Annotated in this window: 54 protein-coding genes (2 of these 54 running past the window's edge); 26 read left to right on the forward strand and 28 right to left on the reverse strand. The window is 72.0% G+C overall.

Translation table 11 applies throughout. The features are described from left to right. The 6 genes from AB0F56_RS10915 to AB0F56_RS10940 form a co-directional block, all read right to left on the reverse strand. Window positions 1-333 carry the 5' portion of a transglutaminase-like domain-containing protein gene (locus AB0F56_RS10915; RefSeq protein ID WP_362006761.1) on the reverse strand. It extends 339 nt beyond the left edge of the window, so only the first 333 of its 672 coding nucleotides appear in the window; it begins with the start codon at window positions 331-333; its stop codon lies off the left edge, out of view. 82 nt (window positions 334-415) lie between these two features. Continuing rightward, a complete protein-coding gene (locus tag AB0F56_RS10920) occupies window positions 416-1534 on the reverse strand; it encodes an acyl-CoA dehydrogenase family protein (protein WP_362006764.1) in 1119 nt (372 codons plus the stop codon). A 79-nt stretch (window positions 1535-1613) separates the two neighbouring features. Continuing rightward, window positions 1614-1988: an ectoine synthase gene (locus tag AB0F56_RS10925; protein ID WP_362006766.1), complete on the reverse strand. Its 375-nt coding sequence runs from the start codon at window positions 1986-1988 to the stop codon at window positions 1614-1616. 129 nt (window positions 1989-2117) lie between these two features. Next, window positions 2118-2393, reverse strand: coding sequence for a phosphopantetheine-binding protein (locus tag AB0F56_RS10930; RefSeq protein WP_362006769.1), 276 nt, complete (start codon window positions 2391-2393; stop codon window positions 2118-2120). Then, window positions 2390-3859: an AMP-binding protein gene (locus AB0F56_RS10935; protein ID WP_362006770.1), complete on the reverse strand. Its 1470-nt coding sequence runs from the start codon at window positions 3857-3859 to the stop codon at window positions 2390-2392. Before AB0F56_RS10935 ends, AB0F56_RS10930 begins: the two co-directional genes overlap by 4 nt. A 273-nt stretch (window positions 3860-4132) precedes the next feature. Further along, the gene (locus AB0F56_RS10940; protein WP_362006773.1) at window positions 4133-4573 is read right to left on the reverse strand and encodes a MarR family transcriptional regulator; all 441 of its coding nucleotides are present in this window, start codon (window positions 4571-4573) and stop codon (window positions 4133-4135) included. A 139-nt stretch (window positions 4574-4712) separates the two neighbouring features. On the opposite strand from AB0F56_RS10940, the gene AB0F56_RS10945 reads away from it, so the two are divergent. The 4 genes from AB0F56_RS10945 (at window position 4713) to AB0F56_RS10960 (ending at window position 6709) form a co-directional block, all read left to right on the forward strand. Next, window positions 4713-5135, forward strand: a complete 423-nt coding sequence (locus AB0F56_RS10945) for a multidrug efflux SMR transporter (protein WP_362006776.1) — start codon at window positions 4713-4715, stop codon at window positions 5133-5135. A gap of 85 nt (window positions 5136-5220) precedes the next feature. Next, window positions 5221-5538 carry a multidrug efflux SMR transporter gene (locus AB0F56_RS10950; protein WP_362006778.1) on the forward strand — a complete coding sequence of 106 codons (318 nt, stop codon included), beginning with the start codon at window positions 5221-5223 and terminating at the stop codon, window positions 5536-5538. A 14-nt stretch (window positions 5539-5552) separates the two neighbouring features. Beyond that, window positions 5553-6032, forward strand: coding sequence for a nucleoside deaminase (locus AB0F56_RS10955; protein WP_362006779.1), 480 nt, complete (start codon window positions 5553-5555; stop codon window positions 6030-6032). Next, a complete protein-coding gene (locus AB0F56_RS10960) occupies window positions 6029-6709 on the forward strand; it encodes a DsbA family protein (RefSeq protein ID WP_362006782.1) in 681 nt (226 codons plus the stop codon). The genes AB0F56_RS10955 and AB0F56_RS10960 overlap by 4 nt, the downstream gene beginning before the upstream one ends. A 105-nt stretch (window positions 6710-6814) precedes the next feature. On the opposite strand, the gene AB0F56_RS10965 is transcribed toward AB0F56_RS10960, so the two are convergent. The 3 genes from AB0F56_RS10965 to AB0F56_RS10975 are packed head-to-tail and all read right to left on the reverse strand — an operon-like array spanning window position 6815 to window position 9052. Continuing rightward, window positions 6815-7771, reverse strand: a complete 957-nt coding sequence (locus AB0F56_RS10965) for an amidohydrolase family protein (protein WP_362006784.1) — start codon at window positions 7769-7771, stop codon at window positions 6815-6817. Window position 7772: 1 nt separating this feature from the next. Beyond that, window positions 7773-8570 (reverse strand): arylamine N-acetyltransferase, encoded by a 798-nt coding sequence (locus tag AB0F56_RS10970; protein ID WP_362006786.1) that lies wholly within the window; start codon window positions 8568-8570, stop codon window positions 7773-7775. Beyond that, window positions 8570-9052 (reverse strand): cupin domain-containing protein, encoded by a 483-nt coding sequence (locus tag AB0F56_RS10975; RefSeq protein ID WP_362006788.1) that lies wholly within the window; start codon window positions 9050-9052, stop codon window positions 8570-8572. Before AB0F56_RS10975 ends, AB0F56_RS10970 begins: the two co-directional genes overlap by 1 nt. Window positions 9053-9261: 209 nt before the next feature. Here AB0F56_RS10975 and AB0F56_RS10980 point away from each other — a divergent pair, with 209 nt between their 5' ends. Beyond that, window positions 9262-10023 (forward strand): SDR family oxidoreductase, encoded by a 762-nt coding sequence (locus AB0F56_RS10980; RefSeq protein WP_362006791.1) that lies wholly within the window; start codon window positions 9262-9264, stop codon window positions 10021-10023. Window positions 10024-10103: 80 nt separating this feature from the next. Here the strand turns inward: AB0F56_RS10980 and AB0F56_RS10985 are convergent, their stop codons facing one another. Both AB0F56_RS10985 and AB0F56_RS10990 read right to left on the reverse strand, forming a co-directional pair. Continuing rightward, window positions 10104-11339 (reverse strand): Cmx/CmrA family chloramphenicol efflux MFS transporter, encoded by a 1236-nt coding sequence (locus tag AB0F56_RS10985; protein ID WP_362006794.1) that lies wholly within the window; start codon window positions 11337-11339, stop codon window positions 10104-10106. 142 nt (window positions 11340-11481) lie between these two features. Then, window positions 11482-12843 (reverse strand): helix-turn-helix domain-containing protein, encoded by a 1362-nt coding sequence (locus AB0F56_RS10990; RefSeq protein ID WP_362006796.1) that lies wholly within the window; start codon window positions 12841-12843, stop codon window positions 11482-11484. 146 nt (window positions 12844-12989) lie between these two features. On the opposite strand from AB0F56_RS10990, the gene AB0F56_RS10995 reads away from it, so the two are divergent. The 12 genes from AB0F56_RS10995 (at window position 12990) to AB0F56_RS11050 (ending at window position 24724) form a co-directional block, all read left to right on the forward strand. Then, entirely contained in the window at window positions 12990-13961 is a 972-nt protein-coding gene (locus AB0F56_RS10995; RefSeq protein WP_362006799.1) for an alpha/beta hydrolase, read from the forward strand. 44 nt (window positions 13962-14005) lie between these two features. Continuing rightward, window positions 14006-14434 carry a RidA family protein gene (locus AB0F56_RS11000; RefSeq protein ID WP_362006801.1) on the forward strand — a complete coding sequence of 143 codons (429 nt, stop codon included), beginning with the start codon at window positions 14006-14008 and terminating at the stop codon, window positions 14432-14434. An 89-nt stretch (window positions 14435-14523) separates the two neighbouring features. Further along, window positions 14524-15102 (forward strand): TetR/AcrR family transcriptional regulator, encoded by a 579-nt coding sequence (locus AB0F56_RS11005; protein ID WP_362006802.1) that lies wholly within the window; start codon window positions 14524-14526, stop codon window positions 15100-15102. Window positions 15103-15202: 100 nt separating this feature from the next. After that, a complete protein-coding gene (locus AB0F56_RS11010) occupies window positions 15203-15505 on the forward strand; it encodes a helix-turn-helix transcriptional regulator (RefSeq protein WP_362006805.1) in 303 nt (100 codons plus the stop codon). 261 nt (window positions 15506-15766) lie between these two features. After that, the gene (locus AB0F56_RS11015; RefSeq protein WP_362006807.1) at window positions 15767-16939 is read left to right on the forward strand and encodes a 3-deoxy-7-phosphoheptulonate synthase; all 1173 of its coding nucleotides are present in this window, start codon (window positions 15767-15769) and stop codon (window positions 16937-16939) included. A gap of 56 nt (window positions 16940-16995) precedes the next feature. Continuing rightward, window positions 16996-17766: a 2,3-dihydro-2,3-dihydroxybenzoate dehydrogenase gene (locus AB0F56_RS11020; protein WP_362006809.1), complete on the forward strand. Its 771-nt coding sequence runs from the start codon at window positions 16996-16998 to the stop codon at window positions 17764-17766. Window positions 17767-17788: 22 nt separating this feature from the next. Continuing rightward, window positions 17789-18445, forward strand: coding sequence for an isochorismatase family protein (locus AB0F56_RS11025; RefSeq protein ID WP_362006812.1), 657 nt, complete (start codon window positions 17789-17791; stop codon window positions 18443-18445). Window positions 18446-18473: 28 nt separating this feature from the next. Next, window positions 18474-20366, forward strand: coding sequence for an anthranilate synthase family protein (locus AB0F56_RS11030; RefSeq protein ID WP_362006815.1), 1893 nt, complete (start codon window positions 18474-18476; stop codon window positions 20364-20366). Beyond that, complete coding sequence (locus AB0F56_RS11035; RefSeq protein ID WP_362006818.1) at window positions 20354-20686, forward strand: hypothetical protein; 333 nt, start codon at window positions 20354-20356, stop codon at window positions 20684-20686. Before AB0F56_RS11030 ends, AB0F56_RS11035 begins: the two co-directional genes overlap by 13 nt. 122 nt (window positions 20687-20808) lie before the next feature. Further along, window positions 20809-22086 (forward strand): 3-phosphoshikimate 1-carboxyvinyltransferase, encoded by a 1278-nt coding sequence (gene aroA, locus AB0F56_RS11040; RefSeq protein ID WP_362006820.1) that lies wholly within the window; start codon window positions 20809-20811, stop codon window positions 22084-22086. Window positions 22087-22094: 8 nt separating this feature from the next. Beyond that, window positions 22095-23279, forward strand: a complete 1185-nt coding sequence (locus AB0F56_RS11045) for a 3-hydroxybenzoate 6-monooxygenase (RefSeq protein ID WP_362006823.1) — start codon at window positions 22095-22097, stop codon at window positions 23277-23279. Window positions 23280-23578: 299 nt separating this feature from the next. Next, window positions 23579-24724: a transposase gene (locus tag AB0F56_RS11050; RefSeq protein ID WP_362006825.1), complete on the forward strand. Its 1146-nt coding sequence runs from the start codon at window positions 23579-23581 to the stop codon at window positions 24722-24724. Here AB0F56_RS11050 and AB0F56_RS11055 read toward each other — a convergent pair. The 7 genes from AB0F56_RS11055 to AB0F56_RS11085 all read right to left on the reverse strand — a co-directional run bounded on the left by AB0F56_RS11055 (window position 24685) and on the right by AB0F56_RS11085 (window position 31284). Continuing rightward, window positions 24685-26658: a GAF domain-containing protein gene (locus AB0F56_RS11055; protein ID WP_362006827.1), complete on the reverse strand. Its 1974-nt coding sequence runs from the start codon at window positions 26656-26658 to the stop codon at window positions 24685-24687. The genes AB0F56_RS11050 and AB0F56_RS11055 overlap by 40 nt on opposite strands. An 87-nt stretch (window positions 26659-26745) precedes the next feature. Further along, on the reverse strand, window positions 26746-27555 hold the full coding sequence (locus AB0F56_RS11060) for a BTAD domain-containing putative transcriptional regulator (protein ID WP_362006829.1): 810 nt from the start codon (window positions 27553-27555) through the stop codon (window positions 26746-26748). A 262-nt stretch (window positions 27556-27817) separates the two neighbouring features. Next, the gene (gene crcB, locus AB0F56_RS11065) at window positions 27818-28171 is read right to left on the reverse strand and encodes a fluoride efflux transporter CrcB (RefSeq protein WP_362006832.1); all 354 of its coding nucleotides are present in this window, start codon (window positions 28169-28171) and stop codon (window positions 27818-27820) included. After that, window positions 28168-28515, reverse strand: a complete 348-nt coding sequence (locus AB0F56_RS11070; protein ID WP_362006833.1) for a DUF190 domain-containing protein — start codon at window positions 28513-28515, stop codon at window positions 28168-28170. Before AB0F56_RS11070 ends, crcB begins: the two co-directional genes overlap by 4 nt. Next, on the reverse strand, window positions 28512-28922 hold the full coding sequence (locus AB0F56_RS11075; protein ID WP_362006836.1) for a CrcB family protein: 411 nt from the start codon (window positions 28920-28922) through the stop codon (window positions 28512-28514). Before AB0F56_RS11075 ends, AB0F56_RS11070 begins: the two co-directional genes overlap by 4 nt. Window positions 28923-29100: 178 nt before the next feature. Continuing rightward, window positions 29101-29568 (reverse strand): DUF1772 domain-containing protein, encoded by a 468-nt coding sequence (locus AB0F56_RS11080; RefSeq protein WP_362006837.1) that lies wholly within the window; start codon window positions 29566-29568, stop codon window positions 29101-29103. Window positions 29569-29679: 111 nt separating this feature from the next. After that, entirely contained in the window at window positions 29680-31284 is a 1605-nt protein-coding gene (locus AB0F56_RS11085) for a von Willebrand factor type A domain-containing protein (protein ID WP_362006840.1), read from the reverse strand. A 240-nt stretch (window positions 31285-31524) separates the two neighbouring features. Here AB0F56_RS11085 and AB0F56_RS11090 point away from each other — a divergent pair, with 240 nt between their 5' ends. Beyond that, the gene (locus tag AB0F56_RS11090; protein ID WP_362006842.1) at window positions 31525-32211 is read left to right on the forward strand and encodes a DNA-binding response regulator; all 687 of its coding nucleotides are present in this window, start codon (window positions 31525-31527) and stop codon (window positions 32209-32211) included. Between the two features lie 90 nt (window positions 32212-32301). Here AB0F56_RS11090 and AB0F56_RS11095 read toward each other — a convergent pair whose 3' ends face one another. After that, window positions 32302-33183: an ABC transporter permease gene (locus AB0F56_RS11095; RefSeq protein WP_362006845.1), complete on the reverse strand. Its 882-nt coding sequence runs from the start codon at window positions 33181-33183 to the stop codon at window positions 32302-32304. Then, a complete protein-coding gene (locus AB0F56_RS11100) occupies window positions 33180-35822 on the reverse strand; it encodes an alpha/beta fold hydrolase (RefSeq protein ID WP_362006848.1) in 2643 nt (880 codons plus the stop codon). The genes AB0F56_RS11095 and AB0F56_RS11100 overlap by 4 nt, the downstream gene beginning before the upstream one ends. 123 nt (window positions 35823-35945) lie before the next feature. On the opposite strand from AB0F56_RS11100, the gene AB0F56_RS11105 reads away from it, so the two are divergent. Both AB0F56_RS11105 and AB0F56_RS11110 read left to right on the forward strand, forming a co-directional pair. Then, window positions 35946-36371, forward strand: a complete 426-nt coding sequence (locus AB0F56_RS11105) for a GNAT family N-acetyltransferase (RefSeq protein WP_362006850.1) — start codon at window positions 35946-35948, stop codon at window positions 36369-36371. Between the two features lie 112 nt (window positions 36372-36483). Next, window positions 36484-37665 (forward strand): S8 family peptidase, encoded by a 1182-nt coding sequence (locus tag AB0F56_RS11110; protein WP_362006853.1) that lies wholly within the window; start codon window positions 36484-36486, stop codon window positions 37663-37665. Here the strand turns inward: AB0F56_RS11110 and AB0F56_RS11115 are convergent. After that, on the reverse strand, window positions 37662-38261 hold the full coding sequence (locus tag AB0F56_RS11115; protein WP_362006854.1) for a DUF4291 domain-containing protein: 600 nt from the start codon (window positions 38259-38261) through the stop codon (window positions 37662-37664). The two genes, AB0F56_RS11110 and AB0F56_RS11115, sit on opposite strands and share 4 nt — an antisense overlap. A gap of 373 nt (window positions 38262-38634) precedes the next feature. Here AB0F56_RS11115 and AB0F56_RS11120 point away from each other — a divergent pair, with 373 nt between their 5' ends. Further along, entirely contained in the window at window positions 38635-41241 is a 2607-nt protein-coding gene (locus tag AB0F56_RS11120; protein WP_362006855.1) for a hypothetical protein, read from the forward strand. Between the two features lie 76 nt (window positions 41242-41317). Here the strand turns inward: AB0F56_RS11120 and mmsA are convergent, their stop codons facing one another. The 5 genes from mmsA to iolC form a co-directional block, all read right to left on the reverse strand. After that, window positions 41318-42820, reverse strand: a complete 1503-nt coding sequence (gene mmsA / locus AB0F56_RS11125; RefSeq protein ID WP_362006858.1) for a CoA-acylating methylmalonate-semialdehyde dehydrogenase — start codon at window positions 42818-42820, stop codon at window positions 41318-41320. A gap of 14 nt (window positions 42821-42834) precedes the next feature. Next, window positions 42835-44703 carry a 3D-(3,5/4)-trihydroxycyclohexane-1,2-dione acylhydrolase (decyclizing) gene (gene iolD / locus AB0F56_RS11130; protein ID WP_362006861.1) on the reverse strand — a complete coding sequence of 623 codons (1869 nt, stop codon included), beginning with the start codon at window positions 44701-44703 and terminating at the stop codon, window positions 42835-42837. 7 nt (window positions 44704-44710) lie between these two features. Next, window positions 44711-45553 (reverse strand): 5-deoxy-glucuronate isomerase, encoded by an 843-nt coding sequence (gene iolB / locus AB0F56_RS11135; protein WP_362006863.1) that lies wholly within the window; start codon window positions 45551-45553, stop codon window positions 44711-44713. After that, a complete protein-coding gene (locus AB0F56_RS11140; RefSeq protein WP_362006969.1) occupies window positions 45550-46491 on the reverse strand; it encodes a deoxyribose-phosphate aldolase in 942 nt (313 codons plus the stop codon). The genes iolB and AB0F56_RS11140 overlap by 4 nt, the downstream gene beginning before the upstream one ends. Window positions 46492-46748: 257 nt before the next feature. Then, entirely contained in the window at window positions 46749-47732 is a 984-nt protein-coding gene (gene iolC, locus AB0F56_RS11145; RefSeq protein ID WP_362006865.1) for a 5-dehydro-2-deoxygluconokinase, read from the reverse strand. Between the two features lie 137 nt (window positions 47733-47869). On the opposite strand from iolC, the gene AB0F56_RS11150 reads away from it, so the two are divergent. Both AB0F56_RS11150 and AB0F56_RS11155 read left to right on the forward strand, forming a co-directional pair. Further along, window positions 47870-48778 (forward strand): sugar phosphate isomerase/epimerase, encoded by a 909-nt coding sequence (locus AB0F56_RS11150; protein ID WP_362006867.1) that lies wholly within the window; start codon window positions 47870-47872, stop codon window positions 48776-48778. A 248-nt stretch (window positions 48779-49026) separates the two neighbouring features. Beyond that, entirely contained in the window at window positions 49027-49224 is a 198-nt protein-coding gene (locus tag AB0F56_RS11155) for a MerR family transcriptional regulator (protein ID WP_362006869.1), read from the forward strand. Window positions 49225-49228: 4 nt separating this feature from the next. Here the strand turns inward: AB0F56_RS11155 and AB0F56_RS11160 are convergent, their stop codons facing one another. Further along, window positions 49229-51412: an MMPL family transporter gene (locus AB0F56_RS11160; protein WP_362006972.1), complete on the reverse strand. Its 2184-nt coding sequence runs from the start codon at window positions 51410-51412 to the stop codon at window positions 49229-49231. Window positions 51413-51720: 308 nt separating this feature from the next. Between AB0F56_RS11160 and AB0F56_RS11165 the strand changes: the two genes are divergently transcribed. Continuing rightward, window positions 51721-52416, forward strand: coding sequence for a TetR/AcrR family transcriptional regulator (locus AB0F56_RS11165; RefSeq protein WP_362006870.1), 696 nt, complete (start codon window positions 51721-51723; stop codon window positions 52414-52416). On the opposite strand, the gene AB0F56_RS11170 is transcribed toward AB0F56_RS11165, so the two are convergent. After that, window positions 52394-53608, reverse strand: a complete 1215-nt coding sequence (locus tag AB0F56_RS11170; protein ID WP_362006873.1) for a cation:proton antiporter — start codon at window positions 53606-53608, stop codon at window positions 52394-52396. The two genes, AB0F56_RS11165 and AB0F56_RS11170, sit on opposite strands and share 23 nt — an antisense overlap. A 154-nt stretch (window positions 53609-53762) precedes the next feature. Here AB0F56_RS11170 and AB0F56_RS11175 point away from each other — a divergent pair, with 154 nt between their 5' ends. Next, window positions 53763-53996 carry a cation transporter gene (locus AB0F56_RS11175; RefSeq protein ID WP_362006875.1) on the forward strand — a complete coding sequence of 78 codons (234 nt, stop codon included), beginning with the start codon at window positions 53763-53765 and terminating at the stop codon, window positions 53994-53996. 95 nt (window positions 53997-54091) lie between these two features. Further along, window positions 54092-55697, forward strand: the 5' portion of a protein-coding gene (locus AB0F56_RS11180; RefSeq protein ID WP_362006877.1) for a heavy metal translocating P-type ATPase. Its footprint extends 620 nt past the window's final position; only the first 1606 of its 2226 coding nucleotides appear in the window; the start codon lies at window positions 54092-54094; its stop codon lies beyond the right edge, outside the window.

Raw genomic sequence — 55697 nt, forward strand, 5'->3', positions numbered from 1 at the left:
CGAGGCGAGGTGGTTGCGGACGTCGCCGTAGACGAGCTTGGAGGGGATGCCGAGGGCCCGGACGGCGGCGGCGTAGAGGGCCGACTTGTGCAGGCAGAAGCCGGACTTGGTGGTGGCGGTGTGGGAGGCCTTCAGCCCGTCCGGGGACAGGTCGGCACCGTAGACCTCGTAGAAGACGCCGTCACGGACGGCGTAGTAGAGCTCGATGGCCATGGTGCGCTTGTCGGACGCGCGGTCCTTGACCACGTCGTCGATGAAGGTCTGGACGGCGTCGGTCTCGTAGTCGAGGAACTCGGTGGGCTGCGTCAGCCGGTCGTACAGGTCGAGGGTCATCACGGTCGGGTTCCCTTGGGTCGAAGGCCGGTTCGGAGGCCCGTGCGGAGGGCGGTTCTCAGGCCGGGTGTCAGCGGCCGGTTCAGAGGCCGAGGAGGGCGGCGATGCGGTTGCGCTGGATCTCGCTCGTGCCGGAGTAGATGGTTCCGGCGACGGAGTCGCGCAGTTCGCGCTCGACGCCGTGGCTGGTGAGGACGCCGCGTCCGCCGTGGATCTGGACGGCGTCGAGCGCCATCCTCAGATTCGCCTCGGAGACGACGGTCTTGGTGGCGGCGAGGTCGATGGCGGCGTCCTGGCCTGCCTCGACCTTGGCGCCGGTGTCGCGCAGCCACTTGCGCGCGGTCTCCAGGCTGATCTTCATGTCGGCGATCTTGTGGCTGACGGCCTGGTACGAGCCGATGGTCTGGCCGAACTGCGTACGGGACTTGGCGAACCGGATCGTGTCCGCGAGCCGGCGGGTCATCTCGCCGAGCGTGATCGAGAAGGCGAAGAGCACCTCGCGCTTCATGACGTAGTCCAGGACCCGGAAGCCGGAGCCCTCCCGGCCGACCCGCTGGGACACCGGGACGCGCAGCCCGTCGAAGGCGAGCGTGCCGATCGGGCTGGTGCGCAGGCCGATCTTGTCCATGGCCGGTCCCACGGTGAGGCCGGGCGTGCCGGCCTCGACGAGCAGGGTGGTGAGACCGAACGGGCCCGGGGCGCCGGTGCGCACGTACAGCAGGAAGAGGCCGGCGACGGGGGCGTTGGTGATGAACATCTTGCTGCCGTCGACCACGTAGTGGTCGCCGTCGAGGACCGCCGTCGTCGTGGAGTTGATGGCGTCCGAGCCGCCGGACTCCTCGGTGATGGCGTGGGCGGTGATCACGTCACCGGCCGTGATCCGCGGGAGGTGGCGCCGCTTGAGCTCCTCGCTGCCGAACTGCTGGAGCGGGATGCCCACGGAGACGATCTGGGTGGACGTGGAGAAGGAGAGGCCGGCGTCGTGGGAGGTGTGACCGAGGCCTTCCAGGACGCGCATGGTCTCGGTCAGGGACCGGCCGTGGCCTCCGTAGTCGGGGTGGAAGGGGGTCCGCAGGATCCCGGAGTCCTGGACGGCGGGCCACTTGTCGGTGGGGAACGAGCCGCTGCGGTCCAGTTCACCGAGGTCGGCGTTGAGTTTGTCGGCCCACGGGGTCGCGAGGTGGAAGAGGTCGTCGGTCACAGCCTGGTCCTTGTCACATCGGGTGGGGAGGGGGTGCCCCGGGACGGCACGGGCGGGTGCCGTCCCGGGGCGGGGCGGATCAGTACTGGGAGAAGCCGTCGGCGGACAGCTTGTGCTTCTCGGTGCCGACGATCGGCGGGTTGAAGACCGAGATGAGGTGCAGGTCCTCGTAGTCCGACGCGATCAGGTAGTGCGGGTCGTGCTCGTCGAGCGCGTAGATCGTGCCGGGCGTGATCTTGTGGCGGGTGCCGTCCTTCTCCACGACCTCACCGGAGCCGGCCACGCAGTAGCAGGCCTCCAGGTGGTCGCGGTACTGCAGCGCGCTCGTGGTGCCCTGACGTACGAGGGTCACGGCCACGGCGAAGCCCATGCCGTCGGTCTTGGTGAGGAGGCGGTGGCTGGTTCCGTTGCCCCACTGGACGGGGACGACGTCGTCGACGCTGCGGGTGAACATGCGGATTACTCCCTCGGGTGTGGTGTGTGTGCGGGTGTGGTGAGCGGAAGTGCGGTGGCGCCGGCGGAGCTGGTGGAGCGGGTGGCGCCGGTCGAGCGGGCGGCGCCGGCGGAGGGGTCGTTACGGCGGTCAGGCCGCCGTGGCGGGCGCGTTCTCCCGGACCAGGCGGGTGATCGCGGTGAGGGTCCGGAAGTCGTCCGGGCCGAAGTCGATGTCGTCCACGGCCACGCCGTAGCGGCTCGCGATGTGGGAGATCAGCCGGACGAGGCCGAGGCTGTCGATCACTCCGGAGTCGATCAGGTCGTAGTCGTCGGTGAGGTCCGAGGAGTCCTCGCCCGCCAGGAACTCGGTGACGAGGTAGGCACGGATCTCCGCGGTCACGTGGGTGGCGCCGGTCTCGCTCATGCGGTCTGGTTCTCCTTCATGCGGTTGTTCCTGATGAGGTTCCGGTCGGGCTTTCCCGTCGACGTCCGGGGCATCGGGGCCTCCGTGACGTGCACCGAGGACGGGATCGCGTGGCGCGGGAGGTGCTTGCTGATGTGGGTCCGCAGGCGCAGACCGGTCAGCGCGGTGGCCGGGTGCCGGGTGACGTGGGCGTGCAGGCGGACGCCGGTCTGCTCGTCGGGGAGGGCCACGACGACGGCCTCGGCGACGTCCGGGTGGGAGGCGACGACGGTCTCGACCTCCTGGAGGTTGGTGCGTACGCCGCGCACCTTGACCTGCCAGTCCGACCGGCCTTCGAGGCGGTACAGGCCCTCTTCGGTACGGGTGACGATGTCGCCGGTGCGGTAGTACACCTGGCCGCCCTGGACGGTGAACGCCTGCTCGTTCAGGGCGGACCTGAGGTAGCCGGCGGTCTGGAACGGTGTGGAGACGAGGAGTTCGCCGGTTCCCGCGCCCGGGACGGCCCGGCCTTCGGCGTCGACCACGAGGGCGCGCACCCCGGCGAGGGGGCGGCCGATCGGCGGCGCGGCGGCCGCGTGCGGGTCGATGGGGTGGATGAAGGAGTCGTTGGTCTCCGTGCAGCCGAAGATGTTGTGGAACCGGGCGTTCGGGAACGTCCGCGTCATCGGCGCGAGGAGCTCGGGGGCGAGCGAGTCGCCCGTGGTGATGAGGGTGCGCACGGCCGCGAACTCCGGCCCGTCCTGGACCAGGAGGCGGTGCAGCATGGGCACGCCCTGGACGAAGGTGACGTCGCGGCCGGCCACCAGGCCCTGCAGGTGCGGGGCTTCGGTGGCCCGGTCCTTCTCGACCAGGACGACCTGGGCGCCGAGGCGCAGGAAGGTCCAGACGTCGAGGAGGGCGAGGTCGAAGTTGAGCGGGGCGTAGGAGAGCGCCACGTCGTCCCCGGTGAGCGCGAACTCGGCGGTGGCCCAGTCGGCGAAGGCGTCGAAGCCCTCGGCGGGGATCGGCACGATCTTCGGGGTGCCGGTGGAGCCCGAGGTGGTGAGCAGGAGGCGGGTGCGGCCGGCGTCGGGCCGGTCGAAGCCCTCGGCCTCCACCGCGTTGGCGACGACCGCCTCGGCGACCAGGTCGCCCTCGGCGCAGACGGTGAGGGTGTGCGAGGCACGGGCCTGCTGGGCCAGCCTGGTGCGGGCGGCGAGGCCCAGGTCGGGCGAGGGCGCCAGGGCGATCAGGCCCTCGTGGAAGACGGCCGTCAGGAGGGCGATCGTCTCCGGGTTCTTGTGGGCCGGGACGCAGACGGTGCTGCCGGCCGGCAGCGCCAGGCGACCCAGCTGGTCGCGGAGCTCCCGGGTGATGGCGCCCAGCTCCTCGTACGTGACCGTGCGCCGGTCGTACGAGAGGGCGACCCGGCCGGCGCGTTCCCGGCTGTGGGCGTCGATGGATGCGGCGAGAAGTGTCGATGGCACGGCGGTCTCTCCCCCGAGACGTTCGAGTCGTTGAGATCAAGTGCGCGCATCGCCCCCCGAAGAGGCAATGCTTGCATCGTCATTCAAAGAGATCGCGAGAATCTCGCGACGAGATTGACGAGTCGAGAACCGGGAACCGCGTTCTCGTTACGCTTGATCATGCAACGAAACCACCCCTGGCGCGCTATGCCGAGATCCCGCGATTGACAGCGCGTCAGGGGTTGGGGGAGAGTGCCGAACCGACTCTGTCCGGACGTACGGACCAGGTGCCCGTCAGACGCCGGCGGCGCGCAGCGACTGGACCGTGGCGGCGTATTCGGGGTCGGCGGTCAGGGCGTTGAGCGCCGAGGAGAGCACGTCCGCGTAGGTCGTACGGGCGGCGGCGAACCGCTCGCGGCCCTCGTCCGTGATCACCGCGTAGACCCCGCGCTTGTCGGACGGACAGAGGTCCTTGAAGGCGAATCCGGCCACTTCGAGGCGTGCGACCAGGCGCGTCACCGAGGACTGGCCGAGACCGACCCGTTCGGCCAGGTCCTGCATGCGCAGCTCGCTGTCCTCGGCGTGGGTGAGCGATTCGAGCGCACGGAACTCCGACAGGCCGATCCCATGGCGTCGCTGGAGCGCCTGCGCCAACTCCCGCTCGACGCGCGAGTGCAGGACGAGAAGGCGGCTCCAGACGACCTGGTCGGACGACGCGGTGTGGGTAGCGACCATAAGGTGACGCACCTTTCATCGAGAGTTGACAACAGGGTACATGCTCATGCAACCTCATGGCGCCGCGTCAGTCCGTCACCGGCCGACTACGCCCCCGAAGAACTTGCACGGACAAACAACTTCCTGGAGAGTGAGTTCCATGACGTCCCCCTCCCCGCAGGCAACGCCGCAGAACGCCAACGTCGGCTGGGCCTGGCTCCTGTTCTCCTCGCTGTTCGAGATCACCTTCGCGCTCTCGACCGAGGCCACCGACGGGTTCACGAAGCTCGGCCCGTCCCTGCTCACCGTCGCCGCCGCCTCCTGCGGCATCTTCACGCTCTCCATGGCCCTGAAGACCGTCGACGTCGGCGTCGGCTACACGGTCTGGGCCGGTATCGGCGCCGTCGGCACCGTCGTCTTCGGCACCCTGATCTACGACGAGAAGATGACCATCTGGAAGGTGCTCGCCTTCATCCTGATCATCGGTGGCGCCCTCGGCCTGCGGATCTCCGACAACGTGGCCGCGAAGAAGCAGGCCGCCGCCGAGGCCGCGCAGGCCCCCGCCGCGCAGCCCGTCGGCTGACCCACAGCCGCTTCAGCCGCTTCAGCCGCTTCACCCGCTTCCCCGACCTCCGCTCCGTCCCACCTTCCCGAAACGAGTCACCACCATGACCTGGGTCTACCTCGGCATCGCCATCGTCTTCGAAGTCCTCTTCGCGCTCGGCACCAACGCCACCAAGGGATTCACCCGCCTGTGGCCCTCCGTGCTCACGCTCTCCGCCGCCGCCGGCGGCATCTACACCCTGTCCCTGGCCCTGCGTGAGCTCGACGTCTCCGTCGGCTACACGATCTGGACCGGCATCGGCGGCGTCGGCACGGTCATCTGCGGCGCGATCATCTTCAAGGAGAAGATCACCCCCGCCCGGCTGATCTCCTTCGCGTCCATCATCGGCGGCGCCGTCCTGCTCCGCCTCACGTCCGTCTGATCGGCGCGTACGCCATGACCGACATCGACGCCCTGCTGCCGCACATCCACGAGGCCGTACGGATCAGCCGGGAGCACGTGGCCAAGGGCGGCATCCCCTTCTCCGGGATCGTCGTCCAGGACGACCGGGTGCTCGGCACCGGGTTCAACCGGGTCCGCGAGGACCACGACGCCAGCGCGCACGCGGAGGTCGTCGCGCTGCGCGAGGCGGCCAGGAAGGCCGGGGTGTTCGCCGTCGCCGGCTCGACCCTGATCGCCTCCGGGGAGCCCTGCGCCATGTGTTACATGGTGGCGCGCTACTTCGGCGTCGGACACATCGTGTTCGCCGCCGACCGGAAGACCGCCGGCGCCTACGGCTTCGACTACGGCAGCTCGTACGGGATCTTCGCGACCGACCCCACCGAGTGGCCGATCCGCGTCACGCACGCCCCGGTCGAGGGCCACGAGGTGCCGTTCCAGGAGTTCCTGACCGTACAGAGGGGCGGAGTCCGATGACTGTCCAGGAGCCGGCGACCGGCCAGGAGCCGGTGAAGATCCAGATCTGGTCCGACTACGTCTGTCCCTTCTGCATGCTCGCGGAGGGGCCGCTGGAGCAGGCCACCGAGGACCTGGACGTCGAGATCGAGTGGAAGCCGTTCGAGCTGCGGGAGCACCCGCAGCCCACGCTCCGCCCGGAGGACCCCTACCTGCCCGACATCTGGAAGCGGGCCGTCTACCCGATGGCCCGGCGGATGGGCGTGGACATCACGCTGCCCACCGTCTCCCCGCAGCCCTACACCCGGCTCGCGTTCGAGGGCTTCCAGTACGCACAGGACCACGGCAAGGGCGACGCGTACACCCGGCGCATGTTCCGCGCATTCTTCCAGGAGGACCTGGACCTCGGCGAGATCGAGATCCTGACCAAGCTCGCCGGTGAACTGGACCTGGACCAGGACGAGTTCCGTACGGCCCTTGAGCAGGGCACGTACACCGCCCGGCACCAGGACGCGCTCAGGGAGGCCGCGGCCCACCGGGTCCAGGTCGCCCCGACCTTCCTGATCGGCGACATCCGCATGGAGGGGGTGCCCTCGGCGCCCCAGCTGCGCAAGGCGATCCTGGACGCGCAGGCGCGGCAGCAGGAGCAGCAGGACGGGTCGTTCGGCGCCGCGTGCGGCATCGACGGCGTCTGCTGACCGGACCGTACGCCCCCGTACGCACACGACGAAGGAGCCGGCCGCCTCCCCCGAGGCGGCCGGCTCCTTCGTGCATGGCGTGTACGGCGTGTCTGTGAGCCGGTGCTACTGGCCGGCGAGGCGCGGGAAGAGCTTCAGCGCGTTCTCGCGGCCGATGGCCGTGCGCTGCTCCGCGTTCCAGCCCGCGTACGTCCGGAAGCCCTCGACGTTCTCCGTCGTGTGCGCGGCCGGCATGAACGGGAAGTCGCTGCCGAACAGGATCCGGTCCGGGGCGGCCAGTTCGGTGAGCGCGGGCAGTGCGAAGCGGTTGGCGGACATCGCGATGTCGTAGTACAGCCCGCGCAGCGCCCCGACGACGTCCTTGGGCGCCCGCTCGGTCAGGTACTTCCCGATCGTCGGCCCGTACGTGAGCCGCTGCGCCAGGAACGGCAGCGTGCCGCCCGCGTGGCTGACGATCAGCTTCAGGTGCGGCAGCCGCTCGAGGGTGCCGCTGAAGAGCAGGTCGACGACCGTGCGGGTGGTCTCGAAGGTGAAGTCGTAGAGCGAGGGCGGCAGGTCGAAGGTGGCGACGTCCTTGGCCGGCGGGGTGCCGGGGTGGACGTGCACGGGCAGGCCGCGGTCGGCGATCTCGGCGAGCAGCGGCTCGAACTCGGGGTCCCCGAGGTAGCGGTTGCCGTAGCTGGTGAGCAGTCCGACGCCGTCGAGGCCGAGCTCGTCGATCGCGTACGTCAGCTCGTCCTTGGCCGCGGCCACGTCGGGCAGCGGGAGGATCGCGAACGCGCCGAAGCGGGCGGTGTGTTCGGCGATGAGGGCGGCGTAGTACTCGTTGACCTCGCGGGCCAGGCGGTGGCTCTCGGCGCCCTGGGCGAAGGTGACGCCCGGCGCGGTGACGGAGAGGACGGAGGCGGCGATGCCGTGCCGGTCCATCACCTCCAGGGACTCCTCCGGGGTCCAGGTGGGGTAGTCGACGCCGGGGATGGCGACCTTGTCGCCGAGCGCGGCGCGGTAGGTCGGCGGGATCGCGTGGTGGTGGACGTCGATGAGTCCGTTCACGTCGGGCATGTCAGTGTTCTCCGTCGGTCTGGCGGTCCGGCAGTACGTCGAGTTCGACGCCGAACCAGGTGCGGTAGGCGGCCCGGACGGCGTCGTCGTCGGCCAGCTCCTCCTTGGTCCTGACCCCGTTCTCGGTGCGGGTCAGGGTCCGTCCTGCGAGGGTGACCCGCCCGTCGGGGGTGGGCATGGAGCAGACCTGGCGGGCCAGGAACGGCGAGTCGTCGGCGCTGCGGAACCACCACATGGTGGGGGCGAAGTCCGCGAGTTCGCGGGCGCGCGGCTCGACGCGGTACTGCAGTTCGCCTTCGCGGTACAGGTCGAGGTCGCCCTTGGGCGCCTCGACGAGTTCGAAGGTGCCCTGCGGGTCCTCCTGGGCCGTGCCCGGTTCCAGTCGCAGCGGGAAGCGGAAGGCGTGCCCGTAGCCCACGTCGGCCAGCCACGGGACGGCGCTGTCCTCGGTCCGTACGCGCAGACACAGGTGGCCGAGGAGCGGGCCGAACACGCCGTCCTCCAGGACGCGGCCGCCCAGCGGCTCCACGTCGAAGCCGAGGGTGGTCAGGAGGGTGTAGAAGGCGCCGTTGAGTTCGTAGCAGCAGCCGCCTCGGCCGCGCCCGATGATCTTCTCCAGGGCGGGTTCGCCGAGGCCGATCGGCAGGCTGGGCCGGCCGAAGGCGAAGTCGATGTTCTCGAACGGCACGCTGAGCACGTGCCGTTCGTGCAGGTGGGCGAGGGCCTCGGCGTCGAGGCGTTCGGGCCGCTTGGCGCCGATCCGGTCGAGGTAGGCGTCCAGGGTGGTCACGTCGAGCATCAGACGTACTCCGCCGCGTACCGGGCGACGATGCTCTGGGCCTTCTCCACGTCGGCGGCGTACTGGTCCGCCTCGGGCGCCGGGACGCCCTCCTCGGCGGTCACGCCGAGCTCGGTGAAGAAGCGCTCGAAGCCGGCCGGGGTGAAGATGATGAGCATCTTGCAGGGCTCGTCGCCGATGTTCTTGAACGCGTGCACCTTGCCCTTGGGGACGAAGATGAACGCGCCGGGGCCGACGACCTGGCTGATCTTCTCGTTGGAGATCTCCAGCTCGCCCTCGATGAGGTAGAAGGCCTCGTCGCTGTCGTGGTGGATGTGGAGCGGCGGTCCGCCGCCCGGTGGTACGAGGGCTTCGATCAGGCCGAGCGAGCCGTGGGTGTTCTCCTTGTCGGCCTTGATCGTGTAGTGGTCACCGAATACCCAACGGGCCGGTCCGGCCTTGGGCGGGATGTAGACGATGCCCTCGAATTCCTCGAAGCTCAAGGTGTTCCCTTCTCGCGGGCGTGCGCGTGCTCCCTCCACTCCATCCGGCGAACCGCCGCACGGGCATCACGTGTTCACGGGGTTTTCCCTGGTCACTCCCGTGAATACGTGATGGCCGCGAAGCCGCGCGCGGCCATCGTGGTGCGTGCGCGCGGACGCGCGTTGGGCCTGCCCGGCGGGCCCTCAGCACCGAGGATGGGATGAGAGAGATGACTGGTCGCTTCACCGGCAAGGTGGTGCTTGTCACCGGGGGTGGGTCCGGGATCGGGCGTGCCACGGCCGTGGGCTTCGGCCGCGAGGGCGCCACCGTGGTGGTCGCCGGGCGCACCGCCGACCGCCTGGTCGAGACGGTCCGGCTGATCGAGAAGGAGGGTGGTACGGCCGGTCATGTCACGGCCGACATCGCCGTCGAGGCGGAGGTGGAGGCGCTGGTACGGACGGTCGTCGAGCGCCACGGCCGGCTGGACGTCGCGGTCAACAACGCGGGGTACCTGCCCGAGCCCGCCGGTCTCGCGGAGCTGGCGGAGGCGGACTTCGTACGGACCCTGGAGATCAACCTGCTCGGCACCTGGCGGTCGTTGAAGTACGAGATCCGGCAGATGCGGGAGCAGGGCGGCGGCACCATCGTCAACGTGGGTTCCGTGGTCGGCGCGCACCTGACGATTCCGGGGGCCGGCGCGTACGGGGCGAGCAAGGCGGCGATCGCCGCGCTCGGGCGCAGCGCGGCGCGGGAGTACGCGGCCGACGGCATCCGGGTCAACACCCTCAGCCCGTCCTCGATGGACACCCCCATGTCGCTGCTCGAGAACGAGACGCCGGAGGAGCGCGTGGTGCGCGCCAAGGGCATGTTCCCGGTGGGCCGGATCGGCACGGTGGAGGAGGGCGCGGCGGCGGTGCTGTACCTGGCGTCCGAGGAGTCGGGCTTCGCGCTCGGCCACGACCTCGTGATCGACGGCGGCATCACGGCCTGAGCCGGTCCGTGTGACGACAGAACCGTGCCCCGGTCCGCAGGGGGGAGGCAGCGGACCGGGGCACGGCGTTCTCTGGGGACTCAGACGCGGCCCGCCCGGGCCGGCTCCTCGTCCTTGCGTCCCGCGACCCCGCCGGACGCGACCACGCCACCCTCGGCGGCGGGCCGGGACCGGTACTGCAGGTGGCCCGCCCACAGCGTGCCGAGCAGTCCGGCGGTGGCGAGCGCGGCGCCGACCCAGGCCACCGACTCGAAGCCGAAGCCGGCGCTGATGGCCATGCCGCCGAAGGCCGGGGCGAGGGTGTTGCCGACGTTGAAGGCGGAGGTGTTGGTGGCGCCCACCAGGGTCGGGGCGCCGGGCGCCACGACGAACACCCGGGACTGCAGGATCGGGTTGGTCACGTACCCCGCGAGGCCGAGGACGAAGATCAGGGCGACGGTGACGACGGTGTTCTCCGCGAGGACCGCGAGCAGCGCGGAGGCGACGGCGAGGACACCGGTGCCGAGCGCCAGGGTGCGGATCGGGTAGGCCTCGGCGGTCCGGCCGCCGATCACCATGCCCAGCAGGCCGCCGACGCCGAAGAGCGCCAGGAGCACGGGGACCCAGCCCTCGGCGAGGCCGGTGACGTCGGTGAGCAGCGAGGCGAGGTAGCTGAAGGTGACGATGACCGCGCCGAAGGAGAAGGCCGTCACGGCGTACGAGAGCCACAGCTGCGGCCGCGCCATGGCGCGCAGTTCGGCGCGGACGGTACGGGCCTCGTCGGCCGAGCCCTTGCCGCCGGGGATGGCGAAGACCGAGCAGGCGAGACTCACGAGGGTGAGCACGGCGACGCCCCAGAAGGCGGCGCGCCAGCCGGCGAACTGGCTCAGGACGGTGCCCGCGGGCACGCCGACGATGGTGGCGAGGGTGAGCCCGCTGGCGACCACCGCGACGGCCTTGCCCTTGGCGTTGGCCGGGACGAGGGCGACGGCGGTGGCGACGGCGACGCCCCAGAAGCCGGCGTACGCGAGGGCGCTGACGATCCGGGTGGCGAAGAGGACGCCGTAGCCGGGGGCGAGCGCGCCGACGATGTGCGCGGCGATGAAGACGGCCTGGAGCGCGACGAGGGCGGTGCGGCGGGGCCACTTGAGGGTGGCGACGGCGAGCAGCGGGGCGCCGACGACCATGCCGATCGCGAACGCGGAGATCAGCAGGCCGGCGTCGGGGATGGAGACACCCAGGTCGTCGGCGAGGTTGGGGAGCAGCCCGGAGAGCATGAACTCCGATGTGCCTTGGGTGAAGATTCCCAAGCCGAGGATGTAGACGGCTAGGGGCATGGAGTGCCTCCAAAGGCGTGGTGGTGGCGCGGTGTTGGGGTCCGGCCGCGAGCGGGGCGGTCGGCCACGGGGCGACGCTAGCACATTTTGGAGCAGTCGCTTCAAAATGACGGCACGGCGTGCCCCGGGCCGAATTCGGGGCTCAGTTGCGCCAGTTGTCGGGCGCGTTCAGCCGCCACAGGAGTACGGCGGTGTGCGCCCGCTGCCGCTCCGAGGGGTCGCTCAGCGACATCGCGAGGGCGCGCTCCGCGCGGGCCACCCGGTGGGCGACCGAACTGTGGTGCAGGGAGAGGAGTTTGGCCGCCTCGCGCAGCGAGCGCGTACGGCAGACCGCCTCCAGGGTCGCCAGCATCTGCGGGCCGTCCGGCTCGGCCTCCAGGCGCGCGACCGCGGTCACGTCCGGATGCGTGAGCGCCGCGTCCTCGGGGATGTCGGCGAGGAGGACCTGGGCGCCCAGCTCGGCGGCGTCCACGAGCCGGGGCCAGGTGGGCCCGAGCCCCGCGAACCGGGCCGCACGCCGGGCCTGCGCCCAGGACTCCGGGAGCCGCTCGGGCGCGACGGCGGGCCCGAGCCCGACGGCCACGCCGGGCCCCGGCCGCAACGTGGCGGCCCCCGTCCTGGTACCGGGCCCCGGCAGGACGATCGCCCCGACCCGGGGCCAGAGCACGCCGTGCGGGGCCGTACCGCCCGAACGCGTCGTCGGCGACAACTCGGCCGCGGAGGCGCGCAACGCGCCCTGGAGGGACCGCGGTTCGGCCACGACCACGGCGACGGCCCGCATCGGCCCGGCCGGCGGAAGCCCGAGCAGGTGCAGCGCCCGGGACCGCTGCGTCTCGGGCATCGACGCCGACAGCACCGCCTGCACAAGCGCCGGATCCCCGAGCCCGACGGGCCCCCAGACCCGGTGGTCGGGGGCCTGGGCGACTCCCCCGAAGCCCTGGGACGGGCCCGGGACCGCGCCCAAGGCCGTGCCCCGGGCCGGGGCCGTACCCGGAGCCGCGGCCGTGCGCGGAGCTCCGGCCGCGCCCGGAGCCGAAGCCGTACCCCGGCCCGCACCCGCACCAGGGCGGCGCGTCCGCGCGAACGGACCGCCACCACCCGGCTCCCCCGCCGTCACGCCCCCGCCGCCCGCCGCCAAGGCGGCCGCCGCCAAGGCGGCCGCCGCGAGGGCCAGGCGTTCGGTGAGGAGGGTGTCGAAGGGGAGGGGTTCTCCCGGGCGTTCGATCCAGACCTCGCCCGTCGCGCGGCCGGCCACGGTGATCAGCCGGCGGGTCGACGGGATCACCTCCCCGGCCGCCTCCGGCACGCCGCCCGCCGGACATCGCCGCAGCACCCGGCCGTGGTCCGACATCCCGGCGGTACAGCCCGCGACCCGCGCCGCGGCGCGAACCAGCTCGTCGGCGTCCGTGACGCTGCCGAAGAGCGCGTCGAAACGGGCGAGGAGAGCCGGCGCCGTCTCCGCCTCTGAGGACGGGTGCGCGGGGCTCGACGTCAGTCCGTACATCCGCGCAGGCTAGTGCGGGGGCCCCGGGCGCGACCCGCGCGGCCGCGACACTCCGTCAGGTCGGCGCACCAATCGGTGTCTCCGGGGCGCCAACATGCGACGGGCGTCGGCGGCGCACGGCCCCGCCCGCGGGGGACGATGACCGCATGAGTGACGCCTCCCACCGATCCGCCACGCCCGCGCCCACCCGCATGCGGCTCCGTCCCGACCTGGCACCGCTCGTCGACGAGATCCCCTACCTCGACGTCGCCGAACCGAGCGTCGCCCGCCGCACCCTCAAGGACCTCGAAGCCCAATGGGAGCCGGCCGACACCGGCGCCATCACCGTGACCGAGCGGCTGATACCCGGCCCGGCGGGCGCCCCCGACATCGCGGTGCGCGTCTACACGCCCCGTACCGAAGGCCCGCACGGCGGTCTGCTGTGGATCCACGGCGGCGGCTTCGTGATGGGCAGCCTGGAGACCGAGCACAACCAGTGCGTCTGGTTCTCCTCCCGCGCGAACGTCGTCGTGGTCAGCGTCGAGTACCGCCTCGCGCCCGAGAACCCGTTCCCCGCGGGCGCCGAGGACTGTTACGCGGCCCTGGAGTGGTTCGCCGCGCACACCGAGGAGCTCGGGGTCGACCCGGCGCGCCTGGGCGTCGCGGGCTGCAGCGCGGGCGGGGCGCTCTCCGCCTCCGTGGCCCTGATGGCGCGCGACCGCCAGGGCCCTGAGCTCGCGCTCCAGGTGCTGACCTTCCCGGTGACCGACGACCGCATGGACACCCCGTCCGCGCGGGCCTTCCACGACACGCCCGTCTGGTCGACGCCGCAGTCCGTCTCGATGTGGCGCCACTACCTCGGCGAGGGCCACGAGCAGCGGGAGACCTCGCCGTACGCGGCGCCCAACCGCGCCGACGACCTGAGCGGGCTCCCGGCCACCCACATCGTCACCGCCGAGTACGACCCGCTGCGCGACGAGGGCCTGCGCTACGGGCAGCGGCTCCTGGAGGCGGGCGTGCCGGTCACGCTCCACCAGTGGGCCGGTGCCTTCCACATCTTCGACTCGTTCGGTACGGAGAGCGGTCAGCGTTCGATCGACGAGCTGGTGCTCGCCGTCCACGAAGCGCTGGGCGACTGAACCCACTCTCCCGACCCGCTTTTCGCCCCGAGGAGGCCCCCCACATGACCGACGCAGCCCAGGACGCGCCCCACCGCGTCCGCGTCACCGCGGATCCCGACTGGTACGCACCCGCCGGCATCGCGCTCGGCATCCGGCTCGGGAACCTGGTCTTCACCTCGGGGCAGGCCCCGATCGACGCGCGCGGCGCCACCGTCGGCGCGGGCGACTTCGAGGCCCAGGCCCGACAGGCTCTGGCCAATCTCGCGCTCGTCCTGAAGAACGCGGGATCCGGCCTCGACCAGGTCGTCAAGGCGACCGTGTTCGTCACGGACATCGCCCGGGACCAGGAGGCGTTCGCGCGGGTCAGGGCCGAGCACTTCGCCCCGCACACGATCGCGGAGTCCTTCGTCGAGGTCTCCTCCCTCGCCGATCCGGACTGGCTGATCGAGATCGAGGCGATCGCGGTGACGTCGGGGACGGTGACGGCGTGAGCGGCGGCGACGAGAGCCGCGGCGGCCTGATCCGTACGGTCGTCCCTCGAATTTCAGTGCGCCCGCTCCAAAAACTCTAGACTGCGGTCATGGCCAGGCCCAGGAAGTTCGACGAGACGCACGCCCTCACCGCCGCCATGAACACGTTCTGGCGCCAGGGGTACGAGGCCACCTCGACCCGGGACCTGGCCGACTCGACGGGGATGGGCCAGTCGAGCCTGTACAACGCCTTCGGCGACAAGCGCGAGCTGTATCTGCGGGCCCTGCGTCGCTACTACGAGACGCACACCGCCGAGCAGACCGCCCTCCTCGAACAGCCGGGGCCGGTGAAGGACCGGCTCCGGGAGCTGATGGTCCACGCGATCGACGACGATCTCTCGGACCCGGAAGGCTCCGGATGCTTCGCGATCAACGCGTCGGTCGAGAAGGCCGACGCGGACGACGCGGTCCGGGAGGAGGTCCTCCGGCACTTCTCCACCGTGGAGGAGGCGCTGGCGGAGACCCTCGCACGAGGGAAGCGTTCCGGCGAGATCACCGCCGATCGGGACACCCGGACGCTCGCCCGGCAAGTACTCAGCACCTACTACGGATTGCGCGTTCTCGCCCGGGTCCAGAAAGACCGGAACGCCCTGCTCGGCGTCGTCGAAAGCGCCCTCTCCGCGCTGTAGCCGGCCCGCCCTTCCGGGGCCGGGGAACCTGACGGACGACATGACAGAGTGGACCGGGCGCCGTTGCGACCCCTCTGGCCGCCCCGTCAGGGTCTGCCGCGTGAATACAGCCAACGCTTCGTACCGGAAACACCCGTCCGGACATGTCCTCGGCTGGGCGAGCCTGACCCCGGCCGAACTGCGGGTGGCCCGCCTGGTGTCCGAGGGTCTGACCAACCGTGCCGTGGCCACCCACCTGGTCGTCTCACCGCACACGGTGGACAGTCACCTGCGCCACATCTTCATCAAGCTGGGCATCTCCAGCCGCGTCGCGCTGGCCCGCCTGACCGTCTTCAACGACCAGGTGAGCCCGCACGAGCAGCCCGTGGAGAGCGCCGGTCCATCCCGTATCCGCGCCACTTGACGGACTCGGCGGGCCGTCGTTGCGGCCCGGTGGGGGGCCTGGTGATAGTGGATTTCGTACGAATCGGCGCGCCTTCGCAAGGCCCGCGCCGGTCACACTCGTCGACGCTCCGGCATGCCGATGCTGCCAGCCGAGCCGCCGCCGCAGGACGGAAGACGCCGGGCGGGACATCACGTCGACGCGCACGCGTCCGTGCCATCCGCCCGCCTCCACCCCCGCCACCAGCCGGAGTCCATCCGGCACGCCCGCCGAGGGAAACCGATGACCGACATTCTGTCCCACCTCCGCTCCCTACCCGCACTCCAGCAGCCCGACTGGGAGGGCCACCCGCGTCTGGCCGAGGTCCGCACGGACCTCGGCCGGATGCCGGCCCTCGTGGACGCCGAGGCCGTCCGCCGGCTGCGCTCCCTCCTCGCGGAGGCCGCCGCCGGGCACGTCCAGGTGATCCAGACCGGCGACTGCGCCGAGGACCCGGCCGAGGCCAACCCCGGCGACGTCCACCGCAAGACCGCGCTCCTCGACGTCCTGGCCGGAACGATGAAGCTCGCCTCCGGCAGGCCCGTCCTGCGGGTCGGCCGGATCGCGGGACAGTACGCCAAGCCCCGCTCGAAGCCCACCGAGACGGTCGGCGGCACCGAACTCCCCGTCTACCGGGGCCACATGGTCAACCGCCCCGAGCCCGACCCGGCGCAGCGCGAGGCCGACCCGGCCCATCTGCTCACCGGCTACCGCGCCGCCAGCGACACCATGCACTACCTGGGCTGGCGCGGCACGGCCGTCCGCCCGGAGCTGGACGTGCCGGTGTGGACCAGCCACGAGGCCCTGCTCCTCGACTACGAGCTGCCCATGCTGCGCCGCGAGCCCGACGGCTCGCTGCTGCTCACCTCCACCCACTGGCCGTGGGTGGGCGAGCGCACCCGGCAGCTGGACGGTGCCCACATCGCCCTGCTCGCCGCGGTCTCGAACCCGGTCTCCGTCAAGGTCGGCCCGTCCATGACGCCCGACGAACTCCTCGCCCTGTGCGACCGGTTGGACGCTCAGCGGCGCCCCGGCCGGCTCACCCTGATCGCCCGCATGGGCGCCGAGAACGCCGCCACGAAGCTGCCGGCGCTCGTCGAGGCCGTCGACCGCGCCGGCCACCCGGTGCTCTGGCTCTCCGACCCGATGCACGGCAACACCGTCAGCGGTCCCGGCGGGCTCAAGACCCGGCTGCTCACGACCGTCGTGAAGGAGATCGAGGCGTTCCAGGACGCGGTCGGCGCGGGCGGCGGCGTCGCCGCGGGCCTGCACCTGGAGACCACCCCGGAGAGCGTCACCGAGTGCGTCGCCGACGCGGACGGGCTCGGCAGCCTCGGCGACAAGTACCTGAGCTTCTGCGACCCGCGCCTCAACCCGCAGCAGGCCGTCGCGGCCGTCTCCGCGTGGCGCGGATGACCCCGCACGACGCGCGGACGACACCGACGACAGGCGTGGACACGGAGGTTACGGACGTGGCAGGAACAGTCGCCCTGGTGACGGGCGCGGCCGGCGGCATCGGCGAGGCCGTCGTCCGGCTGCTGGCCGAGCGCGGCGCCAGGGTCGCCGCCGTCGACCTGGTGCCGGACCGGCTCGCCGAGACCGTGGCGCGGCTGCGCGCCGACGGTCTGGACGTGACCGGCTTCCCGGCCGACGTCACGTCGAGCGCGGACGTCGAGGCCGCGGTCGCCCGGATCGAGAACGAACTCGGCCCGGTGGAGCGCCTGGTGAACGCGGCCGGCGTGCTCCGCCTGGCGGGGGCGCACGCCCTGAGCGACGAGGACTGGACGACCACGTTCGCCGTCAACGCGAACGGGGTGTTCCACACCTCGCGGGCCGTGGTCAACCGCATGATCCCGCGCCGGCGCGGCGCGATCGTCACGGTCGCGTCGAACGCGGCGGGCACGGCCCGGGCGCAGATGGCGGCGTACGCGGCGTCCAAGGCGGCCGCGACGGCGTTCACCAAGTGCCTGGGCCTGGAGGTGGCGGAGTACGGCATCCGCTGCAACGTGGTCGCGCCCGGCTCCACCGACACCCCGATGCTGCGCGGCATGCACACCGCCGACACGGCCGCGAAGGCGTCGATCGCCGGCTCCCCTGAGGCGTACCGGGTCGGCATTCCGCTGGGCAAGGTCGCCCGGCCCGAGGACGTCGCGCGGGCCGTCGCCTTCCTGCTGTCCGACGACGCGGGCCACGTCACCCTGCACGAACTGACCGTGGACGGCGGTGCCACGCTCGGTGTCTAGTGAAGAGAGGAACGGCCGGCCCATGCCCGGTATCCCCCCGATCGAGTCGTACCCCATGCCCACCGAGGGCGAGCTGCCGGAGAACATCGTCGGCTGGCAGGTGGATCCCCGCCGGGCCGTGCTGCTCCTCCACGACATGCAGGAGTTCTTCCTCAAGCCGTTCCCCCGCTCCCAGGCGCCCGGTGACGCCCTGGTGGCCAACTCGGCGCTGCTGCGCGAGCGGTGCGTCGAGCTCGGCGTGCCGATCGCGTACACCGCGCAGCCGGGCGACATGACGCCCGAGCAGCGCGGGCTCCTGAAGGACTTCTGGGGGCCGGGCATGAAGGCCACCCCCGAGCACCGCAAGGTGGTCGAGCCGCTCGAACCGGGGCCGGCGGACTGGACGTTCACGAAGTGGCGGTACAGCGCCTTCTTCAAGTCGGAGCTCCTTGAGCGGATGCGCTTCCACCGGCGCGACCAGCTGATCGTCTGCGGTGTGTACGCGCACGTGGGCGTGTTGATGACCGCGGTGGAGGCCTTCACCAACGACATCGAGACCTTCCTGGTGGCGGACGCCGTCGCCGACTTCTCGGCCGCCCACCACAAGCTCGCGCTCGACTACGCGGCACAGCGCGCGGCCCGCGTCGTGTCCGCCAAGGCCGTGCTGAGCGAACTCGACGCGGGCGGCTCGGCGCGCTGAGCGCGCCCACCGCCGAAAGGAATCCCCCATGGCTACCCAGCACAGCGGGCACGACCTGCTGGCACGCATCCTCGACGGCTCGGCCGGCGCGTTCGCCCTGATGCACCGGCCCGAGTCGGTGGACCCGGACACCCTGGAACTGCTGGTCGGCGACGTGGCGGAGATCCCGTCCCTCGCGGACCTCGACCTGCCCGAGGGGGACGGTCCTGGCGCGCGCTCGGAGATCCTCACCCTGATCCCCTACCGCCAGCTCGCCGAGCGGGGCTTCGCCGCCCCCGACGACGGCGCGCCGCTACTCGCGATGACGGTCCGCGAGCAGGCGGCGGTCCCGCTGCGCGCGACGCTGCCGCTGCTGCCCGACGAGCCGGTGAAGCTGGCCGACGGCCACTTCGACGTCGACGACGAGGCCTACGCGGACATCGTGCGGCGGGTCGTCGCGGACGAGATCGGCACCGGTGAGGGCGCCAACTTCGTGATGCGGCGCTCCTTCACCGCCCAGCTGCCCGGCTTCGGCCTGTCCACGGCCCTGTCGTTCTTCCGGCGCCTGGTGCAGCGGGAGGCCGGGGCGTACTGGACGTTCCTCGTGCACACCGGCGAGCGGACGTTCGTCGGTGCGACGCCGGAGCGGCACATCAGCGTCCGCGACGGTACGGCGGTGATGAACCCGATCTCGGGGACGTACCGCTATCCGGCGGCGGGACCGGACCTCGACGGGGTCATGGGCTTCCTCGCCGACCAGAAGGAGGCCGACGAGCTGTACATGGTCGTCGACGAGGAGCTGAAGATGATGGCCCGGATCTGCCCCGGGGGCGGCCGGGTCGTGGGCCCGTACCTGAAGGAGATGGCCCGCCTCGCGCACACCGAGTACTTCATCGAGGGCCGTACCGACCACGATGTGCGGGACATCCTGCGCGAGACGCTGTTCGCGCCGACGGTGACCGGCTCCCCGCTGGAGAGCGCGGCCCGGGTGATCAGCCGTTACGAGCCGCAGGGCCGCGGCTACTACAGCGGGGTCGCCGCGCTGATCGGCCGCGACGCCGCCGGCGGCCGCACCCTGGACTCCTCGATCCTGATCCGTACCGCCGACATCGACCGCGAGGGCCTGATGCGGATCGGCGTCGGCGCGACGCTGGTACGCCACTCCGACCCGGAGTCGGAGGTGCACGAGACCCGCGCCAAGGCGGCCGGGCTGCTCGCCGCGCTCGGCGACCCGGAGCCGATCCGGTTCGGCGCCCACCCCGCGGTCCGCGAGGCCCTGGACGGGCGCAACGAGCGCATCGCCGACTTCTGGCTCAGGGACCAGGAGGACCGGTTGGGCGCGGCGGGCCCGCTGACCGGCCGGCGGATCCTGGTGATCGACGCCGAGGACACCTTCACGGAGATGATCGCCCAGCAGATCCGCTCGCTGGGCGGCGAGGTGAGCGTCCGGCGCTTCGACGAGCGGTACGGCTTCGAGGAGCACGACCTCGTGGTGATGGGCCCGGGGCCGGGTGATCCGCGCGAGACGGGCGACCCCAAGATCGCGCATCTGCGGTCCGCGGTGGCCCAGCTCCTGGAGGAGCGCAGGCCGTTCATGGCGGTCTGCCTGAGCCACCAGGTGCTCAGCACCCTGGTCGGGCTCGACCTGGTGCGCCGCCCGGTGCCCAACCAGGGCGCGCAGCACGAGATCGACCTCTTCGGCCGGCGCGAACGGGTGGGCTTCTACAACACGTTCGCCGCCCGTTCCGAGGGCGACTCCTTCGAGCACCCGGTGCACGGCCGGGTCGAGGTCAGCCGGGACGCGGCGACGGGCGAGGTGCACGGGCTGCGGGCGGCGTCCTTCGTCTCCATGCAGTTCCACGCCGAGTCCGTGCTGACGGTGGACGGGCCCCGGATCATCGGGGAGCTGCTCGCGGAGGTGGCCGGCTCGTGCGTGCGGTGATCGTCTGGTGGGACCTGGAGCGGTCGGAGCAGACCGTCGAGTCGCTGCGGGGCTTCCTGCGGGACGAGGCGGTGGACCGTTTCTCCCAGGTGCCCGGGCTACGGCTGAAGTTCTGGATCTCCGACGCGGCGACGAACCGGTGGGGGGCCGTCCTGCTCTGGGAGTCGGCCGAGGCCGCGATCCCCCAGCGGGCCGCCGAACTCATCGGGTACCCGCCGACCGAACGGCACTCCTTCGACGTGGAGGCGACGGTCGAGGGCGTCTTCGCGCTCGCCGCGCTCGCGGGCCGGGGCGTCGCCCTGGAGACCGTCGGCGGCTAGGGCGGTCGGACGGCCTCTCGCTCTCGTGGCCGCACCGGGCGGGGACGGCCTTGCTGCTTTCCGTGTGCGGCGCTCCCTCCGGACCGCCGCGCACGCGGCGGCCGTACTCGCAAAGGACAGCCATGACCATCGCCGTACCGGCGACTCCCGCTCTGCACGCCCGGATTCCGGGGTCGAAGTCGCTCACCAACCGGGCCCTGCTGCTCGCGGCCGCCGCGGACGGCCCGAGCGCCCTCGGTGCCCCGCTGGTCAGCGAGGACACGACGGCGTTCCGCGAGGCCCTGCGCGGCCTCGGGGTCCGTACCGACACCACCGGGGACGACGACACGTGGACCGTGCACGGCCTGGGCCGCGGCCCGTCCGGCACCGGGACCGTCTGGTGCGCCGACGCCGGTACGGCGGCCCGGTTCCTGCCGCCGTTCGCCGCGACCGGGCACGGCGACTTCGGGTTCGAGGGCTCCGATCAGCTCACCGCCCGCCCGGTGGCCCCGCTCGCCGAGGCCCTGCGGCGGCTCGGGACCGACGTCACCACCGCGCCCGGCGGGCGGCTGCCGCTGCGGGTCCGCTCGTCGGGGCTCGACGGCGGGGAGCTGACCGTGGACTCCTCGCTCAGCAGCCAGTTCCTGACCGGCCTCCTCATGGCGGGCCCGCTGATGCGGACGCCGCTGACGCTGCGCGTGCCGGAGCTCGTCAGCCGGCCGTACATCGACATGACCCTCGCCCTGATGCGGCACTTCGGCGCCGACGTCGAGGAGTCGACGCCGGGCGTGTTCGCCGTCCGGCCGACCGGCTACCGGGGCGCCGACCTGCCCGTCGAGCCCGACGCCTCCACCGCCTCGTACGTCTTCGCGGCGGCTGCGGTCACCGGGACGAGCGTGCGCGTGGCCGGTCTCGGCCGCGGCAGCCTCCAGGGCGACCTGCGCTTCACCGAGATCCTCGCCCGCACCGGCGCCCGGGTGGAGACCACCGACGAGGCGACCACGGTCACCGGGACCGGGGCCCTGCGCGGCGGGTTCTCCGTGGACATGGGCGAGATCTCGGACACCTTCATGACGCTCGCCGCGATCGCGCCGCTTGCCGACGCCCCGATCACCATCACCGGCGTGGCGCACGCCCGGCTGAAGGAGTCCGACCGGGTCGCCGCCGTCGAGGGCAACCTGCGCGCCCTCGGCATCCGCACCGAGACCGGCCCGGACCGGATCACCGTCCACCCCGGCACGCCCGCGCCGGCCCGGATCGTCTGCCACCGCGACCACCGCATCGCGATGGCGTTCTCCGTCCTGGGCCTGCGCGCCGAGGGCATCACCCTCGACGACCCGGGCTGTGTCGCCAAGACCTTCCCCGGCTTCCACGAGGAGCTGCACCGGCTCTTCCCCCGCCACTCCGTACCGACAATCTGAGGAACGACATGGCTCACATACTCATCGCCGGCGGCGGCATCGGAGGGCTCGCCACGGCACTGTCGCTGACCCGGCGCGGGCACCGGACCACCGTCCTCGAACGCGCCGCCACGTTCGCCGAGATCGGCGCCGGCATCCAGCTCGGCCCCAACGCCTTCCACGCCCTCGACCGGCTCGGCGTGGGCGAGGGCGTGCGCGCCCGGGCCGTCTTCATCGACGAGCTCCGCTTCATGGACGGCACCACCGGCGAGAAGGTCGCCGCGATGGAGCTGACCGGCGCGTACCGGCAGCGGTTCGGCAACCCGTACGCCGTCGTGCACCGGGGCGACCTGTACCAGCCGCTGCTCGCCGCCTGCCAGGATCTCGAGGGCGTGACCCTGGTCCCCGACGCCTCTGTGGAGCGGTACGAGCAGGACGCCGACGGCGTCACCGTGCACACCGCCGACGGCCGGAGCTTCACGGGCGCCGCCCTGATCGGCGCGGACGGCATCCGCTCCACGGTCCGCGCCCAGATGCTCGGCGACGGCGAACCGCGCGTGTCGGGCCACACCATCTACCGCTCGGTGATCCCGATCGAGAAGGTCCCCGAGGAGCTGCGCTGGAACACCGTCACCCTGTGGGCCGGGCCCAAGTGGCACTTCGTGCACTACATGATCGGCGGCGGCGAGTACCTCAACCTCGCCGTCACCCGCGACAACGGCGCGACCGTCCCCGTCACGGGCCGGGCCACGGAACGGGCGTACGTCCTGGAGCAGTTCCCCGGGATCGGCGCGACCGCCCGGCGGCTGCTCGAACTCGGCGACGAGTGGCGCGAATGGGTGCTCTGCGACCGTGACCCGGTCGACGGCTGGACCGACGGCCGGGTCGGCCTGATCGGCGACGCGGCGCACCCGATGCTGCAGTACGCGGCGCAGGGCGCCTGCCAGGCCCTCGAGGACGCGGTCGTCCTCGCGGAGCTGCTCGCCGACGTGGACGGCGCGGCCGTCGTGCCGGGCCTGGAGAAGTTCAACGCGGTGCGCCGCGAGCGGACCGGCCGCACGCAGGAGGTCGCCCGGCTGATGGGCTCCGAGCTGTACCACCCGGCGGGCGAACTCGCCGTGGAGCGCAACCGGATGCTGTCCGCCTTCTCCCAGGAGGAGCTGTACGACCAGGTGTCCTGGCTGCACGGGGACCGCGCCTTCACCGGTGTGTGACCGCGCACCGGCCGGGCCCCCGTGGTGGTCCGGCCACACCCCGCCCGAAGGGTGCGGGGCGCGGCGGCCGATTCCGTACCGGATGACCGGTTCACCAGTGGTCCAGGGACCACGAGCGACGGCAGGTGGGTGCCGTGGACACCTCGTCCGCGGCACCCGCCCGGAGCGATCGTGGAGGTGCATCGAAGCAGGCCACCCCCCATGGTTGGAGTGTCGTGAACACAGCAGTCATCAGACGACGGGACTCGGTCCGACCCTTGTCGGTGCCGCGCCAGGGCCGGCGTTCCGCCGGGTCCGCCGTGTCCGACGACACCGTCTCCGAACTCTGCGCGACCCTGTTCTCCTCGTTCCCCAGGAAGGACCAGCGGCAGCGCGGCGAGCAGTACCTGCGCGGCCTTCTCACCACCGAGGGACGCAAGACCGCCCGGAACATCGCCGCCCATCTGGGCGCGCCCGCCACGGAACAGACGCTGCATCACTTCATCGCCGACTCCACCTGGAGCTGGCGCCCGCTGCGGGCCGCGCTCGCCGCCCATCTGGAGCGGAAGGCGGCCCCGCAGGCCTGGGTCGTACGGCAGATGTCGGTGCCGAAGACCGGGGACCACTCCGTCGGTGTCGACCGGGGGTTCGCCCCGCACCTACGGCAGTCGTTCCGCGGCCAGCAGTCCGCCGGGGTGTGGCTCGCCTCGCAGGAGCTGAGCGCACCCGTCGACTGGCGCCTGGTCCTGCCCGACCAGTGGGTCCACGACCACGCGCTGCGCGACCGGGCGGGCGTGCCCCGGGAGGCGGGAGCGGAGAGCCCGGAGGAGTGCGCCGTCGCCGTCGCCCTGGAGGCGGGCCGACACTGGGGGCCGCGTCGGCCGGTCCTGATCGACCTGCGGGCCGGTGACGCGCCGGCGGCCGTGGCCCCGCTGTCCGCGGCCCGGGTGCCGTTCCTCGTCCGGATCAACGGCTCCCAGCGGCTGTCGGTCGCGGACCGGGCGATGCCGGGCTTCCGGAGCGGTCCGCTGCCCGCGCAGCAGATCCTCCAGCTGGTCAAGGGCGTGCGGCGGCCGGTGCCTTGGCAGGACGCGGCTGCCGGACTCGCCCCGCGGATGTCGCTCGCCGCGATGGTACCGGTGGTCCTCTCGGGCCGTTCCGCCGCGCCGCTCGGGCTCTCCCTGCTCGGCGAGTGGAGCGACCCGTCGCGTCCGCCGTCCGCGCTCTGGCTCACCGGGATGACGCAGCCGGGCCCGGGCCCGCTGCTGCGCCTGACCAAGCTCACCCGCCGGGTCGAGGCCGACTACGCGCGCGTGGGCGAGGAGACCGGGCTTCGGGACTACGTGGGCCGGTCCTTCCCCGGCTGGCACCGCCACATGACCCTGGCCTCCGCCGCGCACGCGGCCGTGGTGCTGTCCCGCGTCGGCTACGACACGGACCGGCCGGCGGAGCTCGCCTCGGCGTGAGGAGCGGTGTCCGCCCGGCGCTGCCGGCGCAGGACCTCGCGGGAGCGGTGGAGCCTCAGGGCGAGCTGCACCTCCAGGGTCCTGTCCGGCCGCTGCCAGGCGTCGCCGAGCAGGTCGGTGATCCGGTCGAGGCGGCGCGACACCGTGTTGGGGTGCACCTTCAGGACGTCGGCGGCGAGGGCCTGGCTGCCGCCGGAGGCGAAGTACGACTCCAGGGTGCCGATGAGGTCGGTCAGCCGGTCGCGGTCGTAGTCGAGGACCGGGCCGATCGCGGACGTTATGTAGCCGTCGACGTCGTGGTCGTCGGAGAGGAGCAGGCCGAGGAAGCCGAGGTCCTTCGCCGAGGCCGTGCTGCCCGTGCCGTCCAGGGCGGTCAGCGCGTCCAGGCAGCGCATCGCCTCCCGGTGCATCCGGCCGATGTCGGCCGCGCCCCGGCCGGGACCGGCCGCGCCCACTGACACGGGGTGGCCGAGCAGCGGTGACAGCTGGTCGGCGACCGCGCGGGCGGCGGCGGAGGCGTCGGTGCCCGGCAGGAGCAGCACGATGTGGCCGCTGTGGACCGTCTTGAGCCCGGTCATCCGGTGCGCGTACGAGGAGGCCCACACCACGGCGCGGCCCTGCTCGCCGCCCTCGGGGTGGGCGACGAGCAGCACGTGCGGTGCCTCCAGGTCGATCCCGAGGCCGCGCGCCCGCTGCACGAGGTAGTGCGTCTGGTGCCCGCTGCGGGCGTGGGCGGCGAGGAGTTCGTCGAAGAGGTCGTCGCGCACGGGCCCCTCGGCGACGGCCGTGCTGCGTCTGAGCAGGAGCTGGATCGCGAAGGTCTGCGCGGTCAGCTGGAGCAGGCCCTCGTCCTCGCCGACGAGCGCCGTGGTCGGCCGGAGCACCAGCACCCCGAGGTCCTCGGCGCCCGCGGTGACCGGGGCGACCCAGGTGCCTCCGGCGGTGACGACGGGGCGCAGATGGGCGTGGGCGTCGAGGGCCGCCTCGGCGACGGCGCTCTCGTCGAGGTCGCCGAGGTCACCGCTTGCGGCGAGCGGCCGGCCTGCCGGGTCGCGCAGTTGCAGGGCCGAGTCGAGGGCGTCGCCCGCCGCCTTCGCGACGGTGACCAGGTCGGCGCCCGCGAGGACCAGGCCGAGGGTGTGGCTGTGCGCCTCGTTGAGCTGCTGGAGCCGGACCAGGCTCGTCCGCGTACGGAAGCCGTCCAGTTCCAGCCGGCCGACCTCGCCCTGCGCCTGCTCGATGCTGCCCGCCCGTTCGAGGGCGATGGCGGCGAGCGCGGCGAGCGAGGAGACCAGGCCGATCTCGTCCGGGCTGAAGTGCCGTACGGAGCGGTTGCCTCCGTAGAGCACGCCGATGGTCTGGTCGCCGTTGCACATCGGTACGGCCATCAGCGCCTGCAGGCCCTCGGCCCGGACGACGTCGTCGGCGCTCGGGTCGTGCTCGACCGTGTCGTCGTCGAGGTAGTCGGCCGTCCACAGCGGCGCCCTGGACAGCAGGCTGCGGTGGCCGAGGCCGTACCCGGCGGGCACGGAGTGACCGGTGACGAGCGCGGTGGTCGAGCCGTTGGAGACGGCCACCCGCAGGCCGCCCTCCGGGTCCAGGACGGCGATGGACGTCATGTCGAAGTTGAGCAGCCGCTTGACCCGACGGCAGACCACCTCGAGCAGGGACTCGACGTCGTGGGGTGACGTCAGGTCCCGTGCCGTGTCGACCAGATCGGCCAGGCCGTCCTCGCGCTGGCGGCGCTGCCCCTGCCAGGCCTGCACCCCCCGGGCCAGGTGCACGGCCCGCTCCAGGCGGACCAGGTCCTGACCCGGGGTGCCCTCGCGGCGGGCGCGCTGCAGGAGCGCGTCGAACCGCCCCGGCGGCGCCTGTTCGGCCAGGAGTTCGAGGACGGCCATCAGGCCGGTGTCATGGATCTGTGGATCCGTCATGGTGTGGGAGCCCCCCGCCCGTCGTACACGTTTCGCCCGCTATCGGTCCGATATCGGTCCGAAACTAGTTCGACGGTGATCTTGCGGTCAACCAGCGACGGGAAGGGGGTGACGGGTGGTGCGCGCGTGACGCAAGGAGTGCAGGACGGGCCCGATCCGGAACGACGGCGCCTGCTCGTACGACCTCCCGGCGAACCCCTGCGCCGCGCCCCGTTCCAACTCCGCGACCAGCGCCGCGTACTGCGGCGGCGAGCTGCGGAACCGGGACAGGAACACGGACAGACCGGAGTAGAGCTCGTGCCGCCGGCCGAGCCTGCGCTGCGCCTCGACCCACAGGTCGAGAGCGCGCAGCCGCGACAGTTCGAGGCGGGCGCCGTGCGCCCTCAGGTGCGGTCCGGCCACCACGCCGGTGTACGCGTCGGCGGTCCACAACTCCAGCGCCTCGCCGAGCCGTTCGGCCGCGGTGCGGTAGTCCTCCAGCTCCATGGCCCGGTAACCGGCGCCGACCGCGCGCTGGAACATCCGGACGTCGGAGCTGCCGCCCCCGGTGCCGAGCAGATAGCCGCCCGCCAGGGAGACCACGACGTCGCGCGCGGTCCGGGGTCCGGACGCGGCGGGCGCGTCCGGGCCGGCGGGCGTGGCGGCCACCTCCTCGCGACCGACGTCAAGGGCGTCGTCGATGAGCTCCCGGAGCCGGCGGACATGGGTCTCGATCATGTCCTGCGCATGCCGCGGCGCGCCGTCGGGCCAGAGTTCCTGGGTCAGGACGGCCGTCGGCACGATCCGGTCGGCGTGCGCCGCGAGCAGCGCGAGCAGCTGACGGGCTGGTGCCGCCGCGGGAACGATCGGCGTCCCCCTCTCCTGGACAGCGAGCAAGCCCAGCACCTTCAGATCCATAGCGCCCCCTCCATGGTTCACGTACTGCCACCATAAGATAATAATGACCACTTCGTTTTTAGAGGAGTGCATATCTTGACGGCAAGGAAACATTCGCCGGCCAAGAGCGGGCGCGAACGGTCAGCTACCGAAGGGTAACGGCGGGTCACTTCTGCCCGGCGGAGGGCCGGTTCCGCACGGAGGACCGCCTCCGGGCGGGGACGTCTTTCGGGCAGGCACGTCCTTGGGCGTCCCCTCCGGCGGCGGTCCGGGGCGGGGCGCCTCACCAGGCCGCGGCGATCTCCGCACCCAGCCATACGGCTCCGAGCCCGGCGGCCAGACTCCCCAGCACGTTCGCCGCCGCGTACCCCTTCGCCCCGCCCTCGTACAGCTTCAACGTCTCGTAGGAGAAGGTGGAATACGTGGTCAACGCCCCACACAGGCCCGTGCCGAGCAGCAGAAGGGCTTGGGCGGAGGTGACTCCGGTGAGCAGACCGAGGACGAAGGAGCCGACGAGGTTGACGGCGAACGTGCCCCAGGGGAAGGCGGAGTCGTGCCGGGCCTGGACCGCGCGGTCGGTGAGGTACCGCAACGGCGCGCCGACGACCGCCCCCGCCATGACGAGCAACCAGTTCACCCGGACCGCTCCCGGCCGACGTAGCGGATCACCTCGCAGTCGTCGAGGATCACCAAACCCTCTGCCACCAGCGTGTCGAGCTGCGGCAGGAAGTCCCGCACCCGGTCCTCCGTGTCCACGATCACGACGGCGACAGGCAGGTCCTCGCTGAGCGAGAGCAGACGGGACGTGTGCACGAGCGACGACGCCCCGAACCCTTCGACGCCCCGGAAGACCGACGCGCCCGCGAGGCCCACCTGGTGAGCCCGGTGCACGATCTCCGCGTACAGCGGCCGGTGGTGCCAGGTGTCGCTTTCCCCGACCAGGATCGTCACCCGCAGGGCCCTGCCCGCCAGTCTGGTCATCGAGTCCTCCTCGCCAGAACACCACGGGCCACGACGGTCGCGGCCCAGACGGCGACCAGTGCCACCGCCACCGTCGCCCCCATGTATGCCATGCCACGGGCCCCGTTCCCCGCGCTCAGCAGCCGCTGCGTGTCGAGGGCGTACGTGGAGAAGGTGGTGAATCCGCCGAGGACGCCGGTCCCGAGAAAGGGCCGCAGGAGACGGTGGGGCGCGGTGACCGCCTCGGTGAGCAGGACCATCAGGACCCCGATCGCGGCGCAGCCGATGGCGTTCACGGTGAAGGTGGTCCAGGGGAACGCGCCGGCCGGGGTGGGCCAGGCGAGCGCGGCGCCGTAGCGGGCGGTCGCACCGAGGGCCCCGCCGGCGGCCACGGCGCCGACGACCGGCAGCTGTCCGCGGAAGTCCATGGGGCAAGGCTATGTGTCCGGCGAAGCGTGCGAGGCGGACAGGCACGGCATCTGGCCTGGGGCATTAACCAGAAGCCGGCCCGGCCGCCTCGTCCTGAGATGGTCGGCCCGGCCCTCGGGCCGGTCAAACACCGGGCCCGGAGTCCGTCAGGTCCGTTCGCCGGGTCGGTACGTCAGGTCAGTTCAGCGCGGCCGCGATCAGCAGCCCGAACGCGGCGACGATGAGCACCGTACGGATCAGGTGCAGGTTGTTCCAGCGCTTCTCGAAGGCCGCCCGGACGGCGGACGGGGACTCACCCGTCCGCTCCGAGGCGGCCAGCGCGTTGTTGAGCGGGATGTTCCCCGCGGCCGTCACCACGTGGTTCAGGACCGCGCAGACCAGGCCGGCCAGGATCAGCCACTTCTGGGTGTCGGAGCGCCCGTCGACCGGCACGAAGAACGCGGCGACCGGGAAGGCCGCGACCCCCAGGAACACCACGATGAACACCGCCTTCGGCACGTACTCGTTGATCCGCCGCATGGCGTCGACGAACGCCCCGTCGTCGAGCCGCGCCAGGGCGGGCATGATCCCGGTCAGGAAGATCAGCATGAACCCGGCGTACAGACCGGTGGAGGCGACGGCGAGGGCGAGCAGCGTGGTGGCCATGGGCCCATCATGACGCGCCCGCGACCCGCGCGCAGCGCCTGTGGACAAGCACCTGTGGACACATCACGGTCGGCCGCGGTCGGCCGCGATTCAGCCACCGTCCCGCCGCGGTCAGCCGCTGTACGGATCACCCGATTCCGCTCCGCCCGTGCCCCGATCGGCCTCGGGCCCGCGCAGCGCGGCCGCCTTCCGGATCGCCTCCGTCAGCTCCCTGACCACCTTGGAACCCGACCGGTCCGCGATCCCCTGCGCGTGCTCCGCGAGCTGAGTGAGGCGCGGCGCGCCCGGCAGGGCGCCGCCCCGGAGCCGGTCGGCGAAGTAGGCGCTGATGGCGGTCAGTTGCAGGCTGTCGTGGCCCTGCGACCAGAGCGCGGGGGCGAGCGCCCCGGTCCCCACGGAGCCCGACGCCTCGCGGGGCGCGCGGCTCTTCGGGTCGAGCCAGCGGACCGTGGCCGTGGCCAGCGGACCGCTCCGGCCCTCCCGCGTCTTCACGGCGTACAGCGCGGTGACGGTGTGACCCGCGCCGACCTCGCCGCCGTCCACCCGGTCGTTGCGGAAGTCCTCGTCGGCGACCTCGCGGTTCTCGTAGCCGATGAGCCGGAACTGTTCCACGGTCTTCGGGTCGAAGGCGACCTGCGCCTTGGCGTCCCGGGCGCGCAGCTCGACATGGGTGGGCAGCTGGTCCACGAACACCTTGCGGGCCTGCTCCGGGGTGGAGACGTACGTGGTGTGCCCGTCGCCCTTGTCGGCGAGCTGCTCCATGAACGCATCGCCGTAGTCGCTGCCGACGCCGACCCCGAAGAGCGTGATCCCGTACTCCCTGCGCTCCTCCTCGATCCGGTTGAGGATCGACTGCGCGTCGGTGTCGCCGGTGTTCGCGAGGGCGTCGGAGAGCAGGACGACCCGGTTGGTGGCGCCCTCGCGGTGGCCCTCGACGGCGACGTCGTAGCCGGTGCGCACCCCCGCCTCCACATTCGTGGAGGAGGTCGTCGCGAGTCCGTCGACGATGCCGTGGATGCGCTCGCGCTGCCCCTTGACCCGGGTCATGGGGAGCCGGGTCTCGGCCTCGTCGCTGAAGGTGACCAGGGCGACCGAGTCGTCGTCGCGCAGCTCGTCGGTGAGGATGCCGAGGGACTCCCTGACCAGGTCGAGGCGGCCGGTCTCGGCCATCGAACCGGAGATGTCGACGACGAAGGTGAGGGCCGCGGGCGGCCGTTCGCCCTGCCGGTCCGCCGCCGCGGTGGCGAGCCCGACGCGGACGACCGACCAGCCCTCCTCGCCGGTCCTGGCGCCGTCGACCGTCACACCGAAGCCGTCGCCCTTCGGGCGCGGGTAGTCGGGACGGAAGCTGTTGACGAACTCCTCGGGCCGCACGGACGCCGGGTCCGGCAGCCGGCCCGCGTCGAGGGTGCGCAGGGCGTAGCCGTACGAGGCGGTGTCGACGTCCAGGGCGAAGGTGGAGAGGTAGTCGGCGGGCGGCCTGGCGTCCCGCTGCTCGCCCTCGGGGGCGACACCCTCCTTGTCCGTACCGCCGGTTCCCGCGCCGCTGCCGCCCGTGACGGTGCCGCCCGCGTCGGGGCGGGACTCGCCGGGCGCGTGGTTGCCGCCGTCGGCGGCCGTCGACCGCTTGGTGTTCCCGTTGCCCGCGCAGCCGGTCAGGACGAGTCCCGCCGCCAGAATCCCGGCCGCCGTGCGCGCCCAGTCGTGTCGCCTCATGCCATCTCCCCCTCAGGGTCCGTCACTTGTGAATGTGACGTCCGGGGAGGGCGGAAGGAGCAGACGAGGGAGTTGCGGATGGATCTCAATGCGGCAACGGCGCCCCGGGCACTCTCCCGTGGCATGGACTCGCCAGCTTCCTCAACAGGGGTTGTCACCGTACGCAGTCACGTGCGTACATGGAGTGGCACACCGATCGGGCGGGGGTGGTCAGCGGTGGGTGAGACTGCGGGATCCGTGATGCTCGCGCGATCGGCGATGAACAGGGCCGTGCCGGAGGCCCAACGGCCGCCGGGCCGTCCCGTGCGTGGTGCGCGGCGGATCGGCGCGGCGCTGGCCGCGCTGGCCTCCTCCACGCGCCACGAGTTGCTGACCTTCGACGACCCGGCGGCCTCCGTGGGCCGTGCGATCCCCGAGCCGTTCCTGGAGTTGGCGGGAGCGTGCATGCGGGCCGCGGCGGAGCGGGCGCCGGAGGTCAGACGGATCGTGCCCCGCCACGCCCTCCCCCAGGTGGCGGGCGCGGTCCGGATGCCGGGGCGGGCGCGGCTCGCGGACTCGATCCCGTTCAAGATGATCGTCGTCGACCGGACGGTCGCGGCCGTGCCGCTCGATCTCGACCTGCTCTACAACGGGCTGCTGCTGATCCGCGATCCGGTCGTCGTGCAGGCCCTGGTCCGCGCCCACCACGCCAGTTGGGACGCGGGCGAGGAGCTGACCGGCGCGACGACCCCGAGGACCGGGCTCCCCCCACAGCTCCGCCCGGTCCTCGAAGCCCTCCTCGCCGGACTCACCGACGAGACGGCCGCCGCCCGCCTCGGCATGTCGGGGCGGACATACAGCCGCCGGGTCGGCGAGCTGATGCACGCCCTCGGCACGACGAGCCGCTTCCGCGCGGGCGCGGAAGCGGCTCGAAGGGGCTGGCTGTGACGGGGCGGGTGGCTGTGGCGCGCCCACCGACCATGGCGCACCCGCCGACTCTGGCGCACCCACCGACCGTGGCGCACCCACCACCCATGGCTACGAAACGATGTCCTTACGGGCGAAGCCCCGGAAGGCGAGCGCGAAGAGGATCACCGCGTATGTCACCGAGATCGCCGTCCCCTTCACCATCCCGCCCCACTCCAGCTGCGGCTGGAGCGCGTCCACCCAGGCGTACTGCCAGTGCGCGGGTACGAAGTCGCGCCAGGAGCCGAGCGCCGTGACGGCGTCCAGGACGTTGCCGATGATCGTCAGACCGACCGCTCCGCCGACGGCGCCCAGCGGGGCGTCGGTGCGGGTGGACAGCCAGAACGCGAGCCCGGCCGTGACCAGTTGGGAGACGAAGATGAAGGCGACGGCAAGGGCGAGCCGGGCCAGGGTCTCGTCGGCGGGCAGGGCGCCGCCGGTGGGCAGCTTCAGCGGCCCCCAGCCGTAGGCGAACGTGCCCGCGACCAGCGCCACCAGCGGCAGCAGCACCAGCGCCGCCGCGCTGAAGCCGAGCGCGACCGCCAGCTTGGACCAGAGCAGCCGGCCCCGGGGCACGGGTGCCGCGAGGAGGTAGCGCAGCGAGGACCAGCTCGCCTCGGAGGCGACGGTGTCCCCGCAGAACAGCGCGACCGTCACCACGAGGAGGAAGCCCGCCGAGACGAAGAGACAGGTCGCGGCGAAGTTCGCCGCCGACGCCGTCGCCGTGTCCATCAGCGTGATCCGGCCGTTGCCGCCGTCGCCGTCCTGCTCCCCGCCGATCGCGAAGGCGATGATCAGGATGAACGGCAGGGCGGCGAGCACCGCGCCCATGACCAGGGTGCGGCGCCGCTTGAGCTGCCGTACGGCTTCGACGCGCAGGGGCAGGGTGCGCCGCGCCCGGTAGCCGGGGGCGGTCTCCACGAGCTCCGCCGGTTCCGCGGTGGTCGTGCTCATGCGGATCCTCCTCCGATCAGGGTCAGGAACGCGTCCTCGAGGCGCCGGTGCGGTCCCACACCGGTCACGGGCACGTCCAGGCGGACGAGTTCGCCGATCAGGCCCGTGGCGTCGCCGCCGTCGAGCCGGACGAGCAGCCCGCCCTCGGTCCGTACCGCCGAGCCGACGCCCGGCAGCGCGCCGATCTTGTCGACGAGCGGATCGGGGACGGTGTCGCCGAGGGTCACCAGCAGGGTGTCGCCCGCGCCGGTGATCTCGCCGACAGGTCCGGCCTGCACGAGCTGCCCGCGGTCCATCACCACGAGATGGGTGCAGGACTGCTCGACCTCCGAGAGGAGGTGGCTGGAGACGATGACGGTCCGGCCGCCGGCCGCGTACCGGATCATCACGTCCCGCATCTCGCGGATCTGTGGCGGGTCGAGGCCGTTCGTCGGCTCGTCGAGGATCAGCAGGTCCGGCAGGCCGAGCATGGCCTGGGCGATCGCGAGGCGTTGCCGCATGCCCTGCGAGTACGTCCGTACGGCCCGGGCGAGGGCGTCGCCGAGGCCGGCGATCTCCAGGGCCTCCTCGATGTGCGCGTCCTCGGCGGGCCGGCCGGTGGCCTGCCAGTACAGCTCCAGGTTGTCCCGCCCGGAGAGGTGCGGCAGGAACCCGGCGCCCTCCACGAACGCGCCGACCCTGGAGAGGACCGGGGCGCCGGGGCGGATGGCCTGCCCGAAGACCCGGATCTCCCCGTCGTCGGGCGTGATGAGGCCCATGAGCATGCGCAGGGTCGTGGTCTTCCCCGCGCCGTTGGGTCCGAGCAGCCCGAGGACCTGGCCCTGCTCGACCCGGAAGGAGAGGTCCCGTACGGCATAGCGGTCGGAGGACTTGGCGTACTTCTTCGCGAGTCCCGTGATCTGCAGCGGTACGGAGGCGAGTTCGGGATCCGGTGCGGGCGCCGCGACCCGGCGCCGACCGGTCACGAGCAGCGCGGCGGCGATCAGCGCGCCCGCGAGGGGCAGCCCCCACACCCACCAGGGCAGCGCGGCCGCCTGGGTGGACACGGCAGGCGCGGTCGGCACGGTCAGCGGGGACTCGACGGCGACGGTGTACGTGGCCGGGGCGGCCGGCGAGGCGTAGCCGAGGTCCGTCGCCGAGAGCACGAGCCGCAGCCGGTGACCGGCCTCGACCTCGTGGTCGATCGCGGGCAGCGTCAGCTCGACGCTCCGGCCGCCCTTGCCCGCGCCCTCGACGCGGACGGGGGCGACGAGCTGCGCGGGCAGCACCTGCTGCCGGCCGTCAGGGCCGACGTCGTAGACCTTTCCGAAGAGGACGGCGGAGCCGTCCGGGCTGTCCGAGGTGACCTTGACGCGGACGGTCGGCGTGCCCGTGATCCGTACCGGCTCGGTCTGCGGCTTCGCGTCGAAGCGGGCGTACTGCCCGGGGAAGTCGAGGGAGAGCCCGACGCCGAACGAGGAAAGCTGGGAGAGTCCGCCGCCGATGCCGGGGACGGCGGAGATGGCGGGCGGGCCGGCGCCCGCGGGGTTGGCGAAGGACTGCGGCCGGCCGCCGCCGAACGGGACGGACAGCGTCGCACCCGTGAGCCCCGGATAGCGGTCGGCGGAAGCGCCGCGCAGCTGCGCCTGGCCGTCGGTGGAGTCGACCCCGCCGGCCCGGCTGACGCGGAACGCGGGCCCGGTGTCGGCGCTCTTGTCCTGCTTCAGGTACCGGTCGAACCAGTCGCCGATCCGCGCCTCGACCCGCTCGGTCTCGCGGTCGCCGCCGTCGTGCCCACCGGAGATCCAGTCGACGGCGACGGGCGCGCCGTTGCCGCCGATCGCCTTGGCCATGGCGTCGGCGTGGTCGAGCGGGAAGAGGGAGTCGCTCTGGCCCTGGACGATGAGGGTGGGGACCTTGATCCGATCGCCGACGGCGGAGGGACTGCGGTCTTCGAGAACGGACCGAGCGGCGGCATCCGGCTTGCCCGCGACGGCGACACGCTCGTACATCCGGCACAGCTCGTCACTGAACCGCCCGCAGGCACCCTTGTCGGGTCCCGCGCCGGCGGAGAAGAAGATCCCGGCCCAGAGCTTCTTGAAGACACCGTTCGGGAAGAGGGCGTCGGCGAGGTTCCAGTACGTGATCTGGGGGGCGATCGCGTCGACGCGGGTGTCGTACCCGGCGGCGAGCAGCGAGATCGCGCCGCCGTAGGAGGCGCCGGAGACGCCGACGCGCGGGTCTCCGGCCTTGTCGAGCTGGACCTCGGAGCGCTGGGCGAGCCAGTCGATCAGCCGCTGGACGTCCTTGACCTCGTGGGCCGGGTCGTTGAGGCCGATCCGCCCGGTGGAGGCGCCGAAACCGCGCGCCGACCAGGTCAGGACGGCGTAGCCGTCGCGGGCGAGCTGCTCGGCCTGGGCGCGGACGTCGTCCTTGGAGCCGCCGAACCCGTGCCCGAGCAGCACGGCGGGCCTGCGCTCGGAGGCGGCGCCGGAGGTGAAGAAGGAGGTGTCGATCCGCGCCCCCGGCATGTCGAGCTGCTGGTCCGCGCGGTGCACGGGCGGTGGTTCGTCGGAGGCGACGGCGGTCCAGGTACCGGCGCCCGCGAGCACGGCGAGGGCGGCCGTGACCGCGGCCCACCGGGGAAGTCGGAATGGCATGGTGTCGAGCGTATGCGGGCCGCCTGTGCGACTCGGCTGTCCAGGGGCGGAAATCGGCGGCCTCCTGGAGTCGTACGCCGTACCGTCCCGTACACCAGACGCGGTACGAGGCGAGGGGCTGGGATGCGGATCAGACAGGCGAAATCGGTGGCGGAGCTGATGGCGGCAGGCCACCTCTACGACTCCCCACCGAGAACGGCCTGGGCGGAGGCGTTCCTGGCGGCACACGGCCATCTGATGCTGATCGCGTACGCGGAGGACGGCTTCCCGGCGGGCATGGTGTCCGGGATCGAGATGCTGCACCCGGACAAGGGGGTGGAGCTGTGCCTGTACGAGCTGTCGGTGGACGAGGCGTACCGGCGGCGGGGCGTGGGGCGGGCGCTGACGGAGGCGCTGGTGGCGGAGGGCCGGGAGCGGGGCTGTTACGACGTGTGGGTGGGGGTGGACCCGGACAACGAGGCGGCGTTGCGGACGTACCGGGCGGCGGGGGCGCGGGACGAGGGCGGGTTCACGATGCTGACCTGGGAGTTCGAGGTGAAGGACCGGTGAGGGGACCGAAGGCGCTCTTGTACGCCCCATGACAACGCGAGACTCTGTGGCGCACCACGCACCCCGTACTTGCCGGTAACCCGGACAACGAAAGGTTCAGGTGCCCCACCACATGACGCGAATACCTCGCCGCGCCGTAGCGCTCGTGCCCGTCCTCGCGCTCGCCGCAGGCCTCCAGTTGGCGGTCTCCCCCACAGCGCAGAGCGCCCCGGTCGTGGGCGATCTCCGCCTGGCCCCGACCTCGCTGGCCATCGAGAACAGCTGGATCGTGGTCCTGAAGGACGGCTCGACCCGCGCCGCGGACCTGGGCGTGACGCCGAAGCACCAGTACAGCAAGGTCCTCAAGGGCTTCTCGACCACCATGTCGAAGGACAGGGCCTCGGCGCTCGCCAAGGACCCGCGCGTGGCGTACGTCGAGCAGAACGCGACGGTCCACATGACCGAGACGCAGCCGGGAGCAACCTGGGGCCTGGACCGCGTGGACCAGCGGGACCTCCCCCTCTCGACGACGTACACGTACAACACGCAGGCGTCGAACGTGACGGCGTACATCATCGACACCGGAATCCGCACCTCGCACAGCGAGTTCGGCGGCCGGGCGACGGTGGGCACGGACACGGTCGGCGGCGGCCAGAACGGCCAGGACTGCCAGGGCCACGGCACGCACGTCGCGGGCACGGTCGGCGGCGCGAAGTACGGCGTCGCGAAGGGCGCGAAGCTGGTGGCGGTACGGGTCCTGGACTGCAACGGGTCCGGTTCGACGGCCGGGGTCATCGCGGGCGTCGACTGGGTCACGGCCAACGCGGTCAAGCCGGCGGTCGCCAACATGAGCCTGGGCGGAGGCGCGAACACCTCGCTCGACGACGCGGTGAAGCGCTCGATCGCGTCGGGCGTGACGTACGCGGTCGCGGCGGGCAACGGCAACTTCCTCGGCCTGCCGGCCCGGGCCTGCAACTACTCCCCGGCGCGCGTCCCCGAGGCGATCACGGTCGGCGCGACGGACTCCGCCGACAAGCGGGCCTCGTTCTCCAACTACGGCACGTGCGTGGACCTCTTCGCGCCGGGCGTCTCGATCACGTCGGCGTGGAAGGACAACGACACGGCGACGAACACGATCTCGGGCACGTCGATGGCCTCCCCGCACACGGCAGGCGTGGCGGCCCTCTACCTCTCGACCAACCCGACGGCAACCCCGGCCCAGGTCTCCACGGCCCTCGTCAACAACGCCACGCCCGGCAAGGTCGGCAACCCCCTCTCGGGCTCCCCGAACAAGCTCCTGCACTCCCTCTTCTAGCCGCCGAGCCGCCCGAGGAGCCCACCCTCCACCGGATACGGCACCTCCTCGGGCACCATCCGCTCGGCCTCGTCGAGCCGCCCCTCGCGCACCAGTGCGTGCACATCGTGCGCGAGGGCGGTGACGTCCCGTACGGAAACGATCCACTCATCGGCATACCGCCGCGAGGCCTCCCCGGAGAGCCCCAACTGCAGGGACCGATGAGGCAGGGCACCAAGACGCAGATCCCGCTCGGGATCCCACTGCACGCGAGCCGGTGACTCTCTCAACTCCCGCTTCCAAGCAGCCTGATCCGCATGGAACCCCCGCACGTAGTGCGACAGACAGGCGTGCCGCAGGGCCCACTCGAACCCCTCCCGCGTGATCTCCACGGCGAGAACGGTCTCCTGCCCCTCCTTGAGCCCCCACCCGCACCGGTACATCATCCACAGGAACGACGGCTTGACCCACGTCATCCGCTCCCGCTTCCACCCCCCGGGAAACCGCCCGTCCCGAGCGGCCGGCACCCCGATGGCGGGGTCGTACGCCTGATACACGGTCACCGTCGACTCGCTGTACTGGGCCCGGATCTGATACTTCGGCGGAACGACAGACATGGCCCCCAGGGTGCGCGGCAACGCGGCCGCGGGCCAGTCATTTACGCGGGCCGGCGGTGAGCCCGACCCGCACGGTGCCGGGCATGTCGATCCGCGCGGCCCACATCGGCGCGGGACTCTCCACCACAGCGGGGTCGGCCCTGACGTCCACAGGTCGGGCGGTGACGCGGGCTGCGAGCACGGCCCGCGTCAGCGGTCCGATGTCCGGCCGAGCCCCTGCCGCTCTGTTCGACTTGGCTCCCGCCGGAATGAGGAGAAGACTGGGAGGTGACGACTAGGACCACCAGAGGCCGATATGCCCTCTCGTTCCGAGCGGCACCACCCGATCGATTCGGCATCGTTGCCGGTACCCCACGTGAAGCGTGCAGGGGCTTTGGCGATTCTCTCCGTTGTTCTTCTCATTACCGCTGTCTGCGGTGTGGGTGGGATGCATCCGGCCTGGAATGCCAAGGAGAGCTGGCCCCCGTGGCTCGAGGCCGTGTCCGAGGGGTTCATGTGGTTCTTCGAAGGCGCCGCGCGGGTCGTGACGGGGGGCAAGAACGGAGCCGAACTGAGTCTCCGTCTGTTGTGCTTGCTGCTCCTGCTCTTCACCTTCATGACCGTGCGCCGTTGGATGCTCCAGCGCAACGCGTTCAAGCCCGGTCCGGTGGACGTGCAGCAACTTGTCTCCTCGACCACGGAAGGCGAACCGTGCCTGGAGGGTCTCACCGCCCAATTGCGTAAGCAGTTGTCGGAAACGAACCTCTATCCCCCGTCCGCGCTCCCCGCCGAATCCCCGGCGGAGAGCTTCCTCGACCTGCTCGGCGACATCGATCTCGAGCCGAAGAAGCTGGGGACGAGCATCCTGCGTCTGTTCAGTCGCCTTCGGCCGAAGGTCGCCTACACGGTGCGGGGAATTCTGCGCGTACGGACGGAGGAGCCCAGGTACGGCGTCACCGTCACCGTCACCTCCTATGCGTTGAGAGGCAGCCGCACAGAAACACGGTGGCAACCGACATGGGAGGAAGCGGTCCAGGCCGCAGGGTACTGGGTGATGGCCGCACTGGTGCCGGTCACCCAGGCGAGCCGGGGGGCGCCCTGGCAGGAATGGCGCGGCCGGAATCTCCCGCCCGAGCTGTTCGCCGCCTACCAGGAGGCGAGGGAGCTCAGCCAGGACCGGAAATTCGACGATGCCCTCGACCGCTATTACGCGGCACTACGGCTCGATCCCACCAACATTCACCTGCGCACTCAGATCGCGGGGACACAGGAGAAGTTGTGGTTGCATCTCGATGCTCTTGAGACGTACCACGGAGCGATCCTCCTGGACGGGCAGAGCAGAGAGGAGCGGAACACCCGCCTGAGCAGGGGAGCTTGGAATCCACGTCGATTCCTCTGCAAGCGTTACCGATGGTGGCGCAACGGCCTGCTCGAAGCGCGCTTCCGCTATGCCGTCGTGCTCGGTATGGCCGAACGTACCGCCTATCAGTGGTGCAGGCCGACCGTGGATCCCGCCGACTACCGCAAGTGCCCGCGGCGCGCGCACACCCGGAAGGAGATTCGCAAGTCACTGGCTCCCGCGCTCGTCGAGAGGTACTGGCGGTCGGTCGTCTATCTCACGCCGCCCGGAAGAAAGTGGCCCATTTACACCGAAGCGGATGCACGCGAGTGGCTCGAGGGCGCGCTGGGAGAGGAGGGTCTCGACGAGAAGACGGTCAGTCTGATATTTCAGCTTGCTTGCGAGGAGGAGATGTACCAACTCGCCTGCGACTACCCCATCCTCCGATTCCTCAAGCGTCCCGACAAGCGGCGGAGCAGAGGGCTCACATGGACATCCCTCCGACTCAATCGAGACGTGTGGGCGCGTCTGCGGCTGGGATGGGCCGTGGATCAGACCGCAGCAGGCAAGGTCAAGGGATTGCGCAATGACGTCCATTGGCCTGTGACGGCGGAGGAACTCACGAAGCGCGTGGAGCAGGCGCGAGGCTGGTGGATCTGGCGGCGGACGACGGAGCGGCTCAGGAGCTGGCGCCTGTGGCCGCCTCGGCCCTGGCAGGACAGGTACAACACGGCATGCGTCTACGCGGTGGCGATGAGCGGCCATACGGACGAGCGGAAGCGGGACGACCTCGCCGTGAAAGCCGTGGATGAACTCGAGGGTGCGGCGAGAGCGGACTTGAACAGCTATCACCCCCTCATGCGCTCCTGGCTGCTCACCGAGGATCCTGATCTCGAATGGCTGCGCCCGAGCCCCCGATTCGTACGCTTCGAACGCGAGACGTATCCCCATGAGGCGCCCGATCGCGACCGGCCACAGCGTCCGGTGTGGGCCGAGATGATGGCGTACGACCAGCAACTGCTGGGAGGCACCGCGCAGGTCATGGAACACACGTGGCGCCTGCGCGGGAAGCTCCTGCCCGCCGAGTCGCACCTGATCGCCCAGTGGTTCGTCACCGAGAAGCTGGTCTGGCAGTGCGTCCATCGGGTGGCCGCCAATCAAGGCCGGGACTGGCGCGACCGGGCGAAGCTCCTGCAGACCGTCCGGGCGCTCGCGGACTCGACACTGCTGGCGAAGTACGGCCTCCCGTCGAAGCTGCCCGAGCTGGACGACCTCCTGGACGAGGCGACGTGGTCCGACATCGGGGAGGCCAAGGAGAGCCTCAAGGGATTCGAGCGAATCGTCGAGGAGCGGCTGGCAGTTCTGAGCCGGGCGATCGGCGGGCCGTCCAACTCGCTGTCACCCATCCTCCGAAGCGATCAGTGGGTGGAGGCGGTCAAGCACAGCGGGACGTTCCCGAATTTCGTGATGCAGGCCGCGGTCCATCAGGCGTGTGCGGACTACGAGAGCACCTGGCGGGCGCTGCGTGACCAGCTCGATCCCGAGGACCATGAGTTGGCCTTCAGCCGAGCGTTGCACGGGCTCCATGAACCGGACGGGGTGTGGCGGCTCCTCGCCACGGTCAGGACCAGGGTGCCGGCCGGCTTCCGTCACGCCGGCTGACCTCGGCACAGGCGGATCGCCCCGGCACAGGAAGAGACCCCCGCCGGCCGAGCCGGCGGGGGTCAAGACGCGTGCGTCAGTGGTTGCGGGGGAAGCCCAGGTCCACGCCTGCGGGGGCCTCCGACGGGTCCGGCCAGCGGGTGGTGACCACCTTGCCGCGGGTGTAGAAGTGGATGCCGTCGTTGCCGTAGATGTGGTGGTCGCCGAAGAGGGAGTCCTTCCAGCCGCCGAAGCTGTGGTAGCCGACGGGGACCGGGATCGGGACGTTCACGCCGACCATGCCCGCCTGGATCTCCAGCTGGAAGCGGCGGGCCGCGCCGCCGTCGCGGGTGAAGATCGCGGTGCCGTTGCCGAACGGCGAGGCGTTGATGAGGGCCACGCCCTCCTCGTACGTCTCCGCGCGCAGCACGCACAGCACCGGGCCGAAGATCTCGTCCTGGTACGCCTTCGCCGACGTCGGGACCTTGTCCAGGAGGGACAGGCCGATCCAGTGGCCGTTCTCGTGGCCGTCGACCGTGTAGCCCGTGCCGTCGAGGACGACCTCGCAGCCCTCGTCGGCCGCGCCCTTCACGTACGAGGCGACCTTGTCGCGGTGGACGGCCGTGATGAGCGGGCCCATCTCGGAGGTCGGGTCGTTGCCGGGGCCGATCTTGATCTTCTCGGCGCGCTCGCGGATCTTGTCCACCAGCTCGTCGCCGATCGCGCCGACCGCCACGACCGCCGAGATCGCCATGCAGCGCTCACCGGCCGAGCCGTACGCCGCCGAGACCGCCGCGTCCGCCGCCGCGTCCAGGTCCGCGTCCGGGAGGACCAGCATGTGGTTCTTGGCGCCGCCGAGGGCCTGGACGCGCTTGCCCGCCGCCGAGGCCGTGGTGTGGATGTAGCGGGCGATCGGGGTCGAGCCCACGAAGGAGATCGCCGAGACGTCCGGGTGCTCCAGGAGGCGGTCCACCGCCACCTTGTCGCCGTGGACGACGTTGAAGACGCCCTCCGGCAGCCCCGCCTCCGCGAGCAGCTCCGCGATCTTCAGGGACGGCGAGGGGTCCTTCTCGCTCGGCTTGAGGATGAAGGTGTTGCCGCACGCGATGGCGAGCGGGAACATCCACATCGGCACCATCGCCGGGAAGTTGAACGGCGTGATGCCGGCCACGACACCCACCGGCTGGCGGATCGAGGCCACGTCGACGCGGTTCGACACCTGCGTCGACAGCTCGCCCTTGAGCTGGGTGGTGATGCCACAGGCCAGGTCGACGATCTCCAGACCGCGGGCGACCTCGCCCAGCGCGTCCGAGTGGACCTTGCCGTGCTCGGCGGTGATCAGCTCGGCGATCGCGTCCCGGTTGGCGTCGAGGAGCGCGCGGAACTTGAACAGGATCGTGGTGCGCTGTGCCAGGGACGCCGTGCCCCAGGTCTCGAACGCGGTCTTCGCGGCGGCCACCGCCGCGTCGACCTCGTCGACCGAGGCGAGCGCCACCTGCGTGGTCACGGCGCCGGTGGCCGGGTCGGTGACCGGGCCCCAGTTGCCCGACGCACCCTCGACGGTCTTGCCACCGATCCAGTGGTTGACGGTCTTCGTCATGACGAATTGCTCCTTCAGAGATGGCGGCGTCGGGCGGTGACGTGCCGGTCGTACTCCTCCCGGGCCTTGACCGCCGACGGGCGGGTCGAGGTCTCGGCCACGGGCACATCCCACCATGCCTGGGCGGGAGGCGGGCCCGACACAGTGTCTGCCGTTTCGGTCTCCACGTAGACACATGTGGGGACCGTGGACGACCGCGCGTCGGCGAGAGCTTCTCGCAGGTCACGTACGGTACGGGGGGTCAGTACGCGCATCCCGAGAGAGGCCGCGTTGGCCGCCAGGTCGACCGGGAGCGGCGCGCCGGTGAAACCGCCGTCCCTCGCCCGGAAGCGGTACGCGGTGCCGTAGCGCTCACCTCCCACCGCCTCGGAAAGCCCTCCGATGGACGCGTACCCATGGTTCTGCAGGATGACCACCTTCAGGGGCAGAGCCTGCTGGACGGCTGTCACGATCTCGGTGGGATTCATCAGGTATGTACCGTCGCCCACCAGCGCCCACACCGGTCTGCCCGGCGCGGCGATCGCCACGCCGATCGCCGCCGGGATCTCGTAGCCCATGCACGAGTACCCGTATTCGACGTGGTACTGGTCCGAGGACCGGGCCCGCCACAGCTTGTGGAGGTCGCCTGGGAGCGAGCCTGCCGCGTTGATCAGGATGTCGCCGGCGTCCACCAGAGTGTCGAGTGCGCCGAGGACCTGCGCCTGGGTCGGCCTGGCCTCCTCGTCGGCGGCGGTGTACGCGGCGGTGACCCGCTGCTCCCAGCGGAGCTTCTCCTCCGCGTACTCGTGTACGTAGTGCTCGGCGACATGGTGCGGGTCGAGCAGCGCGTGGAGGCCCTCAAGACCCTCGCGGGCGTCCGCGACCAGCGGCAGCGCGGCCATCTTGTGCGTCTCGAAGGCCGCGATGTTGAGGTTCACGAACCGGACGTCCGGGTGGGTGAACAGGGTTCCGGAGGCGGTGGTGAAGTCGGTCCAGCGCGTGCCGACGCCGATGACCACGTCGGCCGTGCGGGCCAGGTGGTCGGCGACCGCGGTGCCGGTGTGCCCGACGGCGCCGACGTCCTGCGGGTGGTCGTGGCGCAGGGCGCCCTTGCCGGCCTGGGTGGAGGCGACCGGGATGCCGGTCAGGGAGGCGAAGGTGTCGAGCGCCTCCTCGGCGCCGCTGTACTTGACGCCGCCGCCCGCGACGATCAGCGGCCGGGTCGCGCGGCCGATCGCGTCGGCCGCCGCCTCCAGCTCGGTGTCGTCCGGCACCGGCCTGCGCACCCGCCAGACCCGCTCGGCGAAGAACTCCTCCGGCCAGTCGTACGCCTCCGCCTGCACGTCCTGCGGCAGGGCCAGGGTGACCGCCCCCGTCCCGGCGGGGTCGGTGAGGGCCCGCGCGGCGGCGAGCGCGGCCGGGATCAGCGCCTCGGGGCGGGTGATCCGGTCGAAGTACACGGAGACCGGGCGCAGGCAGTCGTTGACCGACACATCGCCGGCGTACGGGACTTCCAGCTGCTGGAGGACCGGGTCGGCGGGGCGGCCGGCGAAGGTGTCGCCGGGCAGGAGCAGGACCGGGAGGCGGTTGATCGTGGCGAGCGCGGCGCCGGTGACGAGGTTGGTGGCGCCGGGGCCGATGGAGGTGGTCACGGCGTGCGCGGAGAGCCGGGTGGACTGGCGGGCGTAGCCGACGGCGGCGTGCACCATGGCCTGTTCGTTACGGCCCTGGAGGTACGGCATCTCGTCGGCGTACTCGACGAGTGCCTGGCCGATCCCGGCGACGTTCCCGTGGCCGAAGATGCCCCAGGTCGCGGCGATCAACCGGCGGCGGACGCCGTCGCGTTCGGTGTACTGCGCGGCGAGGAACCGCGTCAGGGCCTGTGCGACGGTCAGCGTGGTCACTGCGGCCTCACCTGTATCCCTCCGTGTGGTCCGGGTGGAAGCAGATCTTCCACTCCCGGTCCGGTCCTGGTCCGGCCATCACGTTCAGGTAGTACATGGCGTGGGCCGGCTGCGCGATCGACGGGCCGTGCCAGCCGTCGGGTACGAGGACGGCGTCGCCGGTGCGGACCTCGGCGAGCAGGTCGGCGCCGCCGGGCCGGGACGGGGAGATCCGCTGGTAGCCGACTCCGTCGCCGGCGATCTCGTAGTAGTAGATCTCCTCGAGCTCGGACTCGACGCCGGGGCGGTGCTCGTCGTGCTTGTGGGGCGGGTAGGAGGACCAGTTCCCGCCGGGGGTGATCACCTCGACGGCGATCAGACGGTCGGCCTCGAAGACGCCGGCGGCGGCGAAGTTCCGTACCTGCCGGGCCTGGTTGCCGCTGCCGCGGGCCTCGACGGGTACCTCCGGCGCGGGGCCGTAGCGGGCGGGGAGTCGTCGCTCGCACTTCGCTCCTGCCAAAGCGAAGCGGCCTCCCGCACCGGAGGCGATCTGGACCCGTGCGTCGCGGGGCACGTAGGCGAAGTCGGTCACTCCGCCGAACACGCTCTCGCGGCCCAGGAGTTGAAGCGTCTGGCCGTCGATCTGCACCGTACAGCCGCCGGTCAGCGGAAGTACGATCCACTCGCTTTCCCCGGTGTCCAGGAGATGGGTGGCTCCTGGAGCGAGGTCGAGGACGCGCAGTGCGGAGTGCTCCCAGCCGGCCCGCTCGGGGTCGACGTGGAGCGTGTACGGCCCGTGGGAGGCGCTCCCGGCGGGCAGATGGAGCCGGTGGTGCTGGTGGTGATCGTGGGGCTGGTGGTGATCGTTCACGCGTGCAGGGTCCTTCCTACCGTCTCGCGCAGCAGCCGCGCAGCGGTATCGACGGCTCCGGCCACATCGCCGTCCTCGGGGTAGAGCAGGGCGCGGCCGACGACCAGGCCCCGGACGGTGGGCAGGCGCAGCGCGGTGCGCCATTTCTCGTACGTGACGTCCTGGGCGTCCGGACCAGGACCCGGGTCTCCGCCGAGGAGGACGGTGGGGAGCGTGGTGGCCGCGAGGGCGCGGGCCATGTCCTCGGGGTGGTCGGTGACGGGGACCTTGAGCCAGGTGTAGGCGGAGGTGCCGCCGAGGCCGGAGGCGACGGCGAGGGAGGTGATGACGGCCTCGGCGGAGAGGTCGTTGTGGAGCCTGCCGTCGTGGTCGCGGTGGCAGAGGAAGGGCTCGACGAAGACGGGCAGGCCGAGGGCGGCCATCTCGTCGACGGTACGGGCGGCGGCGTGCAGGGTGTCGAGCGAACCGGGGTCGTCCGGGTCGATCCGCAGCAGCAGCTTGCCGGCGTCGAAGCCGAGCCGGGCGAGGTCCTGGGGGCGGTGGCCGGTGAAGCGGTCGTCGAGCTCGAAGGAGGCGCCGGCGAGGCCGCCGCGGTTCATCGAGCCGACGGCGAGGCGGTCGTCCAGGGCGCCGAGCAGGAGGAGGTCGTCGAGGATGTCGGCGGAGGCGAGGACGCCGTCGACGCCGGGCCGGGACAGCGCGAGCCGCAGCCGCCCGAGGAGGTCGGCGCGGTCGGCCATCGCGTACGGCCGCGCCCCGACCCCGAGGGCGCCCCGCGCGGGGTGGTCGGCGGCGACGATCAGCAGCCGGTCCCGCTCCGCCAACAGCCCCCGCGTCCGCCGCCGCGCCGCCGCCTCGGCCACAGCCTCGGGCCGCCGCGCCCGCACCCCGACCAGCCACTCGACGTCAACGGGTTCGGGCCCCCCGGCGACGGGCACGGCCCGCGCGAACCGCCTCGGCGGAGAAGGGTGTGCGGCGCGGCGGAGGGGGTCGGGGGCGGGGGTGTTGGGGGGCTCAGGGGTGCGCGGGGTTGCCCCGGAGCTGGTCGGGGTGTCCTTCTCCCCCGCGAACGGCGAGGGGTCGGAAGTGCTGGAGTGACCGGAGGGACCGGAAGGGACGGGCGGCGATGCCGCCTTCGGACCGCCCGCGCGGCGGTGGGCGGCTCGGGTGCGCCAGGTGTCGGCGGGGTCGTGGGTCATGGGGTGCGCTCCGGGAGCGTGCCGGTTCCGGTGGTGAGGGCCCGGTCGATCTCGTCGGCGTAGGGCATGGCCGGGGAGCAGGCGGGGCGGCCGGCCACGATGGCGCCCGCCGCGTTGGCCCGGCGCAGGGTGCGGTCCAGGTCCCAGCCGGCGAGCAACCCGTCGCAGAGCGCCCCGCCGAACGCGTCGCCCGCGCCGAGGCCGTTGACCACGTCGACCGGCAGGGGCGCGACCTCCGCGCCCTCCCCGTCGGCCGACAGGGCGAGGACGCCCTTGGGGCCCTGCTTGACGACCGCTAGCCGTACCCCGGCGGCGAGCAGCGCGCGGGCCGCCGCGTACGGCTCGCGCTCCCCCGTCGCGACCTCGCACTCGTCCAGGTTCCCGACGGCGACCGTGGCCGAGGCCAGGGCCTCCCGGTAGAGCGGTCCCGCCTCGGCGGGGTCGGGCCAGAGCGTCGGACGCCAGTCCAGGTCGAGCACCGTCAAGTCCGCGCCGCCACGCTCCCGCAGCGCGCCCAGCGTCGCCGTCCGGCTCGGCTCGACGCTCAGCCCCGTCCCGGTCACCCAGAACGCCCGGGCCGCCCGGATCGCCGCGAGGTCCAGCTCCTCCGGGCGGATCTCCAGGTCCGGCGCCTTGGGCTGCCGGTAGAAGTGGATCGGGAAGTCGTCGGGCGGGAAGATCTCGCAGAACGTGACCGGCGTCGGATACTCCCCGACCGCCGTCACCCACCGGTCGTCGACCCCGAAGCCCCGCAGCTCCTGGTGCAGGTACTCCCCGAACGGGTCCGCCCCCGTCCGGCTCACCAGCGCCGTCCGCCGGCCGAGCCGCGCCGCCGCGACGGCGACGTTCGCGGGCGAACCGCCCAGGAACTTCCCGAAGGTCTCCACCCGGGCCAGCGGAACACCGACCTGGAGCGGGTAGAGGTCCACCCCGAGGCGCCCCATCGTGATCAGCTCGTACGGCTCCGGCTCCGCATCCACGCGCGCCACCTCTCACCTCGGCCCCGCACCCAGGTCTAGCCGTCCGCCCCGAACCCTGTCAACGCTATGTCCTTACATTCGGACGAGCGTCGCGACGCGTCTTGACCGTCGTTCCGGGCGCGGTCAAGGTGGCTGTCATGACGAAGCCGTCGCCGCTGTCCCGTATCCGTATCGGCTCCGCCCCGGACTCCTGGGGTGTCTGGTTCCCCGACGACCCCCGGCAGGTCCCCTGGCAGCGCTTCCTCGACGAGGTCGCCGAAGCCGGCTACGCGTGGATCGAGCTCGGCCCGTACGGCTATCTCCCCACCGATCCCGCCGTCCTGGCCGAGGAGACGGGCCGCCGGGGCCTGCGGGTCTCGGCGGGCACGGTCTTCACCGGGCTGCACCACGGCCCGGCCGTCTGGGAGAAGACCTGGGCCCATGTCGCGGACAACGCGGCGCTCGCGCGGGCGATGGGCGCCGAGCACCTGGTCGTCATCCCGTCCTTCTGGCGGGACGACAAGACGGGCGAGGTCCTGGAGGATCGCACGCTCACCCCCGAACAGTGGCGCGATCTCACCGGTCTGACCGAGCGTCTGGGCCGGGAGGTCCGGGACCGCTTCGGGCTGCGGATCGTCGTCCACCCGCACGCGGACACCCACATCGACAGCGAGGAGAACGTGGCCCGGTTCCTCGACGCCACCGACCCGGACCTGGTCTCCCTCTGCCTGGACACCGGGCACTACGCGTACTGCGGCGGCGACAGCGTCAAGCTGATCGAGACGTACGGCGAACGCATCGGCTACCTCCACCTCAAGCAGGTCGACCCGGAGGTCCTCGCCGGGGTGATCGCCGACGAGGTGCCGTTCGGCCCGGCCGTGGCCCGGGGCGTGATGTGCGAGCCGCCCTCGGGCGTGCCCGCCCTGGAACCGGTCCTGGCGGCGGCGCAGGCGCTCGACGTGGAGCTCTTCGCCATCGTCGAGCAGGACATGTACCCGTGCGAGCCCGACAAGCCCTACCCCATCGCGGTCCGCACCCGCCGCTTCCTGCGCTCCTGCGGAGCGTAGGAACCGCCGAAGCGCCTTCCGCCACGCCGATGTGACCATGCGTCACCTACGTCACATCCGTCCTCCTGTCGTCACACATGTCTCCATTACGCGGGCTTTACGTCACAGCCGTTCGACAGCCGCTCTCCTCCCGTTGGAAGGGGTCGTTGCAGGGGGCACAGGCTCAGTGATCGCCAGCGTCCGCCCCGCAGCTCCCCCGAACGGCACCCCCGCCGCGCCGCTGCGAGGCGGGCAGGGAGGTGCCACCCATGACGGACCGACGGCTCTGGTCGTACAAGGACATCGCCGCGCACATCAAGGTGCAGCCGGACACCGTCCGCTCCTACCGGAAGCACGGCCTCCTGCCACCGCCGGACCATGTCGAGTCGGGCAAGCCCTTCTGGTACGCCGACACGATCCACTCCTGGGTGGCCAACCGCCCCGGCAACCGGAACCGCCGGGACTGATCCGTCAGCCTCCGACGGGCTCCTTGTCCCGTTCGGCCACCGGCGCGGGGGGCGGCGTCGCCGGGGCGCCGCCCTCGCTTATCCCGAACCGGTCGTGGAAGCGGCGCAACGGACCCGGCGCCCACCAGGTCAGCCGGCCGGTCAGCTTCATCACGGAGGGCACGAGCAGGCTGCGGACCACCATCGCGTCCATCAGCACCGCGAGCGCGACCCCGAGGCCCAGCATCTTGGTGTTGGTCACCCGGGAGGTGCCGATGGCCACCATGACGACGGCGAGGATCACGGCGGCGGCGGTGATGAGGCCGCCGGTGCGGCGCAGCCCGAAGCGGACCGCGTGGTCGTGGTCGCCCGTCGCGTCGTACTCCTCCTTGATCCGGGAGAGCAGGAACACGCCGTAGTCCATGGAGAGTCCGAAGGCGACGCAGAACATCAGCACCGGCAGGTTCGTCTCGATGTCGCCGGTCGGGGTGAAACCGAGCAGCCCGGAGAGGTGCCCCTCCTGGAAGACCCAGACGAGCGCGCCGAACATCGCCGTGAGGCTGAGGGCGTTGAGGACGACGGCCTGGATCGGGATCACCACACTGCCGGTCAGCAGGAAGACCAGGACCAGGGTGACGATCACGACGATCGCCAGCGCCCAGGGCAGCCGGTCGGCGATGGCGTCCTTGGAGTCGACGAGCACGGCCGCCTGGCCGGTCACCGAGGTGTCGAACGGGGCGGGCGTGGCCCGCAGTTCACCCACCACGCGCTGGGCGGTCTCGCCGACGCCCTCGCCCTCCGGCACCACGGTGAAGTACGCGTGGTTCCCCGCGCCGCCGCCCGTGCCGGCGGTCACGGGGCCGTCCACCCGGACGATCCCGTCGAGGGCCTGGATCCGCTCGCGGTACCCGGCGTACGCGTCCGGGGTGGCGCCGCCCTCGGCGAGGACGGTGAGCCCGCCGCCGGGGCGGCCGGGGAAGCCCGCGCGCAGTTCGTCCTGGACCACCCGGGACTCGGCGGTGGTGGGCAGCTGGCGGTCGTCCACCGTGCCGAAGTTCACGCCCAGGAAGGGCAGTCCGAGGAGGATCAGACCCGTGGCCGTGGCCACGGCGAACACCGGCGCCCGCCGCATGACGAGCGCCGCCGTCCGCGCCCACCCGGCCCCGGCCTCGCCGTCCTCCGTGCTCTTGCCCTCCGGCCCCGAAGCGGCGCGGCGGCGGAACAGGCGGCGCAGGTCGAGCGCGTTGACCCGGTCGCCGAGCAGCAGCAGCGCTGCGGGCAGCAGGATCAGCGCGGCCGCCGCCGCGAGCAGCACGACCGCGATGCCCGCGTAGGCGAAGGAGCGCAGGAAGTACTGCGGGAAGACGAGCATCGCGGCGAGCGAGACGGCGACGGTGAGCGCCGAGAACATGACCGTCCGCCCGGCGGTGCGCAGCGTGATGCCGATCGCGGTCCGGGGTTCGGCCCCGGCGGCGAGCTCCTCGCGGAAGCGGCGGACCACGAACAGGGCGTAGTCGATGGCGAGTCCGAGCCCGAGGGCGGTGGTGAGGTTCTGCGCGAAGACCGAGACGTCGGTGAACTCCGTGAGACCGCGCAGCACCGCGTTCGTCCCCAGGATGGCCACGATGCCGATCCCCAACGGGAGCAGGGCGGCGACGGCGCTGCCGAAGACCATGACGAGCAGGACGAGCGTCACGGGCAGGGCGATCAGCTCGGCGCGCAGCAGGTCCTCCTGGATGACCGTCTGCATCTCGTGCTGCACGGCCAGCGGACCGCCGAGGGAGACCTCGACCGGCCCGCGCGTCCCCCGGTACTCCGGGGCGATCCGCTCCAGGATCTCGCCGGCCGCCTTCTCGTCGCCCTCGACCCGGGCGGCGATCACGGCCTGCCGGCCGTCCTCGGAGCGCAGGGCCGGGGCGCCGGTCCCCCAGTACGAGCCGATGCCGCTCACACCCGGCTCCGCGTCGAGCCGCTCGGCGAGCCGACGGGCCTCGGCGGCCACGGCGGGATCGTCGACCTTGCCCTTCCCCGCGTCCACGAGGAGCAGCAGGTTGGGCTGGGAGGCGGGGAACTCCCGCTCCAGGACCTGGGTCGCGTACGTGGATTCGGCGTCCGGGTCCTCCCAGCCGCCGCTGCCCATCCGGTCGGCGACACCGCCACCCGCGAGGACGGCGAGCGCGGTGATCACGAGCGCGACCAGCAGGGACATCCGCGGCCGCGCCGTCACGAACCGCGTCCACGCCCCGTCCCTGGGGCTGCCCGCAGGCCCACCCGGCGACCGGCCCACCGACCCAACCGGAGAACCCCCCCGGCGGACCCGCCTGATCAGGCGATGCTTTCTTGACTTCGGCCATGACGCCGTGTCCCCTTCACCTGACCCGTGCGCTCCGCTCCCCGGCAGGCCGCATGGGTCGACCATTGCCATAAACTGGCAAACACGAGCGACCGCTCGCGTTTTCCAAGAATGCGAGCGACCACTCGCGTTTGTCAATCGCGTCGAGGAGGCTGTGGACAGCCATGTCCGAAGAACCGAAGCCGCGCCGCCGCCAGGCCCGCGGCGAGCGCCGCATCGCGCAGCTGCTCCAGGCCGCCGCGAACGTCTTCTGCGCGCAGGGGTACACAGCGACCAGCACCAACGCCATCGCCCGCGAGGCGCACGTCTCGCCGGGCACGCTCTACCAGTACTTCCCCAACAAGGAAGCCATCGCGATCGAGCTCGGCGACCGCCTCCTGCACGAGATGCGGGAGGCCCACGGTCAGGCCTTCACGCCGGAGAACCTCGCGCTGCCGCTGCCCGAGATGCTCGACGCCGTCGTCGACCCGATGATCGAGTTCAACTGCCAGAACCCGGCCTTCCTCGCCCTGATGCACGGCTCCGAGGTCCCCGGCCGGATCGCCGAGGAACACGACGCCCTGCACGTCTCCCTCCTGGCCCGCATCCGGGACCTGCTGGGCCACTACATCCCGGACATGCCGGAGGCGGAGCGTGCCCTCGTCGCCGACATGACCTTCGCCGTCTTCAAGGGCGGCCTCGCCCTGGTCCTCGCCGCGCCCGAGGGCCCGGAGCGGGACGCCGCCTCCGCCGAGCTGAAGCGGGTGCTCTTCCGCTACCTCGACCCGATCGTCGGGGCGGTCGTCGGCTCGGTCGTCGGCCCGGTCGTCGACTCGGCCCTCGACCCCGGGAAGACCGTCACCACGACTCCGACCCCCTGATCGCGTCCTTCGGCAGGGTCTTCTCGCCCGCCCCCGCCCGGATCTTCAGCGCGACGAGCGGGAAGACGAGGACCGAGAGCATCCCGGCCCCGACCAGCGCCGCCGCCTCGCCCGCCGAGAGCGCCTTGTCGTCCACGCCGATGGTGGTGATCGCGACGACGAGCGGCAGGGCCGTGGACTCGTAGAGCACGAGAGCTCCGCGCGCCTTGCGCGTCAGGTCGCGGGGGGCCAGGAACCAGACCGGGCCGCCGCGCACCACCAGGAACAGCAGCAGGAAGAGCGGCAGCAGGAGCAGCGTCCGGCCGCCGTCGAGCAGCGAGGCCAGGTCGAACTCGATACCGGTGACGATGAAGAAGACCGGCACCAGGAAGCCGAAGCCGACCGCCTCGACCTTCTCCAGGATCGCCGGGCCCGCCTCCGGCGCGGCACCGGTCAGGACGAGCCGGGTGATCATTCCGGCGGCGAACGCGCCGAGCAGCACGTCGAGCCCGAGGGCCTGCGAGGCGCCCAGCATCAGCGCGAGCAGCAGGAAGACGAAGCGGACCGCGAACTGGCCGCTGGTGTGCAGGGTCTTGCGGATGACCGTCGAGAACCACGGCGGCCGCGGCCTGAGCGCCCAGAAGACGGCCCCCGCCGTGAGCGCCGCGAAGACGGCGAGCAGCGCCGTGGACTCGGCCGCGCCCCGGCCGCTCAGGAGCAGCGCCATCGCGATGATCGGCCCGAACTCCCCCACCGCGCCGAAGGCCATCACCACCGAGCCGAACCGGCCCTGCAGCTCGCCCGCGTCGCGCAGCACCGGCAGGACGGTGCCGAGCGCGGTGCTGGTGAGCGCCACACCGATGAAGACGCCGTTGTGGAAGCCGTCACCGAGGAGCACCCCGGTCCCGAGGCCGAGCGCCAGGGCGATCAGCCACGCCCACACCGAGCGCTTGAGGGTGTCGCCCCGTACCTTCCCGAACTCGATCTCGTACCCCGCGAGGAAGATCAGCATCGCGAGCCCGAGCTGCGAGAGTCCGTCGACGAGGGCGTCCGTGTGCGCCCAGCCGAGGACGTCGGGGCCGATCAGGATGCCGAGCAGGATCTCGAAGATGACGAGCGGGACGGGCAGCCGGCGCCCCGCCGCGTGGGCGAGCAGCGGCGCCAGGACGGCGATCGACATGATCAGGATCAACGTGGTCCCCGAATGCGACATATCGGGTATCTATCACCCTTGGCGCCCCGGCGCGCAGGGTGACCTCCCCGAACCCACGTCGCATCGCCACCGGAGTGGAATTTATACCCCCTAGGGGTATAAGCTGTGTTTCAGTACGAGTCCGCACCAGCACGCCCTCGAAGAGGAGACCGTCATGACCGCCGAGACGACGACCGAACTCACCACCGTGTACCAGGTCAAGGGAATGACCTGCGGGCACTGCGAGGGCGCGGTCTCCAGCGAGATCTCCGAGATCGCCGGGGTCTCCTCCGTCAAGGCCGTGGCCTCCACCGGCCAGGTCACCGTGGTCTCCGAGACCGCCCTCGACGTGGAGGACGTCCGCGCCGCCGTCGACGAGGCCGGCTACGAGCTCGTCGACCAGGCCTAGGGCCCCTGGAGCCTCTCGTCCGGACCGACTCCCGAACCACCCCCGCAGGGCCGTACCGTTGACCGGTACGGCCCTGCTCCCCTTTGGAACCGCACATGACTCCGAGCACCGCGACCGCCACCGAGACGACCGAGCTCGTCATCGGCGGGATGACCTGCGCCTCCTGCGCCGCCCGCGTCGAGAAGAAGCTCAACCGGATGGAAGGCGTCACGGCGACCGTCAACTACGCGACGGAGAAGGCACGGATCGCGCACCCGCCGGAGACCGCCGTCGCCGATCTGATCGCCACGGTCGTCAAGACCGGATACACCGCCGAGGAGCCCGCGCCGCCGGCCCCGGGCCCCGAGGACACCCCGGAGGGCACTCGGGCGCAGGACCCCGAACTGACCGCGCTCCGCCGCCGCCTGACGGTCTCGGCCGTGCTGTCGGCTCCGGTCGTGCTGCTCGCGATGGTCCCGGCCCTCCAGTTCGACAACTGGCAGTGGCTCTCCCTGACCCTCGCCGCGCCGGTCGTCGTCTGGGGCGGGCTGCCGTTCCATCGCGCCGCCTGGACCAACCTCCGGCACGGCGCGGCGACCATGGACACCCTGGTCTCCGTCGGCACGCTGGCCGCCTTCGGCTGGTCGCTGTGGGCGCTGTTCTTCGGCGACGCGGGCATGCCGGGCATGCGCCACGGCTTCGACCTCACCGTCGACCGCGGCGAAGGCGCGTCCGCGATCTACCTGGAGGTCGCGGCCGGGGTCATCACCTTCATCCTCCTCGGCCGCTATCTGGAGGCCCGCGCCAAACGGAAGGCCGGCTCGGCGCTGCGCGCCCTGATGGAGCTCGGCGCCAAGGACGTGGCCGTTCTGAGGGGAGGTACGGAGGTACGGGTGCCGGTGGCCGAGCTGCGGGCCGGCGACCGCTTCGTGGTCCGCCCCGGCGAGAAGATCGCCACCGACGGCACGGTCGTGGAGGGCGCCTCCGCGGTGGACGCCTCCCTGCTCACCGGCGAGTCCGTCCCGGTCGACGTGACGGCAGGCGACCCGGTCACCGGCGGCTGCCTCAACACCTCCGGACGGCTCGTCGTCGAGGCGACCCGGGTCGGCGCGGACACCCAGCTGGCCCGGATGGCGAAGCTGGTCGAGGACGCCCAGAACGGCAAGGCCGAGGTGCAGCGCCTCGCCGACCGGATCTCGGCCGTCTTCGTGCCCGTCGTCCTCTACATCGCCCTCGCCACCCTGCTGACCTGGCTGTTCGTGGTCGAGGACACCACCGGCGCGTTCACCGCCGCCGTCGCCGTACTGATCATCGCCTGCCCCTGCGCCCTGGGTCTCGCGACCCCGACCGCGCTCATGGTCGGAACCGGGCGCGGCGCGCAGCTCGGCATCCTGATCAAGGGGCCCGAGGTCCTGGAGTCCACCCGGCGCGTCGACACGGTCGTGCTCGACAAGACGGGCACGGTCACGACCGGCCGGATGCGGCTGACGAAGGTGTACGCGTACGAGGGCGTGGACGAGGCCGAGCTGCTGCGCCTCGCGGGCGCCCTGGAGCACGCCTCCGAGCACCCGGTGGCCCGGGCGGTCGCGGCCGGCGCCGCCGAGAAGCTCGGCGAGCTGCCCGTACCGGAGTCCTTCGCGAACGTGCCCGGCCTCGGGGTGCGCGGCACGGTCGAGGGCCACGCCGTCCTGGTGGGCCGATCGGCGCTCCTGGCGGCCGAGG

The organism is Streptomyces sp. NPDC026092, assembly GCF_040638605.1.
Taxonomy (GTDB): Bacteria; Actinomycetota; Actinomycetes; order Streptomycetales; family Streptomycetaceae; genus Streptomyces.

Coding starts and splice junctions, on each gene's coding strand:
- AB0F56_RS10925 (WP_362006766.1), bottom strand. CDS start 1,988: ATGTTCACCCGCAGCGTCGACGACGTCGTCCCCGTCCAGTGGGGCAAC.
- AB0F56_RS10930 (WP_362006769.1), bottom strand. CDS start 2,393: ATGAGCGAGACCGGCGCCACCCACGTGACCGCGGAGATCCGTGCCTAC.
- AB0F56_RS10940 (WP_362006773.1), bottom strand. CDS start 4,573: ATGGTCGCTACCCACACCGCGTCGTCCGACCAGGTCGTCTGGAGCCGC.
- AB0F56_RS10945 (WP_362006776.1), top strand. CDS start 4,713: ATGACGTCCCCCTCCCCGCAGGCAACGCCGCAGAACGCCAACGTCGGC.
- AB0F56_RS10950 (WP_362006778.1), top strand. CDS start 5,221: ATGACCTGGGTCTACCTCGGCATCGCCATCGTCTTCGAAGTCCTCTTC.
- AB0F56_RS10955 (WP_362006779.1), top strand. CDS start 5,553: ATGACCGACATCGACGCCCTGCTGCCGCACATCCACGAGGCCGTACGG.
- AB0F56_RS10960 (WP_362006782.1), top strand. CDS start 6,029: ATGACTGTCCAGGAGCCGGCGACCGGCCAGGAGCCGGTGAAGATCCAG.
- AB0F56_RS10965 (WP_362006784.1), bottom strand. CDS start 7,771: ATGCCCGACGTGAACGGACTCATCGACGTCCACCACCACGCGATCCCG.
- AB0F56_RS10970 (WP_362006786.1), bottom strand. CDS start 8,570: ATGCTCGACGTGACCACCCTGGACGCCTACCTCGACCGGATCGGCGCC.
- AB0F56_RS10980 (WP_362006791.1), top strand. CDS start 9,262: ATGACTGGTCGCTTCACCGGCAAGGTGGTGCTTGTCACCGGGGGTGGG.
- AB0F56_RS10985 (WP_362006794.1), bottom strand. CDS start 11,339: ATGCCCCTAGCCGTCTACATCCTCGGCTTGGGAATCTTCACCCAAGGC.
- AB0F56_RS10990 (WP_362006796.1), bottom strand. CDS start 12,843: ATGTACGGACTGACGTCGAGCCCCGCGCACCCGTCCTCAGAGGCGGAG.
- AB0F56_RS10995 (WP_362006799.1), top strand. CDS start 12,990: ATGAGTGACGCCTCCCACCGATCCGCCACGCCCGCGCCCACCCGCATG.
- AB0F56_RS11000 (WP_362006801.1), top strand. CDS start 14,006: ATGACCGACGCAGCCCAGGACGCGCCCCACCGCGTCCGCGTCACCGCG.
- AB0F56_RS11005 (WP_362006802.1), top strand. CDS start 14,524: ATGGCCAGGCCCAGGAAGTTCGACGAGACGCACGCCCTCACCGCCGCC.
- AB0F56_RS11015 (WP_362006807.1), top strand. CDS start 15,767: ATGACCGACATTCTGTCCCACCTCCGCTCCCTACCCGCACTCCAGCAG.
- AB0F56_RS11025 (WP_362006812.1), top strand. CDS start 17,789: ATGCCCGGTATCCCCCCGATCGAGTCGTACCCCATGCCCACCGAGGGC.
- AB0F56_RS11030 (WP_362006815.1), top strand. CDS start 18,474: ATGGCTACCCAGCACAGCGGGCACGACCTGCTGGCACGCATCCTCGAC.
- aroA (WP_362006820.1), top strand. CDS start 20,809: ATGACCATCGCCGTACCGGCGACTCCCGCTCTGCACGCCCGGATTCCG.
- AB0F56_RS11045 (WP_362006823.1), top strand. CDS start 22,095: ATGGCTCACATACTCATCGCCGGCGGCGGCATCGGAGGGCTCGCCACG.
- AB0F56_RS11055 (WP_362006827.1), bottom strand. CDS start 26,658: ATGACGGATCCACAGATCCATGACACCGGCCTGATGGCCGTCCTCGAA.
- AB0F56_RS11060 (WP_362006829.1), bottom strand. CDS start 27,555: ATGGATCTGAAGGTGCTGGGCTTGCTCGCTGTCCAGGAGAGGGGGACG.
- AB0F56_RS11070 (WP_362006833.1), bottom strand. CDS start 28,515: ATGACCAGACTGGCGGGCAGGGCCCTGCGGGTGACGATCCTGGTCGGG.
- AB0F56_RS11075 (WP_362006836.1), bottom strand. CDS start 28,922: ATGGACTTCCGCGGACAGCTGCCGGTCGTCGGCGCCGTGGCCGCCGGC.
- AB0F56_RS11080 (WP_362006837.1), bottom strand. CDS start 29,568: ATGGCCACCACGCTGCTCGCCCTCGCCGTCGCCTCCACCGGTCTGTAC.
- AB0F56_RS11085 (WP_362006840.1), bottom strand. CDS start 31,284: ATGAGGCGACACGACTGGGCGCGCACGGCGGCCGGGATTCTGGCGGCG.
- AB0F56_RS11090 (WP_362006842.1), top strand. CDS start 31,525: ATGCTCGCGCGATCGGCGATGAACAGGGCCGTGCCGGAGGCCCAACGG.
- AB0F56_RS11095 (WP_362006845.1), bottom strand. CDS start 33,183: ATGAGCACGACCACCGCGGAACCGGCGGAGCTCGTGGAGACCGCCCCC.
- AB0F56_RS11100 (WP_362006848.1), bottom strand. CDS start 35,822: ATGCCATTCCGACTTCCCCGGTGGGCCGCGGTCACGGCCGCCCTCGCC.
- AB0F56_RS11105 (WP_362006850.1), top strand. CDS start 35,946: ATGCGGATCAGACAGGCGAAATCGGTGGCGGAGCTGATGGCGGCAGGC.
- AB0F56_RS11110 (WP_362006853.1), top strand. CDS start 36,484: ATGACGCGAATACCTCGCCGCGCCGTAGCGCTCGTGCCCGTCCTCGCG.
- AB0F56_RS11115 (WP_362006854.1), bottom strand. CDS start 38,261: ATGTCTGTCGTTCCGCCGAAGTATCAGATCCGGGCCCAGTACAGCGAG.
- mmsA (WP_362006858.1), bottom strand. CDS start 42,820: ATGACGAAGACCGTCAACCACTGGATCGGTGGCAAGACCGTCGAGGGT.
- AB0F56_RS11150 (WP_362006867.1), top strand. CDS start 47,870: ATGACGAAGCCGTCGCCGCTGTCCCGTATCCGTATCGGCTCCGCCCCG.
- AB0F56_RS11155 (WP_362006869.1), top strand. CDS start 49,027: ATGACGGACCGACGGCTCTGGTCGTACAAGGACATCGCCGCGCACATC.
- AB0F56_RS11160 (WP_362006972.1), bottom strand. CDS start 51,412: ATGTCCCTGCTGGTCGCGCTCGTGATCACCGCGCTCGCCGTCCTCGCG.
- AB0F56_RS11165 (WP_362006870.1), top strand. CDS start 51,721: ATGTCCGAAGAACCGAAGCCGCGCCGCCGCCAGGCCCGCGGCGAGCGC.
- AB0F56_RS11170 (WP_362006873.1), bottom strand. CDS start 53,608: ATGTCGCATTCGGGGACCACGTTGATCCTGATCATGTCGATCGCCGTC.
- AB0F56_RS11175 (WP_362006875.1), top strand. CDS start 53,763: ATGACCGCCGAGACGACGACCGAACTCACCACCGTGTACCAGGTCAAG.